This window comes from Hymenobacter aranciens (genome assembly GCF_030580865.1).
GTDB classification, from domain to species: Bacteria; Bacteroidota; Bacteroidia; order Cytophagales; family Hymenobacteraceae; genus Hymenobacter; species Hymenobacter aranciens.
Window position 1 is genome coordinate 458,276 of record NZ_JAUQSY010000003.1, and the last position, 57,671, is coordinate 515,946.

The 57,671-nt window shown below is 67.4% G+C and carries 42 protein-coding genes (2 of these 42 running past the window's edge); 29 read left to right on the forward strand and 13 right to left on the reverse strand.

Going from position 1 to position 57,671, the window contains the following annotated elements:
- From Q5H93_RS06505 to Q5H93_RS06530, 6 genes are all read right to left on the reverse strand, one after another.
- Positions 1 to 2,586: the 5' portion of a T9SS-dependent choice-of-anchor J family protein gene (locus Q5H93_RS06505; RefSeq protein ID WP_305005692.1), read on the reverse strand. It extends 1,203 nt beyond the left edge of the window; only the first 2,586 of its 3,789 coding nucleotides appear in the window; it begins with the start codon at positions 2,584 to 2,586; its stop codon lies beyond the left edge, outside the window.
- Positions 2,587 to 3,035: 449 nt separating this feature from the next.
- Positions 3,036 to 3,323 carry a hypothetical protein gene (locus Q5H93_RS06510; protein WP_305005693.1) on the reverse strand — a complete coding sequence of 96 codons (288 nt, stop codon included), beginning with the start codon at positions 3,321 to 3,323 and terminating at the stop codon, positions 3,036 to 3,038.
- A 22-nt stretch (positions 3,324 to 3,345) separates the two neighbouring features.
- A complete protein-coding gene (gene nrfD / locus Q5H93_RS06515; protein ID WP_305005694.1) occupies positions 3,346 to 4,782 on the reverse strand; it encodes an NrfD/PsrC family molybdoenzyme membrane anchor subunit in 1,437 nt (478 codons plus the stop codon).
- Between the two features lie 579 nt (positions 4,783 to 5,361).
- A complete protein-coding gene (locus Q5H93_RS06520; RefSeq protein WP_305005695.1) occupies positions 5,362 to 5,847 on the reverse strand; it encodes a cupin domain-containing protein in 486 nt (161 codons plus the stop codon).
- 37 nt (positions 5,848 to 5,884) lie between these two features.
- On the reverse strand, positions 5,885 to 6,277 hold the full coding sequence (locus Q5H93_RS06525; protein WP_305005696.1) for a RidA family protein: 393 nt from the start codon (positions 6,275 to 6,277) through the stop codon (positions 5,885 to 5,887).
- 142 nt (positions 6,278 to 6,419) lie between these two features.
- A complete protein-coding gene (locus Q5H93_RS06530) occupies positions 6,420 to 7,505 on the reverse strand; it encodes a hypothetical protein (RefSeq protein ID WP_305005697.1) in 1,086 nt (361 codons plus the stop codon).
- 387 nt (positions 7,506 to 7,892) lie between these two features.
- Between Q5H93_RS06530 and Q5H93_RS06535 the strand changes: the two genes are divergently transcribed.
- The 9 genes from Q5H93_RS06535 (at position 7,893) to Q5H93_RS06575 (ending at position 14,809) form a co-directional block, all read left to right on the forward strand.
- Positions 7,893 to 8,975: a sensor histidine kinase gene (locus Q5H93_RS06535; protein ID WP_305005698.1), complete on the forward strand. Its 1,083-nt coding sequence runs from the start codon at positions 7,893 to 7,895 to the stop codon at positions 8,973 to 8,975.
- A 6-nt stretch (positions 8,976 to 8,981) separates the two neighbouring features.
- Positions 8,982 to 10,124, forward strand: coding sequence for a sensor histidine kinase (locus tag Q5H93_RS06540; protein WP_305005699.1), 1,143 nt, complete (start codon positions 8,982 to 8,984; stop codon positions 10,122 to 10,124).
- 10 nt (positions 10,125 to 10,134) lie between these two features.
- Positions 10,135 to 10,929: a LytR/AlgR family response regulator transcription factor gene (locus Q5H93_RS06545; RefSeq protein WP_305005700.1), complete on the forward strand. Its 795-nt coding sequence runs from the start codon at positions 10,135 to 10,137 to the stop codon at positions 10,927 to 10,929.
- Positions 10,930 to 11,290: 361 nt separating this feature from the next.
- Positions 11,291 to 11,833, forward strand: a complete 543-nt coding sequence (locus tag Q5H93_RS06550; protein ID WP_305005701.1) for a cupin domain-containing protein — start codon at positions 11,291 to 11,293, stop codon at positions 11,831 to 11,833.
- A 118-nt stretch (positions 11,834 to 11,951) separates the two neighbouring features.
- The gene (locus Q5H93_RS06555) at positions 11,952 to 12,917 is read left to right on the forward strand and encodes a c-type cytochrome (RefSeq protein WP_305005702.1); all 966 of its coding nucleotides are present in this window, start codon (positions 11,952 to 11,954) and stop codon (positions 12,915 to 12,917) included.
- A 62-nt stretch (positions 12,918 to 12,979) separates the two neighbouring features.
- On the forward strand, positions 12,980 to 13,888 hold the full coding sequence (locus tag Q5H93_RS06560) for a T9SS type A sorting domain-containing protein (protein ID WP_305005703.1): 909 nt from the start codon (positions 12,980 to 12,982) through the stop codon (positions 13,886 to 13,888).
- A gap of 145 nt (positions 13,889 to 14,033) precedes the next feature.
- Complete coding sequence (locus tag Q5H93_RS06565) at positions 14,034 to 14,330, forward strand: hypothetical protein (protein WP_305005704.1); 297 nt, start codon at positions 14,034 to 14,036, stop codon at positions 14,328 to 14,330.
- 55 nt (positions 14,331 to 14,385) lie between these two features.
- Positions 14,386 to 14,553, forward strand: coding sequence for a hypothetical protein (locus Q5H93_RS06570; RefSeq protein ID WP_305005705.1), 168 nt, complete (start codon positions 14,386 to 14,388; stop codon positions 14,551 to 14,553).
- Positions 14,554 to 14,563: 10 nt separating this feature from the next.
- Positions 14,564 to 14,809, forward strand: a complete 246-nt coding sequence (locus Q5H93_RS06575; RefSeq protein WP_305005706.1) for a peptidase associated/transthyretin-like domain-containing protein — start codon at positions 14,564 to 14,566, stop codon at positions 14,807 to 14,809.
- Between the two features lie 408 nt (positions 14,810 to 15,217).
- Here Q5H93_RS06575 and Q5H93_RS06580 read toward each other — a convergent pair whose 3' ends face one another.
- Together Q5H93_RS06580 and Q5H93_RS06585 are read right to left on the reverse strand one after the other, a co-directional pair.
- Positions 15,218 to 15,550 (reverse strand): helix-turn-helix domain-containing protein, encoded by a 333-nt coding sequence (locus Q5H93_RS06580; protein WP_305005707.1) that lies wholly within the window; start codon positions 15,548 to 15,550, stop codon positions 15,218 to 15,220.
- Between the two features lie 150 nt (positions 15,551 to 15,700).
- On the reverse strand, positions 15,701 to 16,510 hold the full coding sequence (locus Q5H93_RS06585) for a universal stress protein (protein ID WP_305005739.1): 810 nt from the start codon (positions 16,508 to 16,510) through the stop codon (positions 15,701 to 15,703).
- Between the two features lie 44 nt (positions 16,511 to 16,554).
- Here Q5H93_RS06585 and Q5H93_RS06590 point away from each other — a divergent pair, with 44 nt between their 5' ends.
- Entirely contained in the window at positions 16,555 to 16,719 is a 165-nt protein-coding gene (locus Q5H93_RS06590) for a hypothetical protein (RefSeq protein ID WP_305005708.1), read from the forward strand.
- Positions 16,720 to 16,731: 12 nt separating this feature from the next.
- Complete coding sequence (locus Q5H93_RS06595; RefSeq protein WP_305005709.1) at positions 16,732 to 17,226, forward strand: hypothetical protein; 495 nt, start codon at positions 16,732 to 16,734, stop codon at positions 17,224 to 17,226.
- 9 nt (positions 17,227 to 17,235) lie between these two features.
- On the opposite strand, the gene Q5H93_RS06600 is transcribed toward Q5H93_RS06595, so the two are convergent.
- Together Q5H93_RS06600 and Q5H93_RS06605 are read right to left on the reverse strand one after the other, a co-directional pair.
- A complete protein-coding gene (locus tag Q5H93_RS06600; protein ID WP_305005710.1) occupies positions 17,236 to 18,576 on the reverse strand; it encodes a hypothetical protein in 1,341 nt (446 codons plus the stop codon).
- A 105-nt stretch (positions 18,577 to 18,681) separates the two neighbouring features.
- Positions 18,682 to 19,155 carry a hypothetical protein gene (locus Q5H93_RS06605; protein ID WP_305005711.1) on the reverse strand — a complete coding sequence of 158 codons (474 nt, stop codon included), beginning with the start codon at positions 19,153 to 19,155 and terminating at the stop codon, positions 18,682 to 18,684.
- 123 nt (positions 19,156 to 19,278) lie between these two features.
- Between Q5H93_RS06605 and Q5H93_RS06610 the strand changes: the two genes are divergently transcribed.
- Positions 19,279 to 20,076, forward strand: a complete 798-nt coding sequence (locus Q5H93_RS06610; protein WP_305005712.1) for a hypothetical protein — start codon at positions 19,279 to 19,281, stop codon at positions 20,074 to 20,076.
- A gap of 30 nt (positions 20,077 to 20,106) precedes the next feature.
- Here the strand turns inward: Q5H93_RS06610 and Q5H93_RS06615 are convergent, their stop codons facing one another.
- Complete coding sequence (locus tag Q5H93_RS06615) at positions 20,107 to 20,397, reverse strand: hypothetical protein (protein ID WP_305005713.1); 291 nt, start codon at positions 20,395 to 20,397, stop codon at positions 20,107 to 20,109.
- Between the two features lie 222 nt (positions 20,398 to 20,619).
- Here Q5H93_RS06615 and Q5H93_RS06620 point away from each other — a divergent pair, with 222 nt between their 5' ends.
- From Q5H93_RS06620 to Q5H93_RS06695, 16 genes are all read left to right on the forward strand, one after another.
- On the forward strand, positions 20,620 to 21,837 hold the full coding sequence (locus Q5H93_RS06620) for an FAD-dependent monooxygenase (protein ID WP_305005714.1): 1,218 nt from the start codon (positions 20,620 to 20,622) through the stop codon (positions 21,835 to 21,837).
- A gap of 104 nt (positions 21,838 to 21,941) precedes the next feature.
- The gene (locus tag Q5H93_RS06625) at positions 21,942 to 23,840 is read left to right on the forward strand and encodes a DUF4153 domain-containing protein (RefSeq protein ID WP_305005715.1); all 1,899 of its coding nucleotides are present in this window, start codon (positions 21,942 to 21,944) and stop codon (positions 23,838 to 23,840) included.
- 22 nt (positions 23,841 to 23,862) lie between these two features.
- Positions 23,863 to 25,338: a hypothetical protein gene (locus Q5H93_RS06630; protein ID WP_305005716.1), complete on the forward strand. Its 1,476-nt coding sequence runs from the start codon at positions 23,863 to 23,865 to the stop codon at positions 25,336 to 25,338.
- An 18-nt stretch (positions 25,339 to 25,356) separates the two neighbouring features.
- Entirely contained in the window at positions 25,357 to 25,671 is a 315-nt protein-coding gene (locus Q5H93_RS06635; RefSeq protein WP_305005717.1) for a hypothetical protein, read from the forward strand.
- Positions 25,672 to 25,691: 20 nt separating this feature from the next.
- On the forward strand, positions 25,692 to 26,321 hold the full coding sequence (locus tag Q5H93_RS06640) for a M949_RS01915 family surface polysaccharide biosynthesis protein (RefSeq protein ID WP_305005718.1): 630 nt from the start codon (positions 25,692 to 25,694) through the stop codon (positions 26,319 to 26,321).
- A 25-nt stretch (positions 26,322 to 26,346) separates the two neighbouring features.
- Positions 26,347 to 26,913 carry a hypothetical protein gene (locus Q5H93_RS06645; RefSeq protein WP_305005719.1) on the forward strand — a complete coding sequence of 189 codons (567 nt, stop codon included), beginning with the start codon at positions 26,347 to 26,349 and terminating at the stop codon, positions 26,911 to 26,913.
- A gap of 16 nt (positions 26,914 to 26,929) precedes the next feature.
- Positions 26,930 to 27,751: a hypothetical protein gene (locus Q5H93_RS06650; RefSeq protein ID WP_305005720.1), complete on the forward strand. Its 822-nt coding sequence runs from the start codon at positions 26,930 to 26,932 to the stop codon at positions 27,749 to 27,751.
- A 23-nt stretch (positions 27,752 to 27,774) separates the two neighbouring features.
- Positions 27,775 to 28,332, forward strand: coding sequence for a hypothetical protein (locus Q5H93_RS06655; protein WP_305005721.1), 558 nt, complete (start codon positions 27,775 to 27,777; stop codon positions 28,330 to 28,332).
- Positions 28,333 to 28,465: 133 nt separating this feature from the next.
- Entirely contained in the window at positions 28,466 to 29,317 is an 852-nt protein-coding gene (locus Q5H93_RS06660; protein ID WP_305005722.1) for an OB-fold nucleic acid binding domain-containing protein, read from the forward strand.
- A gap of 115 nt (positions 29,318 to 29,432) precedes the next feature.
- Positions 29,433 to 30,116, forward strand: a complete 684-nt coding sequence (locus Q5H93_RS06665; RefSeq protein ID WP_305005723.1) for a response regulator transcription factor — start codon at positions 29,433 to 29,435, stop codon at positions 30,114 to 30,116.
- Complete coding sequence (locus tag Q5H93_RS06670) at positions 30,113 to 31,441, forward strand: sensor histidine kinase (RefSeq protein ID WP_305005724.1); 1,329 nt, start codon at positions 30,113 to 30,115, stop codon at positions 31,439 to 31,441. The genes Q5H93_RS06665 and Q5H93_RS06670 overlap by 4 nt, the downstream gene beginning before the upstream one ends.
- A 582-nt stretch (positions 31,442 to 32,023) precedes the next feature.
- Positions 32,024 to 44,671 (forward strand): right-handed parallel beta-helix repeat-containing protein, encoded by a 12,648-nt coding sequence (locus Q5H93_RS06675; RefSeq protein WP_305005725.1) that lies wholly within the window; start codon positions 32,024 to 32,026, stop codon positions 44,669 to 44,671.
- Positions 44,672 to 44,982: 311 nt separating this feature from the next.
- Entirely contained in the window at positions 44,983 to 46,983 is a 2,001-nt protein-coding gene (locus Q5H93_RS06680) for a sensor histidine kinase (RefSeq protein ID WP_305005726.1), read from the forward strand.
- A 54-nt stretch (positions 46,984 to 47,037) separates the two neighbouring features.
- Positions 47,038 to 47,847: a LytR/AlgR family response regulator transcription factor gene (locus tag Q5H93_RS06685; protein WP_305005727.1), complete on the forward strand. Its 810-nt coding sequence runs from the start codon at positions 47,038 to 47,040 to the stop codon at positions 47,845 to 47,847.
- Between the two features lie 391 nt (positions 47,848 to 48,238).
- Complete coding sequence (locus Q5H93_RS06690; RefSeq protein WP_305005728.1) at positions 48,239 to 48,454, forward strand: hypothetical protein; 216 nt, start codon at positions 48,239 to 48,241, stop codon at positions 48,452 to 48,454.
- 54 nt (positions 48,455 to 48,508) lie between these two features.
- Positions 48,509 to 49,006 (forward strand): peptidase associated/transthyretin-like domain-containing protein, encoded by a 498-nt coding sequence (locus Q5H93_RS06695; protein WP_305005729.1) that lies wholly within the window; start codon positions 48,509 to 48,511, stop codon positions 49,004 to 49,006.
- Positions 49,007 to 49,111: 105 nt separating this feature from the next.
- Here Q5H93_RS06695 and Q5H93_RS06700 read toward each other — a convergent pair whose 3' ends face one another.
- Together Q5H93_RS06700 and Q5H93_RS06705 are read right to left on the reverse strand one after the other, a co-directional pair.
- The gene (locus Q5H93_RS06700) at positions 49,112 to 49,876 is read right to left on the reverse strand and encodes a LytR/AlgR family response regulator transcription factor (protein WP_305005730.1); all 765 of its coding nucleotides are present in this window, start codon (positions 49,874 to 49,876) and stop codon (positions 49,112 to 49,114) included.
- A 90-nt stretch (positions 49,877 to 49,966) separates the two neighbouring features.
- On the reverse strand, positions 49,967 to 51,709 hold the full coding sequence (locus tag Q5H93_RS06705; RefSeq protein ID WP_305005731.1) for a sensor histidine kinase: 1,743 nt from the start codon (positions 51,707 to 51,709) through the stop codon (positions 49,967 to 49,969).
- A gap of 317 nt (positions 51,710 to 52,026) precedes the next feature.
- Here Q5H93_RS06705 and Q5H93_RS06710 point away from each other — a divergent pair, with 317 nt between their 5' ends.
- Positions 52,027 to 57,671, forward strand: the 5' portion of a protein-coding gene (locus tag Q5H93_RS06710; protein WP_305005732.1) for a cadherin domain-containing protein. Its footprint extends 1,072 nt past the window's final position; only the first 5,645 of its 6,717 coding nucleotides appear in the window; it begins with the start codon at positions 52,027 to 52,029; the stop codon falls past the right edge of the window.

The window sequence follows — 57,671 nt, forward strand, 5'->3', positions numbered from 1 at the left end:
CACGGTGGGGAAGGGCGCCACCAGACCCGGCGCGGCCGACGAGTTATAGGCCGGATTGAAAGCCGGGATGAAGCCTGGCGTCGCCAGGTCGGCCAGGGTATTGCCGCTCACCGGCGAGCTGTAGTGGCGGTAGCCGGGGCCAGCGTTCAGGCTGGGGTCGAGCCAACGCTGCACGGTGGCTGTGCTGCCACGCACCATGCCCCTGCCGCTGTTCACGACCAGGGCCGTGCCGCTGGCATCGGAGAGCAGCGTCAGTGCGTGGCCGTTGAGCTGCAGGTCGTTGTCATTTACGGTCAGGGTCTGGCGGATGGCTACCGGCTGGCTCAGGGTCAGGGGCGCGATGCTAGTGAGGCTGCGCACTTGAGCGGGCAGGCCGGAGCCGGTTATCTGGGTAGCGAGGCCATCGTAGCTATAATCAGCTTCGGTAGAAAACGAGCGGGTACCCGTCACCTGTATGGCCCCGGTGCTGCCGTTGGCCGCAATGCCGGCGGCATCGCACACTACCAGCTCAGCCCCGGCCGCCAGCGTAAAGCTGCCCGGGCCGGTGAGGGGCTGGCAGGCGGTGCGCAGGGTGCCACCGTCGTGGATTATCAGGTTGCCCTCCACCACCAACGGGCCATCGAGAGTGGCAAGGCCGGGGCCGCCGGTAGCCGGGCCGGTGATGGTGACGTGGCGGTAGGTGCCATGCAGGGCCCGGGTGCTGCTGACGACCACATCGGCGGGGGCGTGAGCGCGGCCCAGGGGCAGCCAGTGCTGGGCAGAACTGTGACGGAAAGAGCCGCCATCGGTTTGCCAGAAGCCGCCAGCCACGGCCAGATACACCGAGTCGCCGACGGTGATGGGTGCGGCATAGGAAGCTAGCATCGGCAGGGGCTGGGCCGGGCCCAGCAGCCACTCGCCGCGGTCGAGGTCGTAGGCCCAGGTGCGGGCGCGCTGGGCGGCCGGGGTGTTGGGCCAGTTCTGGCCGCCCGTCACGTACACCCGGCGGTGGCCCTCCACCTCGGCCCCGGCCGCCACGGCGTAGCGCACGGGGCCGCCGGGGTAATCGGGCAGGCGCGTCCAGGTGATGCGTAGCGGGTCGGTAGGGTCGAGGTCGCCGCGCCACACGGCGGCCGTTACCTGGCCGGCATCGACTTCTTCGCCCCCCACCAGCACCAGGCTGCGGCCGACCACCCCCACGCTCAGACCGTACAGCGCCGGGCCGGGATAGGGCGTGGCCTGGGCCCAGCGGTTGCGGCGCACGTCGAACACCTGCACGCTGCGGTAGCCGACGCTGCCGCCGGCATTGCCACTCAGGCCGCCCACCACGTAGAGCAGCGAGTCGCCGAGGGTGGCCGAGCCGTAGGCGGCGGTGGCCTGGGGCAGGCTGGGGCCGGTGGTCCAGGTGTTGCGCTCGGGGTCGTAGATGTCGAGGCGGCTGGATGCGTTGCTCAGGAAAATGCCGTCGGCCCCGCCGGGCACGTACACCCGCGCACCCAGGGTATGGGCACCGTAGAAAGCCCGGGGCTGGGGCATGGGGGCGCGGGCCACCCACTGCCGGGTGCCGGGGTGGTAGCGCCACACCTGGCCGTCGGGCAGGTTAGTGCTGTCGAGGCCACCCACGCTAAGCAGGTAGGGGGTGCCATCGGCGGCGGTGTAGGCGGTGGTACCGTGGCCGTTGCGGGCGTTGGGCAAGGGTGCGTGGGGCTGCCAGGCGGGTACGAGCAGGGGGTTAAAGACACCCACATTAGCACTGACCTCGTTGTCGGTAGGCTGGGCGTCGGCGATTAGCGGGGCCTGGGCTACGAGCTGGTAGCTGCCCGTCTGAGCAGGCGTCCAGGGGTCGAAATTCACCGTTACCTGGTGGCGGTGCGCTGGCACCGTCACGGTGCGGGTGCTGAGGTAGCCAGCCGGGGTGCTGCGCAGGGTTACGGCCACGGTTTGGGGCTGGGCGCCCATGTTTTGCACCTCCACACGGGGGCTGAGCGACTGACCGGCGCGCAGGGTGGTGCTGCTGAGCTGCAGGGGGTGCAGACGCACGTCGGCGGCCGGGCGGCGGCCCAGTTCCACGTCGTCGATGACCATGCCGGCCCCATCCCGGGCCCCGTATTGAAAGGCCAGGTACACGCGCTGCCCGGCGTAGGCGGCTAGGCTCAGGCGCACCTGCTCGAACCAGCCAGTGGGGTAGGCGGGTCCGTCGGCTCGCCACAGCGTGCGGGTAAAACTGGCCCGGGCGCTGTCGGTGACGGAGATTTTGACCGTGAACGAATCGACGGCTGCCGGCACGAAATACGGCAGCCAGTAGAAGCAGAGCGAATCGGTGGTCCCCACCCGGAAGCGCGGCAGGATAAGCCAGTCGTCGTCGGTACCGCCTGCCCAGGGGGCGAGGGCGGCGCTGCCCTGACCTTCCAGGGTTAAGGCGTCTTCACGCTGCCAGTAGTTGGAGCCGCTCACGTTGTCGGCGCGCCAGCCGGGCGGCGGAAAGGAGGTGGCTTCGAAGCTTTCGCGCAGGTAGCCCTGGCGGGGGATGGGGGCCTGGGCCTGCACCATGAAGGCGAGTAGCACCAGCACCAGGCTGCTCAGGCAGCACTTATGCAATGTTTTCAAGGCAATGAAAAGGGAATAGTTAACGGGACTGACGCCCGGCGGCGTTGGGGCGTTGCCCCGGTGCCGCAAGCGGGTTTTGTCAAGCTAAGGGAGTGACCCTGACGCTGACCGTTTCCGCACCCAAAACGCCGTAAGCGGGCTTTGTCGAGTTGAGAGCCTACTCGTTGCGGAGAGGCCGCCAAACTCGGACAGCGTGACGGTGGCTATCTGCAGCCCCTCCAGCATTTGCAGGGTAGGCTCCGTGGAGCTGTCAATGGACTCCTGCCAGGCACACAATACGTAGCAGTTGGCCACTAGAAACCCCTGGTGTCTGTCAGCCTTTCCATTTGCCAGCGTCTATTGACTACTTGCATCTCGCCGCCAATGCAAAACTCAAGTCCCTCCGCTGGCAGCGAATCCCAATCAGGTGACTCCGACTGGTGTAGCTATGCCATAGTAACAAGCCAACCTCAGTGGTCAGCTTGGTGGATAGCTCCATTAGAAGACAGCACAGCTGCCAGCGACTTCAATTCCTGAGCAACCAGGATTGCTTTGGCTTCCGCCACCAGCCGTTCGCCAGGATTCAACTCTTTGCGGTGCAGCGACACTATCAGCCCAATAAAAGAGATATACGGTAACCCGCAGCCTAAAACGAACCACAGCCAGAAGGAGCGGCCATAACTATAAGCACAATATCCCGTGACCAGCGGCAGAAAAAGCAGCGTGCTTAGTATGAAAAACAATAAGTCCAGTAGCATGAGCTTTGACAAGAAGGGAGGTTTAGTTGCCCTGCACCGATGCAGGCATGGGTGCAGTTGGGGCGGGCAGCGTTGTAGCGGTGGGTTTGGGCCTGTAAGTTGGCCCGTTGTCGCCGGTGTATTTCAGGATAGTCTTTACTTCGGCCATGTTGATGACGGGGAAGAATTTGGCGAAGAGCATGAACAGCGTGAAGAACAGGCCCAGCGTCCCCACGTAGATACCGATGTCGATGAGGGAGGGCGAGAACATGGCCCAGTTCGACGGCAAGTAATCGCGGTGCAGCGAGGTGACGATGATAACGAAGCGCTCGAACCACATGCCGATGTTCACGATGATGGACAGGATGAAGGTGAGCGGAATGCTGTAGCGCACGCGGCGCAGCCACACTAGCTGCGGTGTAATCACGTTGCAGGTCATCATCGAAGCGTAAGCCCACCAGTAAGGGCCAGTGGCGCGGTTGATGAAGGCGTACTGCTCAAACTCCACCTGCGAGTACCAGGCGATGAAGAACTCTGTGATGTAAGCCACGCCCACGATGGAGCCGGTAATCATCATGATTTTGTTCATCAGCGCGATGTGCTCCAGCGTGATATAGTCTTCAAGACGGAACACGACGCGGGTAATGAGCATCAGCGTCAGTACCATAGCGAAGCCCGAGAAGATAGCGCCGGCTACGAAGTAGGGCGGGAAGATGGTAGTGTGCCAGCCGGGTACTACCGAGGTGGCAAAGTCCATCGATACGATGGTGTGGACCGAAAGTACCAGCGGGGTCGACACGCCAGCCAGAATCAGCGACACGGTTTCGTAGCGCGACCAGGCCTTGGCTGAGCCTTTCCAGCCCAGGCTCAGCAGCGAGTACGCGACTTTGGCAATGGTACCCTTAGCACGGTCGCGGATGGTGGCAAAGTCGGGAATCAGGCCAATGTACCAGAACACCAGCGACACCGAGAAGTAGGTCGAGATGGCGAACACGTCCCACAGCAGCGGCGAGTTGAAGTTGGCCCAGAGCGAGCCGTAGGTATTCTGGAAAGGAAACACCCAGAACATCAGCCAGGGCCGTCCCAGGTGGAGCACGGGATACATGGCGGCGCAGATGACGGCGAAGATGGTCATAGCCTCGGCCGCCCGGTTAATGGAGCTCCGCCATTTCTGCCGAAACAGCAGCAGTACGGCCGAGATGAGCGTGCCAGCGTGGCCAATGCCCACCCACCACACGAAGTTGGTGATGTCCCAGGCCCAGCCCACGGTTTTGTTGAGGCCCCACTCGCCGATGCCGTACCACAGCGTGCGGTACATCGAGTAGAAGAAGATACCAAGGAAAAACAGGGCCACGCTCAAGGCGACCATCCAACGCCGGTTAGGGGCAGATTCTACCTGGCGGCACACGTCCTCAGTTACATCGTGGCAGGTTTTGCTCCCCGTGATAAGCGGTTCGCGTATCGGCGACACATGTTGCATATAGTTCGGTGATTGTTTCGACAAAATTCCGACTGCTGCCGCTGGCAAACCTTGATTGAACGCAAGATTTACACTGACTGAATTCCACTCCATCTACCTCTGCAAAAGGATGAATTGGCCCGCTGGGTGAATAGGCGAATAGTCACAGTGGCCCATGCTCAAGGCAGGGCTAGGCGCGTCCACCCTACCAGGCCGGGCGGCAGGTCAGGGCTGGGCGTGTCAGCACTAGGCAACGCCCCCGGAACTACAGACGTCCTCCAGGCAACCCCGCAGGCATCAGGCCTGCTTCTTGCCCATCCTTTTCCGACTACTTGCCTTAGGCGCAGTTCTTTGTCTTGGGGACTGCGCGGCGTAAATGGCTGCTGGCTCATGGGGCCCTAACTGCTTCACCGGTTCAGCCGTGGCCCTGCCGTCATCAGTTGCTGCAGGGGCAGGTTCCGGCGCTGGTTTGTAGGCCACGGCGCAAGTGCGCACCGGTACCGAAACAGCCACCACCTGCTCAGAAGCACTAACTGCCCTGTCGGAGTGATATAAGGCGACCGTTTCGGCCTCGCGTATGGCTCAGGTTAAGGCCTGCAATTAACTTCGGACTTCCGGCCGGAGACATTGCCCGCGCGCTCTTGCATACAGGAAGGTGATGCCGTAGCGGCCGCAGATTTCGGCCACAACCGGGAAGTCGGGTGGGCCGGCGGGTAGCTGCGCCAGCTCCTGAAACATGTGCTCGGCCCCGGCCGGGAAGATGGATACCAGCACGCGGGCCGGCGTGCTGCCCACCACCCGGAAGCTGTGGGCCACCCCACGCGGCACGTAGGCCAGGTCGCCGGCCCCGAGGGTGGTTACGGCACCGTCGACTTCATATTCGACCAGCCCCTCCTGCACGTGGAAGGTTTCATCTTCCTGCGTGTGCACGTGGCGGGGAATGCCGGTGCCGGGCGAGTTGAGCTGCTCCACCAGGGTAAACAGGCCGTTGGTGTCCTGGCCGGTCAGCTTGATGCACTGCTGGTCGCCGAGGACGCTGAGCCGCAAACCATTGGCGGCAGGTACGATGTTGGGAATGAGTTTCATGGATGTTGAGAAATAAGATGAGAAAAGAGAAAAATGGCTAGCGGGCGGCCGTGACTTCGATTTCGACCAGCAGGCCGGGGAAGGCCAGGGCCTGCACCTCGACCAGCGTGCTGGCGGCCTGGCAGCCGTGCTGCGCCAGCCGGGCCACTACCGCGCCGTAGTGCGGAAAAAAATCGGCGATAGAAGTCGTCAGGTAGTTGATGCGCACCACGTCGCGCAGCGCGTAGCCGGCCTGCGTCAGCACGGTTTCCACGTTGGCGAGGGCAGCCTGGAGCTGGCCCGGCATGTCGGCTGGCAGCGGCGCGCCGTGGGCATCGACGGCAGCCTGCCCGGCGCAGTACAATGTGTGAGAAGCGTGGGAGATTTCCACGGCCTGGGCGTAGCCCAGCTGGTCTTGCCACTGCCAGGGATTGATGATGGTTTTTTGCATGGTCGAAAGGGAGAAAAGCAACCTGAGAGGGAGAACTATCTAGCGGGGCTGTTGGGCGGGAAAAAATAAGGCAGCGGGGAGCCGGGCCGGTGGAGTCAAACCCCACCGGCCGGATAGTGCCCTTGCTGGGTTGACTAATGGGTTAGTGGCTGGCGTAGTAAGCGTTGCTCCACTTTAGCCAGGGGGTGCCGGCCACATCGTGGTACACGCCGTCCCAGTCGCCGGCGGCGGGTGCCGTGGCCGCGCTATTACCGTTGGAGTCGCCGCCGCGCGTGTCGTCCTTGAAGGAGGTGAAGGTCACGCCCGCGCCGTTGGCGTTGAGCAATTGAGTGGGGCTGTCGCGGAAGATGAGGCGGCCCTCGGGCATCATTTTCACCGTCACGTTATTGCCCAGGCGCAGGGTAGTGCCAGCGCGCAGGTCGATGTTGTGGGTGTTCACGTAGGCCAGCTCGGTTTCGGCCCAGGCCAGGTTGGGCTTGGTCACGTTATTGTCCCAGTAGGTCACGATGCCCTGGTGCAGGTTTTTGTCGGCCGCGTTGGTGGGGTTTTGGAAGGAGTTGGAGTCGTCCAGGTCGAAGCTGGAGGTGATGGACAGCGGCCGGATGTTGTCGTAGAACACGTTGCTTTGCAGGACTGTGGTGGCCGTGGCATAGTGAGCGTCCACGGTGGCTTCGGTGTTCACGGCCACGTCTTCGCCATTATGGGCAAAAGTGCAGTTGGTCACGCTGGCCGCGCCGTTGGAGAGGTCGAGCACGGTGCCGCCACTGCCGCCGTACAGAAACTGGCTATAAGTCAGCATCGAGTTGGTGGTGCCGTTGAGGTTGACCAGCGTCCAGTCCTTTTTAGCCGGAGCCGAGGCACTGCCATCCTGGTTGGTGTCGCCGCCGTGGGCGTCGTCGCGGTAGGAGGTGAAGTAGATGGGCCGTGCGGCCGTGCCGCTGGCCGTCAGGCGGCCGTTGGTGTTCAGAATCAGGCCGGCCCCGCTCTTGAACTTCACCACCGTGCCGGGCTGGATGGTGAGGGCGGCCGTTACATTTACGGTACCGTTCACCACGTACACGGTGCAGGGCTCCCAGGTGGTGGCGGTATTGATGGTGTTGGTTACCTGCACTACGGTAGGGGTGCAGCCGGCAGGAGCCACGGGCGCATCATCGTCGTCGCACGAAACCAGGGTGAGAGTGGCCAGGGCGCTAAGCATAACCGGGATGCGGGGATAGGAGAGAAACATGGGATGAAAAAAGGTGAGGGGGTTAGAAAAAAAAACGGGTGATTACAAGAATTTTCAGCCTGTCACAGTCAGTTGGTTATTAATTGGCGGGCTGCTTAGGTGCTGCAAAATTGGGAACCGGTCCGGCCCTCCGAAAGCCGGGAGTGCTGGACTGGCGAGTTTGCCGACCAGACTGTGGAAATAACCGGCGGAATTGACGGATGCCCGGATTTAGTAGGCCGATGACGGGATAAGGCACCCTAACCGTCCGGCTGGCCCGGTGCTTACAATTCCGCCGGCTTATTCCCCAATTCCGCCGCTATTTTCTGCAATTCCGCCGGCTCCGGTAGCTGCTTGCGAGCGGAGCCGTGTATTTTCACTGTTCCAAAGTGGTTTCCCCGCCGGCGCATGACTTCTTCTTCCAGCTTTCTATCGCGGCTTGTCGCTTACGTCCGGGCCAAGCCCCTGGCCTGGCGGCTCTACCTGGTGGCCACGCCGTGGACACTGCCGGTGTACGGCTACATGTATTTCGGCGCGCCGTACCTGCACACGTGGTCGGTGTTTTTAGGCGGCACGGCGCTGTTTTTGGTCATGTACATGATGTGTCTCACCAGCGTCACGGCCCTGCTCTCGCGCGGCATCCGGCGCTACCCCGAGCCCCAGCAGGCGCCCAAGCGGGTGGCGTACAATGCCGCGCAGTTGGCGGTGTTCATTGTAGTGGGCACGCTGGGCGCGCAGTGGCTGATGGACGCCGTGCACCTCTACGGCTACGTGTACCATTTCTGGCCCTCACTCTGGACGCTGGTATCGGTCGCAGTGGTGCATTTCGTGGTGGCGGGGCTGGCCGAGGTGGCCTACGTGCTGTCGCAGTGGCGACACACCCAGCTCGAAGCCCAGCAGCTGGCCCAGCAGCAGGTGCAAACTGAGCTGGACGACGTGAAGCAGCAGGTCAACCCGCACTTTTTGTTTAATTGCCTCAACTCGTTGTCCGTGCTCATCGGCGAAGCCCCGGCCGAAGCCGAGCTGTTCGTGGACGAGATGGCCACCGTGTACCGTTACCTGCTGCAGGCGCACCGCACCAGCCAGGCCGCCCCGGCCGAGGTCAGCCTCGTCACCTTGGAGGCCGAGCTGGACTTTCTGCACTCCTACAGCTACCTGCTGCGCACGCGCTACGGCGCCGGCCTGGAGTTTTGCCTGCCCGCCACTGCCCCCGGCGGCAGTCTGTTGCCGCTCACCCTGCAAACGCTGGTCGACAATGCCATTCGCCACAACGTGGCCTCGGCCGACACGCCCCTGCGCATCGACGTGCGTACGCCCGCTCCCGGCTACGTGCAGGTACGCAACACCTTGCAGAAACGCTCGGTACGCGTGCCGATGGCCACGCAGGGCCTGAGCACCTTACAGGCCCGCTACCAGCTGCTGGGCAGCGCCGGGGCTGTGCGGGCCGAAGCCACCGGGCAGCACTTCAGCGTGTCGGTACAACTACTGTAAGCGTCCATGACTCTCTCGTTTCGTTTGCCCCCGGCCCTGCGCCTCAGCTACCGCAGCCGCTGGCTCTACTGGCTGCTGCTGCCCTGGATGGTGCCGCTGTTTGCCTACCTGCTGCTGGGGCCGCAGTACTGGAGCTGCTGGCAGTCGCTGCTCTACCCTACGCTGTTTTTGTGGCTGCTGGCCAGCGGTTGGATACTGGGCCTCGACCGGGCGGCCGAGGCCGTGGTGCGGCGCTTCCCGGACCTGGGCCAGACCCTGCCGCGCGTGCTGCTCACCACCGCGGCCTGCTCCCTGCTCACGGCGCTGTTTCTGGCGGTGGTGGTCGCCGTGTTCCTGTACGTGCAGCCCTTCGGCTCAACGCTCACCTTCGCGGGGGTGCGGGCCGGGCTGGGCGTGCTGCCCCAGGTACACGTGTGGCTGCGCGAGGTGGCGGGCCTGTCGCTGCCCCTGCCAGATGTGTCGCTGCTGCTCTACGCCATCGACTTTATTGGTATTCTGGTCATTGCCATCATCTATGAGGTGTTCTATTCGCTGGGCAAGTGGCACGAAAGCAAGATGAACACCGAGGGCCTGCGCAAGGCCAACATGCAGGGCCAGCTGCAAAGCCTGAAAAACCAGATAAACCCGCACTTCCTCTTCAACAGCCTCAACTCACTGTCCTCGCTCATTGCCGACGAGCCTGAGCGCGCCGAGCGGTTCGTGGACGAGATGGCCAACGTATACCGCTACCTGCTGCAAACCAGCGAGCAGCCCCTCACGCCTCTGGCCGTGGAGCTGGGTTTCATCGAGTCGTACTACCACCTGCTCAAAACCCGGCACGGCCCCGGCCTGCAGCTGCACGTGCGCGTAGCCGAGCAGTATCTGGACTACCAGCTGCCGCCGCTCACGCTGCAAATGCTGGTAGAAAACGCCGTGAAGCACAACGTCATCCTCGACGAGGAGCCGCTGCGCATAGACATCGTAACCACGCCCGCCGGGCGCCTGCAGGTGAGCAACAACCTGCAACGCAAAACCACCCAGGTCAAATCGAACAACGTGGGCCTGCCCAACATCCGGGCTCGCTACGAGCTGCTGGCCCAGGCTGCCCCCGTGGTGCAGGCCAGCGAGGGGCAATTCGTAGTGCTGCTGCCGCTGCTGGCGGCTGAATAAATTTTTGCTTATGAACGTATTAATTGTCGAAGATGAGGAGCTGGCCGTGCGCAAGCTCACCAAGCTGTTGCAGGAAGTAGAGCCCGACCTGCGCATTGTGGGCGTCACGGCCAGCATCAGCCGCACGGTGGCCTGGATGCAGCAGCAGCGCGCCAGCCAGCAACCCGACCCCGACCTGATTTTCATGGACATCGAGCTGGCCGATGGGCAGAGCTTCGAGATTTTCGAGCGCATCGACGTGTTCAGCAAAGTGGTGTTCACGACCAGCTACGACGAGTATGCCCTGCAAGCCTTCAAGGTCAACAGCATCGACTACCTGCTCAAGCCTGTGCAGCGCAAAGACCTGGTGCGCAGCCTCAAGAAATTCCACGACCTGACGGCCCAGCGCCCCGCCGGCCCCGCCGCGCTGCCCATAAGCCTGGAAAACGTGCTGCGCGCCTGGCAACACCAGCAGCAAGCCAGGCAGTACCGCAAGCGCTTTCTGGTGCGGCAGGGCCCGCGGCTGGTGTCGGTGGAAGTGGCCGACATTGCCTACTTCTTCACCGACGAGCGGTTCAGCTTTTTCCGCTGCCACTCGGGCCAGAAATACCTGGTCGACTACCCTCTCGACGAACTGGCCGAGCTGCTCGACCCCGAGCAGTTCACCCGCATCAGCCGGGGCCTCATCGTCACGCACCAGGCCGTGGAGCAAATGCAGCCCTACTTCGGCAGCCGCCTAGCCCTCACGCTCACGCCCGCCTTCGAGAAGGAGGCGCTGGTGAGCCGCGAGAAGGTCAACGACTTCAAGAAGTGGATGGGCAAGTAGCTCGGCATGAGCCAGGGGTAGCATTTGTATAGAACAGGGCTGTCGTAACGCGACAGCCCTTTTTTATGCGCGGCATATGCCGCCGATATAAACAGCCTACGAATGGATTTTTACGAATTGGCTGCGCGCAATTCAGCGGGCGAATCGTGCAATTCGGTTGGGCCGATTGACAATCCCGCCGGAAGCGGTTTCGGCGGCTTAACGCGGGTCGCAACTTTGAACCATGAAAACGGCGGGGCAGGCACGCGGGCTGATAATTCGGCCTTTAACTGGCGAGTGGCCGTGCTTGTGCCAGCGAATTTCCGCCCCGCCGTTTTCGCATTTCGCCTCGCTACGGCGGCCCATTTCCCCTTCACTTCTCATGAAACGTCTGTTCGAAAATCCCTTAATCGGTGACCGCATCTTCTTCAAAAAATTCGCGCACGAGCCCGGCGAGGCCGTTACCATTATCGACGTGGCCCTCAAGCCCGGCGGGGGCAATGGGCTGCACTTTCACGAAACGTTCGACGAGCACTTCGAGTGCCTGGAGGGCGAGCTGAGCTTGGAAGTGAACAAGCGCGTCATCGTGCTGCAGCCCGGCGAGACGGCCACGGCCCCACGCCGCGCGGTGCACCGTTTCTTCAACCAGAGCAACAGCTACAACCGCTTCCGGGTCACGATTTCGCCCGGCCACCCGGGCTTCGAGAACACCCTGAAAATTGCCTATGGCCTGGCCTCCGACGGGCTGATGAACGCGCAGGGCCGGCCCCGCAAGTTCTGGCACCTGGGCACCATCGTGGCTCTGTCCGACACGCACTTGCCGGGCGTGTTCCGGCTGCTGCAGCCGCTGCTGCGCTACTCCGCCCGCCGCGCCCACGCCGATGGCCGCTTTGCCCGCGAACTCCAACCCTACACGGCCGACTAACGCCGCTGCTGCGCCATGAAAGCCCTGCACTCCTGGGTGGCCGTGCTGCTGCCCGCCACGGCCGGCCTGCTGCTCTGCCTACTCGCCTTAGTCCTGACCTTATTTCTGTCATAAACCCATGAAAAAAATCTTAACCATCAGCATCGTAGTAATCAGCCTGCTGCTACTGGCCGTGGCTGGGTTTCTGGGCTACGTGGCCGTGGATGGCATCCCGAGCTACGCGGCTCCGCAACCCAACATCGAGCCCATTGCCAGCACGCCCGAACGCGTGGCGCTGGGGGAGAAGCTGGTACTAGCCTCCTGCGCCGACTGCCACCTCAACTCTACCACCAATACTCTCGGTGGCCAGCAACTGCGCGACGTGCCCCCGGCGTTCGGCACGCTCTACGCGGCCAACATCACCCGCAACCGGCAGCACGGCATCGGCGCCTGGACCGACCAGGAACTGGTAGGTTTGCTGCGTACCGGCATCGGGCGCGACGGCCGCTACCGGGTGGTGATGCCCAGCTTCGTGCAGATGTCGGACGAAGACCTGGCCAGCATCGTGGCCTTCCTGCGCTCCGATAGTCCGCTGGTGCGCGCCACCCCCACGCCCAGCCGCGCGCAGGAGCCGTCGCTGCTGGCCAAGGTGCTGTTTCATACCGTTATGAAACCCACGCCGCTGCCTGCTGCCCCAGTAACGGCCCCCGACTCAACGGACGCCCTGGCCTACGGCCGCTACCTCGTCATCGGCCGCTACAAGTGCTACGACTGCCACAGCAAAGACTTCAAAACCAATAACGCGCTGGAGCCTGAGAAGTCGGAAGGCTACCTCGGCGGGGGCAACGAAATGGTGAACCGCCAGGGCCGGCCCGTGCGCGCCCGCAACATCACCGGCGACGCCGATACGGGCATCGGCGACTGGACGGAAGGGCAATTCGCCCAGGCCCTGCGCTTCGGACAGTCGCCCCACGGCCCGCTGGGCTACCCCATGCCCAAGTATTCGCGGCTGAGTGCGGCCGAAGTCCACGCCCTCTATACCTACCTGCAAGCCGTGCCCAAAATCAGGAATGCCACGGCCGAGGACGGCCCGGCGGCACTCTGATACGACGACGGGCACCCCGTGCTATTACTCATCAACTCATTTTTTTCACCCAACTCTTTTGCATGAAACGTTTTCTTCTCCCTCTTTCTCTGCTGCTGGGCTTGAGTGCCAGCAGCCAAGCCCAGCAGCTTCCCAACGGCGACCTGGAAACCTGGACCACGAACAACGGGGCTGACCAGGCCCCGAACTGGCTGACCACCGACGACATCCTGCTGGATAAAACGGGCGTGTTCGTGGCCACCGGCACCACCAGCAAAACCACCGTGCGGCACGGCGGGAGCTTCGCCGCCCTGCTGGAAACCAAAAACCTGTTTCCTTTCCCCAGCTTTCCGGGCTCGCTCACCCTGGGCACCCGCTTCAACACTTCGTCGGACTATCCGGCCGGGCTGCCCTATACCGGCCGGCCGGCGGGGCTGCAATTCTACTACCAAAGCAGCGCGGGCCTCGCGGCCGACTCTGCCTTCGCCCTCATGGTACTCACGCGCCGCGTGAACGGGCAGCGCGAGATTATTGCCGAGGGCGTCACCTGGTTGCCTGCCGCGGCCACCTACACGGCGGCCACGGTGGCCTTGCAGTACGCCTCGACGCTAACGCCCGATTCGGTGCACGTCACCATCAGCTCCGGCATCGTGAATCGCGCCACACCTGGCACGCAGCTTTACGTCGATGACATCTCTTTCGTCAGCACCATCACCGCCGCGCGGGCCGAAACCGTAGGCCGGAGCCTCACGCTTTTTCCCAATCCCAGCACCGACGGCCTCTTCACGCTCGATGCCCGCCAGGAGCCCGCCCTGCTGCGCGCTCCCCTGACAGTGAGCGACCTCGCTGGCCGCGTGGTGCTGACGCAAGCTGCGCCGAGCACTAGCCCGGAAAGCCGCTGCCTGGACCTGCGCGGGCAACCAGCAGGCGTCTATACCCTGCGCCTGAACACGAACAAGGGGGCGGTCACGCGCCGACTGGCTATTCAATAAGTTACAATCCTTTCCTTGGCCTACAAAGCCGAGGCTTCGGCCAGGCAGCGCCCGGGTAGTGGCTCGGGCGCTGCCTGGCCGAAGCGTTGCTGACCGCCCGCCCGGCCCGGGGGCGGGCCTGCTCCGCGCAGCCGCCCGATATCTATTGCTCCAGCCAGCGGCGGAAGGCGGGCGTTTGGGCAGCGGTGCTGGTGAGGGTGGTGCCGCCGGCACCTGGCAAACCCAGCTGCGCCTGAACCTGCGCCCGGTGGCCGACTCGCTGGTGCAGCGCTATGGCCGCACCCACGTCGAGGCCATCGACCTGCCCGCCCCGGTGGAGGTGCGCGCCCGCACCGGGCGGCTGCAGCTGCGCTTGTTTCTGTCGTCGCTCACCCGGCAGGAGGGCGGCGCGGAGATGAACTACTCCTACACGGCCGACGGGCTGCTGGAGATAGCGCCGTAAGTGGGCCAGAACCGTACAACCCACCGTCCTTGGGGCCTTGGGGGCCGCTTCACTCATGCTGTTTAGCCGCTTCTTCGACGGGCTGGGGGCCCGCCACACCCACGACCTCGACGGCCTGGCCACCCTGGAAGTGCCCACCTCCTTTCACCTCTATGAGGGCCCCGAGCAGCAGCTGCCCGTGGCCCGCCGTTCGCACCGCGCCACGCCATCTGCCGGACCGTAAAGTGCTGGCAATGGAAGCCCCGGCCGAACCCGCCGTCAGCGACTACTGCTGGGGCCAGATGCTGGGCCCCGACCACCGGTTCCTGCCGGGCGCCTGCGTGTTTGTGGCTGGCCAGCCAGGCATCATCGCTGCCACCAACTCCGAAGGCAAATTCCGGCTGCGGTTGCCCACTTCGGCTTCTCAAACGCTGACCGTAGCCTACGCCGGCCTGCGCGACCAACAGCTACCCGTACTACTACGCCAGTCAAGCGGTTGATTGTCGTATCGTTGCAGCGGTAAACACTGCCGTTCAACAAAACGCCAGTGCCTGGCCCCACTACCTGACTCGCACATCGTACTTGTTTCCCGAGGACCCTTGAGGGGACCCATCAATCCATCTGGACAGCTCCGAATAGTCTCTGGTAGTGTTCGAGCCCTTCTCCTGATATTAGGAAGCTATTTCTTCACCCCCTCTAGAGTGCTCTAGACACCTCTAGTGCCCAATTTCTAGCCCCCTACGGACTACTAAAAAAGCCCTCTACGCACTGTAGAGGGCTTTTTTGCGTATTTGGGGTGCAACGTAGGGTACGAACGGGTTTTTTACCTTGTCCTTGGAGAATCAGTTTAGTTGGCCCGATTATATTGTGTTGTTGCAACTGGTCCAGACCGGCCGGCTGTACTGGTCTTACGTTGTGTGACGAAAAGCTAGGGTGGTAGTGCCCGTATGCTTCTTGAAGAAACGGTGGAAATAGGTGGGGTACTCAAAGCCTAAGCTGTCCGCAATTTCGCTCACATTCCAATTCTGGTGCTGCAATAGCACTTTGGCCTCGCTGACCAGGCGCTCGGCAATGTGGGTCGTGGTGGGTTTGCCCGTTACTTCTTTCACCGCCCGGTTTAGGCTGTTGACGTGCACGGCCAGACGATTGGCGTAGGCCTGTGCATTTTTCAGAATGGGCTCGTGGTATCGCTTGGTTACCGGGAATTGAATTTCCAGTAGGGTCAAAAACAGATTGGTCACGCGCTCGGCGGCGTTGGTGGCTACGGCCGGATATGAACTGGCAGGTTGTAGCCGCGCTGCCTCATGGATGTGGGCGCGGTGTGCAGGGCGCGGGCTACGTCTTCGACGGGCGCAACGTGATAATCCATAGACGTGAGTTAGGAGCGTCGGCTACGCTTGAGCCGGCAGCACCAGCACGGGCACGGCGCAGTGCAGCAGCAGCTTCGCCGTGACGCTGTGGTGAAACCGCTTGCCCAGGAAGCTGCGCGGCCGGGCAATGACCAGCACCAAATCAAATTCTCCCGGCTGGGCGGCCTGCAGAATGCCAGCGGCCGGGCTGGAGGCCACGATGTGGCGCGCGAGCGAGAGCCGCGTCAGGTCGATGGTCAGGCCTATCCGGAGCACGGAGGCCAGCGCCGTTTGCAGCGGAGTCGCAGCCGGCGTAGGGGAGACGTGCAGGATGGTTACCTCCGCCTTCAGAACCCGAAAGAGGTGGCGCACCATGCTGGCGTAGCGGCCCAGGCTGAAGGATTCGCCATCGACGGCCAGCAGCAGGCGGCGCGGGGCGCGCCCGGCGGGGGCGGTGGGCGGCACCACCAGCATCGGGTAGGGGGCGGCGCGTAGCAGGTCGAGGGCGGTGGTGCTCACCAGCTCATCGGGCGTGCTGCTGTCGGTGGGGCGGCCCAGCACCAGCAGCTCCGGGTGGTCGCGGCGGAGGGCTGCGGCCACGGTCGCCAGGACGGAGCCGTGGATGGTTTCGGTTACGGCCGGCACCGGCAGGCCCCGGGTGAGGCTGGCGAAAGCCGGCTGCCGGGCCTGGGCGCTGAGTGAACTGTCGCTGACCGTCAGCAGCTCCGGGTCGAGCAGGGCGTTGCGGTGGGCGTGCACTACCAGCAGCCGCGCGCCGAGCGGCTGGGCCAGGGTGGCGGCGTAGGCCAATGCCACGCTGGCGGGCTGGTGGAAGTCGGTGAGGACGAGCAGGCACGGGCTCGTCGCGCAGCCGCCTGGCGCAGCTGGGCGAGGAAATGAAGCTGCAAACCGTCATCGTGCAGGGCGGCTGGCAGGCGTCTGTCAAAGAAAAGAAGCTGGCGGCGTACCAGCAGGGCATCGGCCAGCTTTTCAGGACGCAGTACGGGCTGAACCTGGGGCAGCTCAAGCTGAGCAGCCAGGGGTTCGTGGCCAGCAAGTAGGGGCGAAGGACTATGCACAAGCTACTTCCCACGCTGCTGGCCGCCGGGGCGGTGCTGAGTGCCGGCAGCGCCCCGCCGGCCTACCGCACCTACGCCAATGCGCGCTTCGGCTTTCGCATCGACTTCCCGGCGAGCTTCCGGGTGCAACCTGAGCCGGCGAATGGCGACGGCCGCCGCTTCGTATCGGCCGATGGACGGACGGTGCTGAGTGCCTATGCGGGCTACAATGTGCTCGATGAGGGCATGGCCGACGACCGCCGCCTGGCCCGGCAGGGCTGGCAGGAAAAGAAGGCCACTTTCAGCCTCGACCAGCTGACGGGCAAGGGCACGGGCTACGTGCTGTCGGGGCGGGTGCAGGGGGATATCTTCTACCAGAAGACCGTGCTGCGGAGCGGCGTGCTCTCGACGTTCGTCTGGCAGTACCCGGCGGCGCGCAAGGCGGCGATGGACGCAGTCATTCAGCACACCATTCAAACCTGGCAGCCCGGCACCGAAAGCAACTACTGACGCGGCCGCTTACCTGATGGTGACGGCCGGGCCCAGCTCGCCAGTCGGGCTGAGGGTGGCGGTGCTGCGGTCGCGGGCCAGCACGAAGCCCCCGGTGGTACGCAGGGCCTGGTTGGGGATGAACGCGCCGGCGGGTAGCGGCGTGGTGAACCGGATGGCGGCCGTGCGGGCATCGAGGGCTTGCAGCAGCACGGGGCTGTCGGGGGCGGCGGTGGCGTGGCAGGTCAGCAGCACGTAGTCGGCGTCGAAGCACAGCAGCTGGGGGTAGAAGTAGCGGCGGCCGGGCGTGAAGTCGCGGAAGGCCAGCACCCGGCCCTTGGCCAGCTCCTGCGGCGTGATGAGGCGCTTGACGTGCGGGTCGGCATCGGTGAAGATGCCCGAGCCGCCGTAGTCGTCGTCCCACGAAAAGCGGGGCGCGTCCTTGGGCCCCCCGCCGTTGTCGCGGTAGGTGTAGTAGATAAGCTGGATGGGGTCTTCGGGGTAGCTCATGCTGGGTTCGCTGAAGGCGAAGGCCGGGCGGGTGGGGGCGCCGGGGCGCAGGGTGGCCAGGCCGTGGGCGGCGTCCCAGCGCTCGTCGTCGGTGTAGGTGCGGCGGATGAGGGGGTAGAGCGCCAGCGTGTGGCCGTCGTTGGTGAAGATGCGCAGGGCATCGTCGTCGTTGGTGCCGGGGCTGATGGTGGCCGCGCCGCTGGCCAGGGCGGGCTGGCCGCTCAGCAGGCGCCTGGTGATGTCGCGCAGGCCGGGCGGGGCCAGGTCGAGTTGGTACACGGCGTTGTTCTGGAACACGTAGAGGGTGCCGTTGGAGAGGCGCTGGAGCTTGAGGTCGCCGGAGCCGCCGGGCAGCTCCAGCAGCTGCTGGGCGGCGCCGGTGCGGGCATCGTAGAGGCCCACCGTTGGGGTGTAGGTGCCGTCGCGGAAGCTGCCGCGGCTGCCGGCCACCACCAGCACCGGCTGCCCGCCCGGGCCGGGCACCAGCTGCTCCTCGCTACTGCGCCAGCTGGGCTGCTCGGGGTCGATGCGGCCGGTCATGATTGGGTCGACCTGCAGCTCCGCGAGGTCGGTGCGGCGCTGCTGCCGCTGGAGGAGGCTCCAGACGACGCTGCCTACCAGAGCCAGCCCGCCCAACACGATGGCCCAGCGCACGCGGCGCCTAAGCTCGGCTGGCGGGATGGCGAACGGCCCCGGCGCGGGGGGCGGGCCCGGCAGGTGCCGGATGTTCACGTTGAGGTCGTCGCTATCGAGGAAATACTCGGTGCCGCAGCTGTCGCAGCGGAAGGTGTCGGGCCGGAGCTCGGTTTTCTGGGTGCTGCCGCACTTGGGGCACTGAATTACTTTGAGGGCTTTGGCCATAAGAGGAAGGCTGTCGGCGACAGTAGCGGGGGGCCACGGGGCCGCCCAGGCATACGCGGCGGCTACGCGGAGGTTAGCGGCCGGCGCGGCGCGAGGGTGGGGCCGCTAGCCGGCAGGCCGGGCGGCCACCCAGGCACGGAAGGCGGTGATTTCCTCGGGGGCCAGCCGGTGCTTGTCGAGCAGGAGTATCAGGCGCGGGAGGTCGCGCACGGTCAGGAAGAAGTAGCGGCCCGACTCGTCGGCCCGGCGCAGCCAGCGCCAGTCGTGCGCCTGGGCGGGCGCGCCGTCGGCGGGGCGCACCTCGATGCCCTCGGCCCGGAACGTGACCTCGGCCGCGAAGGAGGCCGGGCCCATCCGGTAGCTGCTGAGCAGCACCACGGCCAGCCCCAGCAGCACCAGGCCGGCGCTCAGCCCCAGCCAGGTGAGGGCGAAGGACCCGAGCAGGCCCGGCCGGGCGGCGCTCAGCAGCAGCGCCGCCAGCAGGTAGCGCCACAAGCTGCGCCGGCGAAAGTTATACAGCTTGGCCACGCGCTGGTCGTGCGGCGTGGGACGAAACGAGCGGGTGAGCTGGGTAATCATGCGGGCCGGTAGGGGAGGGCGGTACGTGCCAACAATACGCAACGCGGCCGCCCGCGGCCGGCCGCCGGCGCGCAACCGGCCGCCGTGGCCTGCGTTAAGCGGGGCTCACCCATTGCTACCCCCATGTCGCTCCTATCCGGCCGGCTGCGCTGGCTTTTACTCGTCGTGGGCCTGCTGGTCCGCTCCCTGACCACCCCGGCCCAGACGGTGCCGCCCGGCACCGACTACCGCGCCGCCCTCAAAACCCAAAACCTGAGCCGCCTCTGGCACGCCGACCGCCTGACGTTCTACGGCGCTACGGGCACCGTGGCGTTTCCCGAGCCGCTGGGCTTCATCGGCAAGGACTACCAGCGCTTCTACCTGCACTACACCAGCGTGCAGCAGGACCCCGCCAACCCGCTGGTGTACCGCGTGGCGGGCAAGACGCGCGTCAAGAGCAACGTGTGCGCCTTTACCGGCACCCTCACCATCGTGAAAGCGCTGCGCTATAACGCGCCCAATGCCAATGAGCCCCAGTTCCGCGAAGGCGAGCTAACGTGCCGCGTGGAGCTGGCCGAAAACCGCGCCCAGCCCGGCAGCGGCACCATCCGGGGCACACTCACCACGTATTTCTACCTCGACAAGCAGGGGCAGGCGCGCTACAACACGCTGGAAGCCCAGGCCGACGGCTGGGGCAACAACCAGTGCGTGGCCACCTGGACCAGCTACGCCACCGGCCAGGCCAAGCCCTGCCACTGGGGCGACTACCGCATTGCCGAATCGGGCACGCTGGACATCGGTGCGGGGGAGTTTTCCATCAACGACAAGTATGTGCAGAATGGCTGGCAGACCTACCAGCAGGCCCTGCTGACCAGCGACTCGCCGCATGACCCCGCCGGCCAGCGGGCCAAGGCCGAAGAGCGGCGGCAGTGGTGGAAGTAGCGGACGCTAGGGGCGTAGCGCCAGCAGGCGCTACCGCAGCAGCGGGAAGCCCCGCGTCAGCCAGAAGTCGGCATCGACTTGGCCGCTGCTCATGCCGCCGTGGGCGTAGCGGGCCACGAAAGCCGGCCGGCCCGGAGCGGGGGCTTCGCCTACCAGATTGATGTACAACGCCTGGAGTAAGGCATCGGCGGCGGCCGGGTCGGCCGGGGGCTGTAGCTGCGCAAACACCTGCTCCAGTTCCTGCCAGAGGTAGGGGTCGCCGCGCAGGCCCCACTGGCCGGGGGTGGGCTGGAAAATTTGTCGGAGAGAGTGGGCGTCCATTGGGCTGGTGGGTGAGGGGTGAAGTGAGCAAGGCAAAAATAGCCTGGCGGCCGCTTCCCTTCGCTCAGGTGCCCCACGCTGCTTCGCAACGGGAGGCAGGTAGTCTGGCGGGGCAGCGAGGCAACCGAAAAGCCGGGCCGGACGCCAGCTGGGTTCGGCCGCCGCCCAACGGCGTAGCGGCTCTTCCGTAACTACCACCTCACCTCACTTTCCTCACCAATAATGCCTGCCTCACGAACCCACCCCATTCTCATTGCCGGCGCCAGCATTGCGGGGCCGACGCTGGCCTACTGGCTGACCACCTACGGCTTCCGGGTAGTGGTGGTGGAGCGGGCCCCGGCCCTGCGCCTGGGCGGGCAAAACATCGACATCAACGGGCCGGGCCGCAAGGTGGTGCGCCTCATGGGCGTGGAAGACCGCATCCGGGCGGCCAATACCGGCGAACTGGGCTTGCAGTTCATTGGGCCGCAGGGCGAGGTGGCCGCCGCTTTCCCCAAGGATGGGGAAGTGAGCGGCACCCGGGAGCTGGAAATTCTGCGCGGCGACCTGGTTGACATCCTTTATAACCACACCAGGCAGGACGTGGAGTACCGCTTCGGCGACTCGATAGCGGGCCTGGCGCAGCAGGCCGACGGAGTAGCCGTGACGTTTGCCAGCGGCCGCACCGAAGCCTTTCAACTGGTGGTGGCGGCCGACGGGGTGCGGTCGGGCACCCGCCGGCTGGCTTTCGGCAACGAGCCGCAGTTTAAGTACCTGGGCCTCTACACGGCTTACCTCACCATTGCCCGGCAGCCGACGGACACTGCCTGGTGGCGCTGGTACACCGCCCCCGCTAGCCGGGTGCTCATGCTGCGCCCCGACAACCACGGCACCACCCGGGCCTCAGTCGCATTTCTGGAATCCCAGGCGGCCTACGAAAATTGCTCGCCCGCCGAGCAGAAAGCCGTGCTGCAAGCCAAGCTGGCGGGCGCGGGCTGGGAGGCCGACCGCATCCGGCGGGCCATCGACGAGGGGGCGGACGTGTACTTCGACCAGGTGGGCCAGATTATCGCGCCCCGGTGGTCGGCCGGCCGGGTGGCGCTGGTGGGTGATGCTGCTTACTGCCCCAGCCCGCTCACCGGCAAGGGCACTACCCTGGCGCTGGTGGGGGCCTACGTGCTGGCCGGCGAGCTGGCCCGGCACGCGCGGCCCGAAGACGCCTTCGCCGCCTACGAGCAAAAGCTGCGCCCCTACGTGACCAAGGTGCAGCAGCTGCCGCCGGGCGTGCCGGGGTTGGCCTACCCCAGCTCGAAGCTGGGCGTGACGGTGCTCAACACCCTGGCCGGGGCGTTTGCCAGCGGGCCCGTGCAGAAAATCGTCGGCCTGTTCAGCTCCCGCGCGGCCGACGCCGAGGAGGACGACTTTACCCTTCCCGACTATTCCTTGCCTGCCGAGGCGTGACAACTGGTGGGCGGCCCCGGCGGCCGGACCGCAACTCGCCGCAACCTGCCAACCACCTCCCCAGTAGGCTACCCCGACGCAAACACCGGCCGTCACCCTGTCCCATGCACCTTCCCTCCCTTACTCATGCCCTGGCCCAGGCCGGGCAGGTGGCCCGCCGCTTCCCGCTCACGCTGCTCTGCGCCGTGACGTTGTGCGTGGCCGGCTGCGCGGCCATCCACTTCACCAACGAAGAGGCCGCGCAGGCCGGCTGGGTGTTTCCGCTGGGCTCGGCGGCGGCCCTGGGGCTGCCGCTCACGCTGGCCCTGGCGCTGGCGGCCGAGCGCTACGGCTGGCGGCGGGCTACCACCTGGGCGGCGCAAGGGGCGGCGGTAGCGGCGCTGGCTGGCTGGGCGGCGCTGGCGCCGGCGCTGCCGGGGCTGGTGTGGGGCCTGCGGCTGGTGGTGCTGCTGCTGGGCCTGCACCTGGCCGTGGCCGCCGCGCCCTATGTGGGCGAGCTGCGCCGCGAGGCCGACACGCCCGGCTTCTGGCGCTACAACGAAACGCTGCTGCTGCGCCTGCTGCTGGCCGGGCTCTACTCGGGGGTGCTGTACGCGGGCTGCGCGCTGGCGCTGGTGGCCGTGCGCGAGCTGTTTGGGTGGTATACCGACGGCGACTGGTTCGGCTACCTGTTCGTGGGGCTGGCCTCGCTGTTCAACACCTGGTTTTTCCTGGCCGGCGTGCCCCGCGACTGGGCCGCGCTGGAGCAGGAGGCGCCGTACCCGCGGGGCCTGAAGGTGTTTACGCAGTTTGTGCTGCTGCCGCTGGTGGTGCTCTACGTGGTGATTCTCTACGCGTATATGCTGCGCATTGTGGTGCAGTGGGAGCTGCCCGAGGGCTGGGTGTCGGTGCTGATACTGGCGCTGGCGGTGGCGGGCATCTTTGCGCTGCTGCTCATCCACCCACTGCGGCACGACCCCGCCAACGCCTGGATTCGCACCTTTGCCCGCTGGTTCTACCGGGCGCTGTTTCCGCTGCTGGGGCTGCTGGCGCTGGCCATCGGCACGCGCATTAGGGCCTACGGCATCACCGAGGAGCGCTACTTCGTGGTGCTGCTGGCGGCGTGGCTGCTGGGCATCGCGGCCTACTTCCTGTGGCGGCAGGGGCGGGGCATCGTCTGGATTCCGGTGACGCTGGCGGGGCTGGCGTTTGCCGCGGCGGCCGGGCCCTGGGGGGCCTTCGCCACGGCCGAGCGCAGCCAGCTGCGGCAGTTGCGCGAGCTGGTCGAACAATACCAGCTCGGGCCGGGCGGCCGCCTGGACGGGGCCGCCGCCCAGGTGCCCACACTGCCACTGGCCGTGCGCGGGCGGCTGTCGTCGCTATTCGATTTCTTCAGCAAGCGCGACGCCCTGGCCGCCTTGCAACCGCAGTTTGCGGGCTCGCTGGCCCTGCCCGCCGGCCTGCGCGACCGCAGCCCCTGGGAGCAGGACCAGTGGCGGCAGGACCGGCCCTTCGAGCTCAGCGGCTTCGAGCACTTCGAGCCTTACCAGTTGCAAGCCAACGGCGCCGGGGGGGCGGCCAGCACCTGGGTGGGCTTCTACGTGCAGGACCCGCCCCGCTACTACTCCCTGGGCGGAGGCCGCTACTGGCTGAAAGACGTGGGCAGCGGCGCCGTCGCCCCCGACCCCGCCGGCGATGTGGTGCTGGCCCTGTCCACGGCCGATGGCAGTTTCCGCCTGCTCAGCACCTTTGCCGGCGACACGCTGCTGCTGCAACGCTTCCAGCCCGATGCTGCGTGGCGCACGGCCCTGCGCCTGTCGCTGCGCGTCCCCGCCGATTCGCTGGTGGCCCGCTACGGCCGCAACCACGTCAATACCGTCAAGCTGGCAACGCCCGTGGTGGTGAGTGCCGGGGCCGGACCGCTGCGGCTGCGCCTGTTTATCACCTCGCTCAACCGCGAAGAGCTGGACCACAAGGCCCGGTACACGTACACGGCCGATGGGCTGCTGGAGCTAAACCCCTAGCCCCGGTTGCCGACCGTCGCGCATGAAACTACTGGCCGCTACCGCCCTGCTGGGCACCCTGCTTATGCTGTTTAGCCGCTTCTTCGATGGGCTGGGGGCCCGCCACCGCCTCGACCTCGATGGCCTGGCCACCCTGGAAGTACCCACCTCCTTTCACCTCGACGAGGGCCCTGAGCAGCAGCTGCCCGTGGCCCGCCGGCTGCTGCGCCGTCCCTACGTCGATTTCAAGGCCGCGCCCGACCGGCTGACGTACTACCTGCCCGCCCACGAGCAGCAAACCTTTGGCGGCGAGGTGGTGCCGGTGGTGCTGCGCATTACCCTGTATGCCGACGACGCCCCGTTGCCCGATGCACCCGATAAGTCGTACTTCGACCACCTCGTGGCCGAGGACTTCTACCACGACGGCCAGCACCGCCCGGTGTATGACCGGCTGGCGAAGGTGGCCGAGCATCTGTACTACACCGCCGAGCCGGAAACTATAGTGGGCTGGTTTTCGAAGAAGGAGCGCCCCATGCACCACTTCGTGCTCACTGATGCCGCCAACCACGCCCGGCTCTACCTGAGTGCCCGCGAAGACGAGCTGACCCGCGACCAGGCCGAAAAAGTGCTGCGCGACGTCCAGCGCAGCCTGCGCCGCGACCCCGCCGCCCTGACCCGCTACTTCGCCCACGCCGGCCGCGTAGTGCAGCAGCGGGAGGCCGTGGAGCAGGCCAATGTGGAAGTCAACCTGCGGCAGTTCAACCAGCAGCTGGCGGCCGCCGGCCTGCCGCCGCTGCAGCCCGTGGCGCGCTACGCCCCCGGCCGCTACGTGGACGTGGGGCCGTACTTCTACGGCATCAACAGCCTGCAGGAAATCTTCTTTGCCGCCTACCTCGGCAGCGCGCCGCTGCCGCTGCCCAAGCTGCCGCCCTATTTCAGCAACAACAACGGGCAGGGGCACTACCTGCCCTCGTTTCAGCAGCGCGCCATCTGGCAGCGGGGCGTGCCGGCGGGGCACGAGCTGCTGGTGCGCAGCAGCGTGTCGGAGCCCCTGTGGTACCCGCCCGAGGAAGTGGGCCGCTTTCAGCTGCCCGACCTGCTGCGCGAAACCGCCGCCACGGTAACCCAGGTGCAGCGCACGCCCGGCTTCGTGCCCGCCACCACCCACGTCCCGGTGCGCTGGGAGCTGAGCCCGGCCAACGAGGAAGAGCCCACCGAGCTGGGCACGGCGGCCGACTACCGCGACTTCCGCCGGATGTTCGGCCCGGTCACCGGCCCGCGCTTCCAGCTCAGCTACCTGGGCCTACGCACCCCCGAGGGCCAGCCCGCCGAGGCCGTCTTTACCCTGGAAATCTTCCCCGACGGCAGCCCGCGCTACCGCCGCCTGACGGCCGACGCGCAGTATCTGGCCGTGGACGCCGCCCGGGGCGGCACCCTAGCCCTTGCCGTGCTGGGCCGCCGCTACCGGGCGCGCATCGAGCCCCCGGCGCAGGGCCACCTCACCGTCGAGCCGGAATAAACCGTAGTACCGTTCAGCATGAGTGTCGTCGAATCCACCTCTGTCCCTGCGCTGCTGCGCCGCCACTGGCTGGTGCTCACGTTGGTGTTGCTCTACCTGCTGCGCTGGGTGCAGTACGTGGTAGAGGCTGCTGCCTACCGCGCCGGCCCGCCGCCCGGCGGGGCCGGCGACGCGCTGGGCTGGCTGCTGCTGGGCCAGTTTTATCTGGCCATAGCCCTGGTAGTAGTGTTGCTGGCCTGCGCCGGGTGGCGCCGGGCTCACTGGCGCTTCTACCTGATGCTGGCCGGGGTGGTGGCGCTGCCATTCGGGCTGCTGGCCGTGCTGGAAAACTAACTTCTTTACCCCACCTGACGATGATGCAATTGCAAACAAACTCCCTGCTGGCCGCCCTGCTACTGTCGACCCCACTAGCCCAGGCCCAGCTCCGCGTGACGCCGCTGGCCCCCACCGCCGTACCCACCGCACTGAAGCGTAGTGGCAAAGTAGTGCAGGCCCTGCGCTACACCGACCGCACCGGCACCTACACCGTGCTGGCCACCCAAAGCGGCCCCGCGCCCGACCCCAAGGCCCAGGCCACCGACGGCCAGCGCGCCGACCTCTACGCCTACCAGTACCCCGCCACCGGGCCCGCCAGCTGGCAGGTACACGACTTCGAAGCCGACTGCCCCCTCGACCTGGCCGCCGCCTTCCGTCCCAAGGGCCTCAGCGTAACCGACCTCGACCAGGACGGCACGGCCGAGGTGTGGCTGGTGTACCGCACCGTATGCCGGGGCGACGTGAGCCCCAGCAACCAGAAGATTATCATGTACGAAGGCCCCAGCAAGTACGCCGTGCGCGGCACCGCCCGACTGGTGCTCGGCAACGGCCAGTTCGACGGCGGCACCTCCACCTTCGACGCCGCCTGGGCCGCCGCCCCGGCCGCCTTCCGCCAGCACGCCACCAGGCTCTGGCAGCAGCACCGCGACGAGAAGCCGGGCGAGTAGGGGCGCTCCTTATAGTATAGTACCCATGCCCGCTCTCCCGTACCCTCGCTGCACTGCCCTGCTGGGTAGCCTCGCCCTGGCCCTGGCCGCCTGCGACGGCCCGCCGCCCTCCACCACCACCCGCCCGGCCCCCCCGGCGGCGGCGACGCCCCCGCCACCCGCCCCCAACTACCGCCCCGCCACCAAGCAACGCCTCGGCGACACCGACTTCTACCTTACGCTGCCGCGTGGGTTCGCTCTCAAATCAACCAACGCCGCCGACTTCCTGGTGTATTACTTCGCCCCGGCCGACACCACCGTGCGCGCCGACTTCACGGGCGGCATCTACCTGGGTTCGCAGCCCCAGGGCGACGTGGCCGACACCACCAACGGCTGCCGTACCCGCCGCGCCACCGTGAGCCTGCTGGGCCGGCCCACGCCGGTCACCATTCACCGCTGCGCCACGGGCTACACCGTCAGCAGCGTGTTTGCCAGCCGCAGCGGCCGGGGCTGGGATGCCCAGGTCGATGCCTTCGGCGAAGCCAAATCGGCCGCCGGCCTGCGCCAGCTGCTGGCCGTGCTGGCCATGTTGCGCCGCCAGCCCAAGTCCTAAGCTTATTCTTACGCTGATGAAGCCCTATCTGCTCCTCGCCCCGCTCGTGCTGCTGGCCGCCTGCCGCCCCGACGACCAGCCCGCCACCACTGCCACCCCACCGCCCGCCACCTCTGCCCCGACGGCCGGGGCCCCGGCGGCTACTCCCGACACGCTGCACGTCGCCGATTCGCTGGGCCGCCGCGTGGCCGTGCTGCCGCTGCGCCCGAGCACGGCCGCCGCGTTTCAACAGCTGCCCGCCGGCCCGCTGCCCGTCCGCCCCACCGACAATCCTAACCCTGCGGCTACTGCCGATGCCCCGCTGCCCGCCGGCGGCCGGGTGCAGCGCCAGGGCCAGCAGCTGCGGCTGCGCCCCGCCCAGGGGCCGGCCGTCGTGCTCACGCCCCAGCCCTCGCCGGAGGATGGGCCCGAAGGCCGCGACATTGCCTACTATTATTGGGGCAGCCTGCCCGCCGCCCACCAGTGGGTGGTGGATGTGGTGATGGACGACGGCTCGTCGGTGCTGCTGGTCGACCAGCGCACCGGCCGCCGCACCAGTCTGCTGGGCGCGCCCAGCCTCTCGCCCGACGGCCGCCACCTGCTCAGTATGTGCGAGGACGTCAGCAGCGGCGGCACGCCCACTAACCTCAGCCTCTACCGCTGCGACGGTCCCGCGCCGCAGCTCGTCTGGTCGCGCAACCTCACCGCCTGGGGGCCCCGCGCCGCCCGCTGGCGCGATGCCCGCCACGCCATCCTGCTCCGCGCCCACGCCGCCACCGACCCCAGCGCCGACGTAGCCGAAGCCGCGCAGCACGTCCGCCTCAGCTACGCCGAGCTGGAGCTGCCCGCCCGGCCCTAATCTCATTTTCCATCGCCTTCGCTATGAACTTTCGCCCCTTTTCCCTGCGCCTGTTGCCCCTGGCGCTGCTGGCCGCCTGCACCGAGCCCACCGCCAGGCAACCTGAAGCTGCCGAGACTCCTGCTTCCGCTCCTGCCGCTCCCGGCCTGCGCACCGCCGCCTACGCCGGCGAGTACAATTGGGGCGACACCACCCGCACCGAGGCCGGCGGCACCCTCACCGTGTACCCCGAGTCGGACTCAACGGTGCTGCTCTACCTCGACATCAGCAACGGGCCGCCGGCCTTCCACCTCGGGCAGCTCTACCAGCGCGCCACCGTGCGCCAGGGCGTGGGCCGTTGCGCGTTCAAAGGGGAGTATGACTCGCTGGGCTGCGAGCTTCAGCTTGCCTTTAGCTCGCAGGCCGTTGTTATCAGAACTGAGGTGGGGCGCGGCGAATGTGGCTTCGGCCAGGGCGTGTATGCCGATGAAACCTATCGCCGCACCAGCGCCGCCGTGCCGCAGCAGTTCGACGATGGGGGAGGGCGTAAAGTAGTATTCAAGACCACCTCGCCGGAGCAGTACAGCGCGGCCGGCCAGTAGCCCCGGCTGCCTGATTGAGCAGGCTTTGGCCGGCTGAAGAAAAATTAATGTGGGCTTCAGGTGGTCCTCAGCAGGGGAGGCCAATTTTGAATCAGGAAAGCGGAACGAACCGCTGCCCTTTACCGCCTCACTTATGTTTTACTCCCCCCTGAAAACCGCCATTGTCACGCTGGCCGCGCTGCTGCTGGCCGACTCCCTCAGTGCCCAGCAGGCGCCGCCGCCCGCCGCGAACACGCCGACGGCCAAAACCAAAACCAAGCGCCCCAAGACCAGCGCGAGCCCGGCCGCTCCCGCTACCGCGGCGCTGCCGGCTCCCGGTATGCCGCTGCTGCCGCCGGCCGGCGGGCCGGGCATGGCCCCGCCGCCCGCCCCCGGCCACGGGCCGCTGCCCGGCCCCGGCCGGGGCCCGAAGCCGGGCGGAGTGCAGGTGCTGAGCGAGTTTAGCGGCACCATCACCAGCTACGTGGCGGCCAACGACGACCAGGTGTACGACAGTTTCGGCTTCAAAACCAGCACCGGCACCGATACCATGCGCTTCCCGCGCCACCTGGGGCAGGCGCTGATGGCCGCCGCCAAGCCGGGCAGCACCGTGACGATAACCGGCTTTCGCGACACCGACCCGCGGGGCCGCACGGCCCTGCACCTGGTGAGCCTGACGGCCAACGGCCAGACCCTGCGCGACACCCCGCCCACGCCGCCCGCCACCCCGCCCACCGAAGAAACCGTGACCGTGCGCGGCAGCGTGCAGCGCCTGACCCAGGGCCCCGCCGGCCGCGCCACGGCCGCCATCCTCACCGACGGCACGGTGCTGCGCCTGCCTCCCGCCGCCGCCGAGCAGCTGGCCGAAAAGCTGAAAGCCGGGGCCAGCGTGGCCGCCACCGGCACCGTGCGCGCCGCTCGGCCCGGCGAGGTGGCTGCCCGGCCGGTGCGCGTGGTACACGCCCGCACGCTCACCCTCGACGGCGTCCAGTTTCTGCTGCGCTAGCCGCTGGTTTGACCGTTCCTGATTATTGCGGCACCAGTTCTTGCGGGCTGGTGCCGCACTTTGGGGGAGCTGCTTACGTACAGCAGGCCGCCCACCTTATTCCCCGCCGAACTGCATGCGCATTCTGGTCATTGAAGATGAAATCCGGCTGGCCGAGTTTGTGTGCCAGGGCCTGACGCAGGCCGGCCACGTGGCCGACCGGGCCGACAACGGCGCGACCGGCCTGGAGCTGGCCGCCACCACCGAGTACGACGCCATTCTGCTGGACTTAATGCTACCGGGCCAGAACGGCCTGGAGGTGCTGCGCAACCTGCGCGAGTTTGGCGTGCCCACGCCGGTTATCATCGTGAGCGCGCTCAGCGGTACCGGGCACGTTATCAAGGGGCTCGATGCGGGGGCGGTGGATTACCTGCGCAAGCCCTTCGAGTTTGACGAGCTGCTGGCCCGGCTGCGGGCCTTGCAGCGCAAAACCGCCACCGTGCCGACGCTGCGCCTGCACGACCTGACCCTGGACCCCGTGCTGCGCCACGTAACCCGCGCCGGGCAGCCGCTGAGCCTCACCAACCGCGAGTTTGCGCTGCTGGAGCTGCTGCTGCGCTCGCCGGGCCGCGTCGTCACCAAAACCCGCATGGCCGAGAAGGTGTGGGACGTGGATTTTGACATGGGCTCTAACGTTATCGAAGTCCACGTATCGCAGCTGCGCCGCAAGCTCGACCGGGCTTTCCCCGACCTGCCGCCGCTGCTCGAAACCGTGGTGGGGCACGGCTACCGGCTGCGCGCCGCAGCCCCCACCGCATGAGGGCGCTGCGGGGGCTGCGCAGCCAGCTGGCGCTGGCGTTTGCGCTGGTGTTTGGGCTGGCGTTGGGGCTGGCGGGGCTCTACCAGTACCGGCAGGTGGGGCAGGTGCTGCACCAGGCCGACGATGCCCGCCTGCGCGCCCGCGCCTACCAGCTGCTGGAGCAGGTGGACGTGAGCGGCCCCGTGCCCGCGCTGGCGCTGCCCGGCCGGCACGAGCGGGCCCGGGTGGTGGCCGAGGGGCCCAGCTACGCCCGGCGCGAGCTGTTTCATTCGCCGGGGTTTGGCGGCGGGCTGGCCGGGTTGGGGCGGCCCTGGCGGGGCGTGCGGGTGCAGCGCACCGCGTATGATGCCAGCGGCTGGCCGGTGCGCATTAGCCTAGAGCTGGCGCACCCGGCCGCCCCGCTCACGGCCGACCTGCGCCGGGTACGGCTGGGGCTGTGGGCGGCGCTGGCGGGCAGCCTGGCGCTGGCGGCCGGGCTGGCGGCCGGGCTGGGCTGGTGGGTGCTGCGCCCCTTGCGGCGCATCAGCCGGCAGGCGGGGCGCATCGGGGCGGCACCGGGGGCCGAGCGCCTGCCCGAGCCCGCCACCGGCGACGAGGTGCAGGAGCTGGCCCAAACCCTCAACCGCATGCTCGACCGCCTGCAGGCCGGGGCCGAATTGCAGGATAATTTTCTGGCCGCCGCGGCCCACGAGCTGCGCACACCCCTGGCCGTAGTGCAGGCTGGCCTGGCCGTGACGCGCCAGGACCCCGCCCTGCCCGCGCACCTGCAGGCGCCCCTAGCGGTGCAGGCCGAGGAGGTGCAGCGCCTGAGCCGGCTGGTCGACGATTTCCTGCTGGTGAGCCGCCTGCGGGCCGGGGCGCTGCCCCTGCACCGCCAGCCCCTGGCCCTCGACGAGCTGGTGCTGGCCGTGGCCGACCGCCTGCTGCCGCGCTTCCGGGCGGCGGGCCGCCCGCTGCACCTCGCCATCGATGAGCAGGTGGCCGACTACACCGTGGCGGGCGATGCCGACAAGCTGACCACCGTGCTGCTGAACCTGCTGGAAAATGCCCTGCGCCACGCGCCGCCGGGCCGCGAGGTGCGGGTGCAGCTAAGCCGCGAGGAAGCCACCGGCTGGTACCGCGTGGCGGTGGCCAACCCAATACAGCACTCGCTGGGCGACCTCTCGCGCCTGACCACGGCCTACTACCAGGCCGAGGTGCTGAGCGAGGGCGCGGGCCTGGGGCTGTGGCTCAGCAACCGCCTCGCCGAGCTACACGGCGCGCCGCTGGCCCTGAGCGAGGCGGAGGGGGAGTTCGTGGCGAGCCTGCGGCTGCCGCCGGGGTAGGAGCGGGCGGCGTCCGGTGGGAAAAAACAGCGTGCGGAGCGGAAAACAGCGTGCGGTGGGGGAAATTTCCGTGCGGTGGAAAAAAACGGCGTCCGGTGGCGGGTTGCGGGCGTCCGGAGCGGAAAAACACCGTCCGGAAGTTGCAAAACAGCGTCCGGTGGGAAAAAACGGCGTCCGGAAGTTGCAAAACAGCGTCCGGTGGGAAAAAACAGCAGATTGATGCGTTTTGCGAGCGTCCGGCCGGGGGCGCGGGCGAGTTGGCTCAGAAAGTAGGCGGGATGATGCGGTGGGCGAGGCGGGGCGCTGGGCTGGTGGGGGTGGAGGTTGCCGAGGCAAAGGGGGAATGAACTTCGTTGGCGGCGGGCCGGGGCCGGGCCGAACGGGCCGGAAACCGGCCGGCGGCGGGGCGTTTGCAGTTTGCGCCAATAATCGAACCGTTCGGGCCGGGAATCGTGCCGTTCGGGTCGGGGGGCTAGGCTGGGGGTAGGGGAGTGGATAATTTTGTGCTTGTTTATGAAGGGTAATAGTTTGTTAACGTGAATTTTGGTCTCGTTGATAACTGTGCTGCCCACTACTCGCGCTATGGAAAAAAAAGTACGATTGAACGTCGGCAACGGGAGCGTTGGCCGGCGAAAACACATGAGCCTGCGGCGGCCGGAACCTCAGACTGCGGGATGGCTACGGGCCGCGCTACGGCAGCTGGCGGCGCCAAGCTGGGGTTGCCTCGTGCTGCTGCTGGTGCTGCTGGGCAGCGGCCGGGCGGCGCTGGCGGGCAATACTATCACGCCGAGCATCGGGGCTAATAATACCTCGCCGCTGCCGGGCAGCACGCTCACGCTCACGCTGGGCTACGTGAACACCTATACCAACGGCACCAACCGCACGGCCACGATAGTGCGGAACGGCACCATCACCGGGCTGCCGACGGGGCTGACGGGCGTGACCTTTGCCGGGCTGGGCGCGGCCGGGGCTACCTATAATACCGGCAGCGGCACCATCACCTTCAACACCGGCGCCAACGGCTACGACAATACGCTGGCGGCGAATGATAACACGCCCGACCTCGATTTCACCATTTCCTTCACCGTGCCGGTGGGCATGGCGGCCTTCACGGCCACCTCGGCCCCGACCACCAACACGCAATCGACGACCGTGAACCCGCAGTCGGTGAGCGTGACGGTGGCCCCGCAGCTGCCCGCCGACGTGAGCGTGACCGTGAGCGCGCCGGCCACGGCCCCGGCCGGGGCGCAGGCCACCATCACCGTAACGGCCACGAACACCAGTACCACTAACACGGCTACCGACGTGGTGGTGACGGCGCAGCTGGCCACGGGCCTGCCGGCTGGGGCCGTCAACGTATCGAACGACGGCACCTACGATGCCGGCACCGGGCGGGTAACGTTCCCGGCGCAGGCGCTGGGCCCCAATGGCACCTTCACGCCCACCATCCGGCTGCTGATGCCGGCCAGCGGCACCCGCACCGTGAAGGTGTCGGGCACCTCGGCGGTGGACGTGAACGCCGCCAATAACAACGGCAACGCTGCCAATGCCAACGCCACCATCACGGTGACGCAGGTGGCCGACGTGGCCATTTCGGTGAGCGGGCCGACGGCGGCCACGCCGGGTTCGGCCATTGTGTACTCGGTGCTGCTGACCAACCAGGGCCCCAGCACGGCCACCGGCCTGACGGCCCAGCTGGCGCTGGGCGGCGCGCCCACCAACGTGGTAGTCACCGGCGGCGGCACGCTGGCGGGCAGCACGGTGAGCTTCACGGTGCCGGGCGGCTCGCTGGCTTCGGGCAACTCGCTCATCTACACGGTGCGCCTGACGGTGCCTGCCACCGGGCCCGTGACCGGCACGGCCTCGGCCACCAGCACCACCGCCAACGGCGACCCCGTGGCGGCCAACAACAACGGCACGGCCCCGGCCTCGCAGGTGAGCACGGCCGTGGTGGCCAGCACGCCCAGCGAAGTGTGCGCCACGCCCGGCGCCAGCGGCAGCCTCACCTACAGCGGCACGCAGGGCATCAATACCTACTACCCCGGCCTGACCGGCACGGGCACCCAGAACCAGGCCGGCCAGAAAGTGCTGGCCATCGGGGCGGCCACTACGTCGGGCACCACGCCGGTGAGCGGCGCGCTGGCCGTGGGCGACCTCGTGCTGGTGATGCAGATGCAGGGCGCGCCTATTAATACGACTAACACCAGCAGCTACGGCGACGGCTACGCCGGCGACCCCGGCAGCGGCAGCCTTGGCGGCACCACCTTCACGGCCGGGCAGTATGAGTACGGCACGGTGGCCGCGCTGGCGGCCGGCACCGTCACGCTGACCAACAACCTCGTCAACACCTACCAGAACGCCAACGCCACGGCCACCACCGGCCAGCGGCGCTTCCAGATAATCCGGGTGCCGCAGTACCAGGACTTTACCCTGACGGCCAACCTCACCACCGTGCCCGCCTGGAACGGCAGCACTGGCGGCGTGCTGGCCCTCGACGTGGCCGGCACCCTCAACCTGGGCACCAACCGGGTGATTAACTTGGTGGGCAAAGGCTTCCGCGGCGGCGGGGGCCGGCAGCTGGGCGGGGCCGGCGGCCTCGGCTACGCCAACACCGACTACCGCACGCCCGCCACGGCCAACGTTAATGCCTCGAAAGGGGAGGGCCTGGCCGGCACGCCGCGCTACCTCAACAACGGCGGCACGACGGTAACCGACCTCGGCACCACCTTCGGCTACCCCGACGGCAGCACCGTGGGCGGCGGCGACAACGGCCGCGGCGCGCCCGGCAACGCCGGCGGCGGCGGTACCGATACCGCCCCCAATAGCAACGAAGAAAACACCGGCGGCGGCGGTGGCTCGAACGGCGGCACTGGCGGCCAAGGCGGCAACGGCTGGCGCTCGAACCTGCCCTCCGGCGGCTTCGGCGGGGCGCCCTTCCTGGCGGCGGCCCCGAGCCGGCTGGTGCTGGGCGGCGGCGGCGGCGCCGGCACCACCAACAACGGCACCGTGGCCGATGACGATACCTACCCCGGCAACGCCGGCCTGACCAACGACGGCTTTGCCAGCTCGGGCGCGGCCGGCGGCGGAATGCTGCTGGCCCGCGTGGGCAGCGTGAGCGGCACCGGCACCATCAACGTGAGCGGGGCCGACGTGGCCTTCGTGCCCGAAAACGACGGCTCGGGCGGTGGCGGCGGCGGCGGCTCGGTGCTGCTGCTCTCGAACAACACGGCCGCCACCGCCCTGACCGGCGTGACGGTGCTGGCCACGGGCGGCCAGGGCGGCTCGAACACCGGCGGCGGCTCAGCCCACGGCCCGGGCGGCGGCGGCTCGGGCGGGGTGGTGTTTGCCTCCTCGCCGTTGAACGCGGCCAGCTCCTACGGCGCCGGCACCAACGGCACTACTTTCAACGGCCTCGTGTACGAAGCCGGTCCCGGCACCAGCTCGCCGGCCTTCGTGCGCAACAGCGTGGGCTTCGACGAGACGCCGCTGCTGCAATCGGGCGCCAACTGCGTGGCCGACCTGACCACTACGCTCAGCGGGCCGACGGCCCTGGCTACCGGCGGCAACGCCGGGCCCTATACCGTCACTTTCACCAACAACGGCCCGGGCAGCGGCAGCTTCGCCACCCGCACCGTGACCCTGCCGACGGGCGCTTCGCTCAGCAGCCAGCAGCTGCTCGACATCCAGGCGCAGGCGCCGGGCGCGACCTACACCAGCGGCACGCGCGTCATCTCGTTTGGCGCGGCCAGTGGGGTAGCCAGCGGCGCCACCAGCAGCTTCATTTTCAGCTTCACGGCCCCGGCCACCACCGGCACCGGACTCACGTTGAGCAGCGCCGTGACCGCCGCCAGCGGCACCAACCAGGGGGCCAACCAAGCCGCCGACAACGCCTCGCTCACCCTGAGCGTGAGCAATGCCCTCACCGGCACCATCTTCGAAGACGTGAACTACGGCGGCGGCGCGGGCCGCAACTACGTCACGGCCAATGCTGGCTCGGGCCTGGCCAGCGGGGCCATCCGCCGGCCCGGCGTGCGCGTGGAATTGTATAATACCAGCACCGGCGCGTTCGTGGCCGCCGCTATCACCGACGCCAACGGGCAGTACGCCCTGCCGGTGCAGGCCAGCACCGGCTACACCCTGCGCGTGGTGAACAACACTGTAACCTCGGCCCGCCCCGGCGCCACCTTCAGCGGCGCGGCCTCGACGGGCTACCTGAGCAACCAGGTGGCGGTGCAAACCTTCAATGGCCTCACCGACCGCGTGGGCGGCGAGTACCCCGGCCGCGCCGATGCCGACGCCAACACCACCGGCGCCAACCTGAGCACCCTCACCGCCGGCAGCGTGGCGGCCCAGAGTCTGCGCACCCTTACCAGCGCGGCCAGCGGCCTCACCACCGGCCCCGATTTCGGCTTCAACTTCGACGTGGTGACCAACACCAACGACGCGGGGCAGGGCTCGCTGCGCCAGTTTATTCTGAACGCCAACGCTCTGGGCGGCGAAACCACGCTGGCCCAGAGCGGTAGCAGCGCCGCCGGCGCGCTGGCCGCCCAGCGCGAAACCAGCATCTTCATGATTCCCAACGGCGCCACCACCGCCGCCAACAACGTGCCGGCCGGCCTGCGCAGCTACAGCGCCAGCACCAACGCCGGTCTGGCCTCGCAGCTGAGCGGCGGCGTGGCGGTGATTACGCCCGCCACGACTCTACCGGCCATCAGCGGCCCCAATACCTTCATCGACGGCTCGACGCAGACCTTTAACATCGGCAATACCAACAACGTGACGCTGGGCGCGGGCGGCACCGTGGGCACGGCCGCCACCGCCCTGGGCACCGTGAACGGCCCCGAAGTGCAGCTCAGCGGCACGGCGGTCGTGGCGACGGGCCTCGACGTGGCCGCCACCGGCACCGGCGCGGGCGTGCTGGGCCTGGCCATCTACGGCTTCGGCACCAACGGCGACAACGACAACAGCGCCGGCATCCGGGCCGCCACGGGCGGGCTGACTATCAGCCGCAACGTGCTCGGCAGCCCAGCTACCGGCTTTACGGACCCCGGGAACAGCACCCGCGGCCTCGGCGACGGCATCCGCCTGACGGGCGGCACCACGGCCAGCAGCATCAGCAACAACCTCATCGGCTATAACGGCGGCAAGGGCATTGCCATCAGCGCCGGCGTGACTACCGTGAGCGTGACTAACAACGAGGTGCGCTCGAACGCTCAGAACGGTCCGGCCTGGGACGGCATCGACGTACAGGGCAGCGCCGCCACCGTGACCGGCAACCTGTTTGTGAACAACGCCGGGGTGGGCATCGACAGCTACAACTCGGCCGGCGCGAACACCATCACGGGCAACACCGTGAGCGGCAACGGCCGCGGCACCGCCACGCTGGCCCCCGACGAAACGCCCGGCATCCGCCTGTTTGGCGCGCTGAACGTGGTGAGCCAGAACGTGAGCACCGGCAACTACGGCGCTGGGGTGATGGTGGTAAACAGCTCGCCCACGACGACCATCAGCCAGAACTCCATTTACAACAACGGCACCGTGGCGGCCCTGAACGGCGCGGCCGCTACCGGCCAGCTTGGCATCGACCTGACCAACGGCAACACCGCCACCGGCGACGCGCCCTTTCTGACCCTCAACGACAACGGCGACACTGACGGCGGGGCCAACGGCCTGCTAAACTTCCCGGTCATCACCTCGGCCACGGTGGTGGGCGCGAACCTGGTGGTGCAGGGCTTTACCCGCCCCGGCGCCCGCATCGAATTCTTCAACCCCGGTCCCGTGGCCGACCCCAGCGGCTTCGGCGAGGGCCAGACCTACCTGGGCACCGTGACCGAGGGCGGCGCGGCCGGCGGCGGCAACCTAGTGGCCGACACCAACGCCGACACCGGCAGCTACGGCCCCGGCCTCATCAACGGCCTGAGCCAGGGCACCGACAACACCAACCGCTTCACCTTCAACATCCCGCTGACCGGCAGCTTTGCCGGCTACGCGGCGGGCTCGCTGCTCACGGCCACGGCCACGCTGGACGGCGCTACCTCCGAGTTTGCGGGCAACGTGGCGGTGAACACCGCCCCGGTAGCCAACACGCTGACCAATACCGCCGGCATCCCGAACACCAGCGCCCCCGTGGCCCTGGCTCCTGGCCTGAGCGGCACGGCCAACGGCAGCGGCAACAGCATTGCCGCCTACACCATCGTGAGTTTGCCCGCCAGCGGCACGCTGAGCTACGTGAGCGGCAGCACCACTACGACCGTGGCGGCCGGCACCACCATCACGGCGGCCCAGTTGGCCTCGCTGCGCTACACGCCGGCCAGCGGCACCACCGGCAACGTGAGCTTCACCTACACCGTGACCGACGCCAACGGCATCGCCAGCCTCTCGAACAATAGCGGCGGCACCATCACGGCCGGCCCGGCTACCTACACCATCCCCGTGACGGCCGTGGCCGACGTAGCGACGACCATCACGCCCTCGGCCACCCCGGTAAATGCCGGCGCGGCCCTGAGCTTCAACGTAACCTACACCAACGCCGGCCCGAACCTGGCCGCCAGCTACGCCCAGACGCTGACGCTATCTAGCGGCCTGGGCGCGGGCAACGTGACCTTTGCCAACCTGCCCACGGGCGTGACGGCCAGCTACAACACCGCCAACGGCCAGGTGACCTTCACCGGCACGCCCACGACGCTGGCCAGCGGCGCCAACCAGAACCTGACGGTGAGCATCGCCGTCGTGCCGGCTGCCTTGAGCAGCATTACGGCTGCCACCACCATCACCACCAGCACCGGGCAGGGGGCCGATACCGGCGCCAACTCGGCCAGCGTAACCGTGCCGGTGACGCCGGTGGCCGACGTGACGACGACCCTGAGCGGGCCGACGCAAATCATCCCGGGCAGCACCAATACCTACGCGGTTAATTTCCTCAACAACGGCCCCAGCCCGGCCGCCGGCGTCACGCGCACGGTGAGCATCCCGGCTGGGTCCAGCAACGTGACGGCCGCGGGCGGCACTATTGGAGGCAACACGGCCAGCGGCTTCACCATCACCTACACGCCCAGCCCGACGACCCTCGCCAGCGGCAGCCCGACGCCTTACAGCTTCAGCTTCACCGCGCCCACGGCCACCGGCACCACCTACGCGCTGACCAGCACCGTGGGCACCAGCACCAGCCAGGGCGCCGACGCGGCCCCCAACTCGGCCACCCTGAGCCTGACCACGGCCGGGGCCGGCCTGGCCTGCAACTCGGTGTTTTACCGGGTGCGCGAGGTGAGCGGCAACTCGCTGCTGGAGCGCCTCGACCGCAGCAGCGCGGGCGGCACCATCACCTACGCCGGTACCACGCTCTACAGCACCGGCGTGAGCCTGAATGCCCTGGCTTTCAACTACGCCGACGGCTACCTCTACGCCTTCCGCACCAACTCGAACGTGCTTTACCGCCTCAGCAGCACCGGGGCGCAGGAAGTGGGCGCCATCGCGGGCATCCCGGCGACGGGGGCCAACGCGGCTACCTCGGATTTGAACGGGCTGATGTACATCGCCGACAACAGCACCACTACGCTCTACCGCCTCAACCTGAGCACGCTGACCCTGACCTCGACCGTGACCCTGAGCGCGGCGGTGAACTTCGGCGACATGGCCTACAACCCCGTGGACAATAATATCTACGCCAACCGCTACTACGCTGCCTCGGGCACCAACGGCGTGGCCCGCATCAACCCGACCTCGGGGGCGGTGACGGTGCTGGGCACGCCCGCCACGAGCGGCGACGACGTGGGCTCGCTGTTCTTCGACGCGGCCGGCGGCCTCTACGCGGCCACCAACCAGGGCAGCTTCGTGGGCTTTAACACCAGCACCGGGGCCTCGACCTTGATTGGGGCGGCGGGCTCGGCCGCGCAGTCCGACGGCGCCTCCTGCGTGTTCCCGACCGAGGAGCTTGATGTGGTGCTGAGCGCCGGCACGCCGGTGCGGGTGAGTTCCACGGCTTTCGACGTGACCTACACCGTGCGGGTGAAAAACACCGGCGCCGTGAGCGATGCCAACGTGCAGGTAAACAATTTCCTCAACGACGGCACGAACCCAACCGGCGCGGCCTTCCCCGGCGCCAGCAGCGTGACCGTGACGACGGCTCCGTCCATCGCCAGCGGCCCCGCCCTAGCCCTGAACGGCGGTTTCAACGGCACCAGCAGCACCGGCCTGCTGGCCGGCACCACGGCCCTGGCCAGCAACGCCACCAGCGTCATCACCTACACCGTGCGGGTGACTTACCCGAGCGTGGCCGCCATCCCGACTACCGCCCAGAACAATTCGGTGTACGCCAGCACCACGGGCACCTCGCCCAACGCCGGCTACGTGCTGGTGAACGGCACGGCCCTGGCCCCGACCGGCGTACTGGCCGGCGACCAGTCGACCACCGGCAGCACCCTGCCCGCCACGCCCGGCGCCGACACCCCCAGCCCGACCCCGGTCACCTTTGCCAACCCGCTGGTGCAAAACATCACCAACGTGACGCTCAACAACACGGCCCCCGCCACCGTGCTCAACCCCAACCTGAGCGCCACGCCGGGCCTCAACGGCACGGGCGCGGCCATCAGCTCGTTCACCATCAGCGCCCTCACCGGCAGCGGCACGCTACGCTACAACGGCACGCCCGTAACCGGTTCGCTCACGGTGCTGGTGGCCAATGTGGGCCTGCTGACCTACCAGCCCGTGCCCGGCAACGTGAGCAGCCCCTCGTTCACGTTCTTCGCCACCGACGCCAACGGCGGCGTGAGCAACACCGCCACCTACACCATCCCGGTGCAGAGCCTGGCCGACGTAACGACGACCCTCAACGGCCCGGCCCAGCTGAGCACCGGCACCGCCGCCGGCCCCTACACCGTGACCTATGCCAACGTGGGCCTGGCCGCCGCCGGCATCGTAACCCGCACCCTGACGCTGCCCGCCGGCGCCACCAACATCGTAGCTCCCAACGGCACGATTACGGGCACCAGCATCGACTTTGGTAACGTGACCAGCCTCGCGGCAGGCGGCAGCGCCAGCTTCACGTTCAGCTTCACGGCTCCGGCTACGGCCGGCGCGGTGGCCATCGTGAGCACTACGACTACGACCTCGAACGAGGGCACCAACCCGGCCCCGAACAGCAGCACCATCAGCGCCACGGTAACGGCCGTGACCGACGTGGCCGCTACCATCGCGCCCCTCGCGGGCACGGTGGCCGCCGGCTCGCCGGGCGCGGGCTTCACGGTGAGCTTCGCTAACAACGGCGCCCTGACGGCCGCCGGCGTGACCCGCATGGTGCAATTGCCGGCCGGCCTCGGCGCGGTGAGCGCCACCAACGGCGGTAGCTACGACAACACCACCGGCCTGGTCACCTACGCGCCCTCGCCGACGACCATCGCCAACGGCGCGCCGCTGACCTCGGTTATCACCTTCGCGGCTCCCGCCAGCGGACCGGTGGCGGCCACGGCCAGCGTGAGCACCACCAGCTTCGAAGCCGGCCAGACGGCCAACAACACGCAGTCGGCCACGCTGAGCATCACGCCGGGCTTCAACCTGATAACCACCATCGACGGCCCCACCACCACCGTGCAGGGCAACCCTCTGACGCTGTACGTGACCACGGCCAACAACGGCCCCAGCGCCGCCCCCAACGCCCAGCAGGCGGTGCAGCTGACTGGCGGCCTCGCCAACGTGTTCGTGAGCAACGGCGGCAGCTACAACGCCGCCAGCGGCCTGGTAACCTTCCCGGCCCTGCCCTCGCTGCCCAGCGGCCAGGCCGTAGCCAACACCATCAGCTTCACGGCCCCCGCGGTGGGCACCACCCTGGCCCCGGCAGCCACCGTGACGCCCAACACGACCCCGGCCGGCGAAACCGCCCCGGCCAATAACCTGGCCTACCTGAACGGCGCGGCCACCAGCACGAGCATCACTATCACGGCCCCCACCACGCCGCAGGCCAATGCCTACGCCACCATCAGCGGCGCGCCCGCCACGGTAGCCGCCGGCGGCACCATGAGCCTGACCGTGACTGCCGGCAACGCCGGGCCGGCCCCGGCCAACAGCCTGATTGCCCGCGTGCAGCTGCCCCCTGGCCTGGCCAGCGCCACCTTCACCCTCGACGGCGCCACCGGCACCTTCGACGGCGGCACGAACACCATCACCTTCGCCGGCGGCGCTACCTATAGCCTCACCACCGGCTTGCTGACGCTGCCCACCGTCGCCACGCAGGTGGCCGGTACCGCGCAGTCGTATGCCCTAGCCTTCCCGGCCCCGGCCGACCCCGGCAACGACGGCCAGCTGCTGCTAACGGCCGCCGTGAGTACCGCTACCTCCGAAACCGTGCTGAGCGACAACCTCGCCGCCAGCACCGTGCGCGTACTACCGACTACTGATTTGGCAACCACCATCAGCGGCCCGGCCAGCGCCGGGGCCGGCCAGCCGGTGAGCTACACCGCTACCTTTGCCAACAACGGCCCCGGCCTGGCGCTGGGCGTGGCCCGCACTGTGCAGCTGCCCGCCGGCCTGTCGGCGGTAGCCGTCACGGATGTGGCTACTGGCCTGGCCGCCGGCACCTACGACAGCACTACCGGCCTGCTGACGCTGCCCGCGCTGACCAGCCTGTCGGTCGGTAGCAGCGCGGCCTACACCATCGGCTTTGCGGCCCCGGCCACCAACTTTGCCCCCCGTAGCGCCGTGAGCGCCACCACCACGGATGGCGTAACGGTGAACAACCGCGCCGCCACCAGCACCACCGTAGCCGCCCTGGCCGACGTGGCCGTGGCCCTGAGCGGCCCCGCTACCGCCGTAGTCGGCAACCCGGTAACCTACTACGTGACGACCACAAATAACGGCCCCAGCGCCGCCACCGGCGTGGCCACCACCCTGCAATTGCCCGCCAACCTGAACGGCGTGACGGTGAGCAACGGCGGCAGCTACGTGAGCAGCAGCGGCTTGGTAACGTTCACCGCCATCGGTGCTCTGGCCAGCGGCACGAGCGTGGCCGACTACGTGACCTTCACGATGCCCAGCGCCGCCGGCGGCCAACTCAACGGCGTGGCGACGGCCACCGCCACCAGCACCGACCCGGTAGCTGCCAACAACACCGTGAGCACCGCCACCAGCGTGGCCCCGGTCACGGGCACGCTGGCCGACGTCGCCACCACGGTGAGTTTGCCCGCCAGCGCCACCGCCGGCAGCAGCACCACCGCCACGGTTACCTTCACCAACAACGGCCCGGCCGCCGCCCTCAACGTGGCCCCGACCCTGCAGCTACCCGCTGGCCTGACCGGCCTGACGGTGAGCAACAGCGGTAGCTACAACCCGGCTACTGGCGTGGTTACCTGGCCCCTCATTGCCAGCCAGGCCAGCGGCAACACCGCGACCTACACCGTGGCCTTCGCGGCCCCGGCCAGCGGCCCGCTGCGGGCCAGCAGCGCCGTAAGCTCGCAAACCAGCGACGGCAACCTTAATAACAACTCGTTCACGACCACCGCCACTGTGACGGCCAGCTACGACGTGACTATCAGCCTCGGTGGCCCGGCCGGCACCCTGCCCGGCGCCACGAACACCTACACCGTGACGACGACCAACAACGGCCCCAGCGTGGCCAGCTCGGTAACGCCGACGGTGACCCTGCCGGCCGGCCTCACGGCCAGCAACATCAGCGGCGGCGGCAGCCAGACGGGTGCCGTCATCACCTGGCCGGCTATTACTAATCTGGCTGCCGGCCCGGCCAGCGCCGTGGCCTACACCTTCGACGTGCCCATGCCCGCCACTGGCAGCCTGCTGCTGAACGCCGCCGTGACCGGCACCGGCGAGCCGGCCGCCAACACCGGCAACAACACGGCCAGCACTACCACCGCCCGCAGCAACCGCCCGCCGGTGGCCGCCAACGTGGTGAATGCCCGGCAGTCGCCCCAGGGCAACACCGCCACCACGGCCCTGCCGCTCACCTCGCTGGCCGCCACCGATGCCGACGGCACCATCGCCAGCTACCAGCTCACCGGCAGCCTGCCGCCCGCCAGCCAGGGCATACTGTATTACAACAATAACGCTGACGGTGTGAGCGGTAGCTACGTAGTCCTGCCCATCGGCCAGGCCTTGAGCCAAGCCCAGGCCGGCACCCTGCGCTTCGACCCGACGGACGGCTACGCCGGCAACGTGTTCTTCACCTACACGGCCACCGACAACCTCACTGCCGGCAGCAACGCGGCCCTCTACACCCTGGCCGTGGGCCAGGACAACGCTTCGCGCTACTCCGCTACGCCCAGCAAGGGCGGCCCCGACAAGTACGTGACCAACGACGTGCTGGCCTTTGTTATCGACCCCAACGGCGCCCGCTACAACAGCGCCGGCCTCATCTTCGACCAGACCACCGGCGCCATGCAAACCGGCGTAACCAACGGCCTGGCCGCCACCGGCACCAACGCCCAGCTGACGCCCGTGGGCACCGCCCCCGGCCAGACCCCGGCCCCCGCCGGCAACCCCACCAACACGCTGCCCCCCGGCACCGCCCTGAACCCCAGCACCGGCCAGATTTACGTGAGCACCGCCAGTCTGCTGCCGCGCGTCACCACGGCCACCACCTACACCGTAAACATCACGACCACCGACGTGTACGGCGGCGTGACGACGCAGCCGGTGAGCTTCACGCTGGGCGCCTTCCCGCTGCCGGTCGAGCTGACCGTGTTCACGGCCCAGGCCGTGCGCAACGTGGACGGCCTGCTGAAATGGACCACCGCCTCGGAGAAAAACAACGACCACTTCGACGTGGAGCGCAGCCTCGACGGCCGCAGCTTCGAGAAGATAGGGGAGGTGCGCGGCCAGGGCAGCAAAGCCAGCCCCACCGCCTACGCCCTAACCGACGCCCACGCCGCCCGCCTCGGCCGCCAGCTCTACTACCGCCTCCGGCAGGTGGACGCCGATGGCAGCAGCAGCTACTCGCCGGTACGCACCATCAGCTTTACCCAATTTGCCGAACCCAACATCAGCCTCTGGCCCAACCCAATGGTTGGTACCACCAACCTGGACCTGAGCCAGCTGCCCGCCGGTAGCTACGAAGTGCGGGTGCTCGATGCCACGGGCCGGGTGATTCTCGGTGCTCAACTAACTGCCGGACAGTCGCATCTGCTCAATATTGCCGCCGTTGCCAATGGCACCTACACGGTGCTGGTGCGCGGCACCGAACCAGGTAATTCTCACGTTGGCCTGACCAAGCGCCTGATTAAAAATTAGGTACTGGTACTCCTGGCAGGCTCTCGAAAAGCCCTCAACCGTTGGTTGGGGGTTTTTTCCGTTTCAGCTTCCTTCACTCTGGCCGATTTTCCGTCCGCCCAGGCCCGGCGCAATTTCAGCCGGTTTTTGACCTTGTTCACCTAGTTTCTGCCATTGTTCGACTTCCAGACGGCACATTCTGCCCGCCCGACCCACCGCCGGACTTCGCTTGCCCGGCCAACAGTGGTATTTTTGCCTTGCTGTTTAGCACTCGTTTATCCACGAATTTCCTCGGTATGCTGCGTTCAAGGTGTTGGTTTTTTGGAGTTGTATTGAGGCGGCTGTGCCTGGTAGTCGGGGGCCTGCTGGCCACCAGCCCGGCACTGGCGCAGCAACTGCCGGCGTCGAAGTACCGCAGCCGGGCCACCGACTCGCTCCGGCTGGAGGTCCGGAACCCAGCCCTGCCCGATTCGCAGCGGGTGCTCACCCTGATGTCGCTGGGGCAGCATTATTTTATGAATGATAACGCGGCTTCCATCCGCGTGACGCAGGCCGGACTGCAGCTCGCCCGCGAGAAGAAGTTTGTGCGGGGCGAGCTCATTGCCCTGAGCAACCTAGCCCGCACCTACGCCGGCGCGCAGGAGCTGCCCGAGGCCGAGCGCTGGGCTCAGGAGTTGCGCCGTCGCGCCTGGGTAGCCCCGGCCAATCTGCAGCGGTTTCGCATCGTAGCCCTGCAAACCCTGGCCTCGGTGGCCATCAATCAGGGCAATATGCAGCTGGCAACGAAATATTTCCGGCAAACCTTGCCGATGATGTACTTGGTTGCAAACCGGCCTTCTTCCGATTTTCCGCTTATCAGCTACGGCGGGCTGAGCGAGCTCTACACCTATGAGGTAGTCGAGAACCCACACCCGGCCGATTCGCTGGTGCGCGCGGCGCGCTTCTACACCAATCGCCTGGCCCGGATGGCCGCGGCCTACGTGGCCCGCTTCGGCGCCGACCCCACCAATGCCGACCGCCGCGACATGCTGGCCAACGCCTACGTGTCGCTAGGACGATTGAGCGACATTGCCGGCTACGACTCGGCTGCGTACTATTTCAGCCGGGCCCTGCCGCTCTACCAGGCGCTGGGCTACGGCGCTATCGAAAGCCAAACGCGCAGCTTTTGGGCCAGCAGCGAGCTCCGCCACCACCGCTACCCGGCGGCCCAGGCCCACGCCCGGGAAGCACTACGCGTGGCCCACGCCACCCAGAACCCCACCGACGAGTACCAGGCCCGTGATGTGCTGGCCGAGGCCCTGGCCGCCACCGGCCAGCACGTCGAGGCCTACCAGCAGTCGCGGCGCGCCCGCCAGCTCCACGACTCGCTCGAAACCGTCGCCAACCACACCGAGCTCCAGAACCTGCAGGTGCGCTTCGATACTGAGCGCAAGGAGGACCAGATACAGGAGCTGACCCAGCAGCAGCAGGAACAACAGCTCCGCGCGCAGCAGCAGCGCCAGCGCCTCTGGCTGTTGGGCGGCTTGTTGATAATTACCCTGTTGGGCGCCAGCGCCGTGGGCGTGCTGGCCTTGCGTCTGCGCCGCAGCCGGGCCCAACTGGCGGCCCAGCACCAGCAGCTGGCCCTGCAAAATGAGGAGCTCGTGCAAACCCGCGCCGCCCAGGACCGCCTCTACGCCCTGGTAGCCCATGACTTACGCTCGCCCGTGGTGGCTTTCGCCGGGCTGGCCGACCTGCTCAACCGCTACGTGCAGCGCCAGGATACCCAGCGCCTGGCCGGCCTCGGCGGGCGCATCCGCCAGGCGGCCCAGAACCTAAGCGAGTTGCTCGACAACCTGCTCAACTGGGCCGTGAGCCAGCGCGGCGAGCTCACGCCCCAGCCCCGCCCCCTGCGCGCTACCGAATTGCTGGCCGAAATAGCCGACCTTTACCAGAATGCCGCCGATGCCGCCGAAGTATCCCTGACCGTGGAGGCCCCCGCCGACCTGCTGCTGCAGGCCGACCCCGACATGACCCGCACCATCCTGCGCAACCTCACCGGCAACGCCCTCAAAGCCACGCCCACCGGCGGCCACGTCCACCTGCGGGCCGAGCGGCAGGCCGACGGCATCCACCTGCTGATAACCGACACCGGCCAGGGCCTCGACGCGCAGGTGCTGGCCCAGCTGTCGGCCGGCCCGCGGCTGCACGTGGCCAGCAAGGGCCGGGGCGCCGGCCTGGGCCTGCTGCTGAGCCGCAATTTTGCCGAGGCGCAGGGCGGCCAGCTGGTGCTGGCCAACCTGCCCGACGGCACCGGCACCGTGGCCACGCTCACGCTGCCGCAGGCGGCGTAGTTCAGTCCAGTAAATACCTGTATGTCAAACTTATTCTTCCTTGAAAACAACCTTATGTCTTTCGCCAATTCCAGCCTCCGCGTCCTGATAGTTGAAGATGAGCCGCTGTTTGCCGACCTGCTGGAGGAAGCCTTGCTCGACCTTTCGTACCACGTCATCGGCCCCGCCTACGATGCGGCGGGTGCCATGGCCCTGCTGCGCTCCACCAGCCCCCCGCCCGACGTGGCGCTACTCGACATCCACCTCGGCGAGCGCGGCCCCGACGGCATCGAGCTGGCCGCCCGCCTGCTGGCCGAGCGCCCCCTGCCGCTGATTTTCCTGACTTCCCAGACCGACACCGAGTCCTTCGAGCGGGCCCGGCAGGTGGGCCCGGCCGCCTACCTCGTGAAGCCCGCCGACGCGGGTGCCCTGCAACGGGCCATCGAGCTGGCCGTGTCCAACTTTGTGGCGGCCCATCCCAGCGGCAGTACCCCCACCGCCGACGACGACGACCACGGCACCGAAGGCCCTATTTTCACCTCCGCCACCACGGGTGCGCTGCTGCCCAACGCCTTGTTCGTGAAAGAAGAAGGCCTGCTGGTGAAGGTAAACCTGGAAGAAATCTCGTGGATTGTAACGGAGGGTAAAACCTGCCGCCTGGCCCTGAGCAAGGGCCGCATCGTGTCGGTGCGCCAGCCCTTGCGCGACATCAGCCAGCACCTGCCGGCGGAGAAGTTCGTGCAGATTCAGCGCAGCTACCTCATCAATGCCGACTGCATCGAGCGCATCGACCCGGTGCGCAATATCGTGCAGGTGTCGGGGCAGCTGCTGCCCATCGGGCGCGCCTACCGCGACGCGCTGCTGGAGCGCCTGCACCTGGTATAAGCCTGGTACTGAAGACTGCCGTAGCCGGTAAGTGTCGCAACGCAAGCGGGGTTTAGAAGAGACTGGCTGGTATCCGTTGCCAAACGGGTGCCGGCCAGTCCTGCGTTTGGGCCACCCGCCTTGGCACTGCCGGCTGGGAGGAATAAGGGAGGGGCGGCCCAATCCGGCTTGCGCCGCAAATCGCCGCACTCACGCCGCAAATCGACCCGTTGGGGCCAGGAATTTGCCAGTGCTTTAGGGATGGGGTAAATTCGTAATACCATTCAACAACAGCTAATTATTGGCCGGTTGAAGGAGCGCGAAGCCTGTGGCAGGCCGGCGCGAAGGCAACCCGCCAGCGGCCTGGTTGCCTCCGCGCCCCTTGTCGCCTCACTCTGCCCCGGTAAATCCAATGACGTCTTCGCCGATGAAAGCGCCGCTGAAATTCCTCATCCTGCTGCTCGGCACCAGTAGCGTGGCCGCCGCGCAGCCCGCCCCCGCGGCGGAAGCGCAATGGTCCGCCAGCCCTATGCAGTATTGCTACATCCTGCTCGGGTTCGTGCTGCTGGTCATCGTTGGCTACAGCGTCCGCCGCTCCGGGCAAGGCCGCCGCTCCTTCCGGCGGTAGACTGAGGCCACTGGGCCCACCGTCTCTTGCTTACTCCCCATCAATTATCGTTTTATGAAAACCACTTTTCAATGCACTGCCGGTTTTTCGCTGGCCCGACCGGTAGTATTGCTGCTGAGCTCTTTATTGCTGACGCTGGCAGCCGAGGCAGCCACTATCCACACCCGGCCGGCCACCGCGTCCCTGTCCTTGGGTACCGAGAGACCCGCCGCCAAACCGCGCAGTGCTAAGCCCGCCGTTCGCACTGCGTCGCGCCGCCTGCCGGCCCGCAAAGTGATGGTGGTGGAAGCCCAGGCCGAAACCGCCGTCAGCAACTACTGCTGGGGCCAGGTGCTGGGCCCCGACCACCGGCCCTTGCCGGGCGCCTGCGTATTCGTGGCCGGGCAGCCGGGCATTATTGCTGCCACCAACTCCGAAGGCAAATTCCGGCTTCGGCTGTCCGCTTCGGCTGCTCAAACGCTGACCGTAGCCTACGCCGGCCTGCGCGACCAACAGGTGCCCGTGGCTAACACGCTGGCTAAAAATCTGGTCATCGTGTCGCTGCAGCGCTAAGTAACCAATGAAATGATAAGAAAACTGCTTATCATGTTGCCGCAGCTCTGAACAATTTTGATTACTCCGCAAACCGGAAGCTTTGCCGGGCGCTAGGGCATCTCATCAGCGCCCCAGCTCCCCCAGCTGCCGCTGGGCCGTGTGCCCGTTCTCGAACCGTTCCGGGCCGCAGTACACGAAGGCCTCGTCGTGCCCCGTGATATACTCCGGGTTCAGGTACACGCCCCGGCTGATGCGCAGGAACTGCCCGCGCAGGCCCTCGGGCACCAGCTGCTCCAGCACGTAGGCCAGCGAGCCCCGGATGGCGTAGCTGCGGCGGGGCTCGGTGCCGGTGCGCAGGGTCACGTAGTTCTTGCCCGCCTCCAGGCTGGCAATCTCGCGCCACAGTAGCCGCTGCACGTGGCCGCCGGTCTTCACGTAGAAGAAATCGGGGGTGGCTGGGGCGGGGGCATCCCGCTCGGGCGGGGGGGCAGGCACCTGCCGCCGGTGGCTTTCGATAGCCGACTGCAAGGCCCCGAACAGCGCCGCCCCATTCACGGGCTTGATGAGGTAGCCGCTGGGCTGCAGCCGCGTGGCCTGCCGGATGGTGTCGAGGTCGTCGTAAGCCGTGAGGAAAATGAAGGGCGGCCCCTCGGGCTGCTCACGCAGCAGCTGGGCCAGGGCCAGGCCGTTGTGAGCGGGGTTGTCGCTGCCCAGGTTGATGTCGAGCAGCACCACGTCGGGTTGCAGCGTGGCCAGCGCCTCGCGGGCCTTGGCGTAGCTGAAGCAGGTGGCCAGCACCTCGTAGCCCAGGTCTTCCAGGGTCAGGCGCAGGTTGCGGGCAATCAGGGCTTCGTCTTCGACGACGACAATGGTAATCTTGGGGTCCATGGGATGTAGCGCGAACTTTGTAGTTCGCGTTCTATAACGATTCAAACAGAACGACCAACCGGCGCGGGGACGCGAACTACAAAGTTCGCGCTACTTGCGGGGCAGGCAGAACTCGTAATGGTAAGGATGGTCGGGCAGGGTGGTGAGCGTGGCCCCCAGCTGCTCGGTCAGCAGGCCGATAATCTCGGTGCCGAGGCCGCTGGAGGGGCCGGCCGGGTAGGGCAGGGGCTGGCCGGGCGGCAGGGGGCGGCCGTTGTCGGCGTAGTCGATGCACACCTCGGCGGGGTGCGCGCGCACGCTCACGGTGATTTCCAGCGGCCCTTCGCCCGTGTGGGCGTACTTGATGGAGTTGGTCACCCACTCGTTGAGGATGAGGGAGAGGGCGAAGTAGCTGTTGGCCGGCAGGTCGAGCACGTCGGTGCTGAGGTGGGTGACCACCCGGCGGTCGTTGGCCAAGCAGGCCACCACGGCCGTGATGAGCGTGCGCAGGTAGGCCCCCAGGTCGAGGCCGTGGGGGTTGCGCAGCAGTTGGTTGTGCAGGGCCGCGATGCTCTCCACCCGCAGGCGGGCCGTCTGGAGCTGCTCGATTACCTCCTCGTTGGTGGTGCCCCGCTCCTGCATGTGCAGCAGGCTGAATATCATGTGCAGGTTATTCTTGACGCGGTGCTGGATTTCCTTGTTCAGCAGCTCCACCTTCCCCACCTGGGCATCGAGCTGCCGGTTGAGGCGGGCCAGTTCCTCGTTGGCCGTGCCCAGGTGCCGGCTTTGCTGGCGGGCCCGCCGCCCCTGCCGCGCCAGGTAGAAGCTAAGCAGCGTGATAACCACCAGGGCCCCGCCCAGCCCCCAGAGGGCGCTGGTGCGGCTGCGCTGGGCCGTAAGGGCCTCGGCCTGGGCGCGCTGCTCGCTGGCCACCAGGGTCTGGCGCATCCGCTCCAGGTCGCCGCCATCCACGAGGCTGTCGCCGAGGCGCACGGCCGTGCCCTGAAACTCGTAGGCGGCGCGGTAGCGGCCGGCGTCGGCCAGCAGGCGGGCCAGCTGCTGGCTCAGGTACAGCCGGTCGAGCAGGGTGCGCGAGGCCCGGAAGGACTGCTGCAGGGAGTCGAGAAAGGGCGACTGCGAGCGGCGACGCAGGTACACGTCGAGCCGGCTTTGCACGAGGTAGTAGTGCGTGAGGTAGTCGTAGGAAGTCGGGTCGTTGTGCAGGCCGGGGCGGTACACCAGCTGGCGCAGCAGGGTGTCGGCCAGGGCGTAGTTGTGCACCTCGGTGCTGCTCAGAGCCATCTCGACGGTGTAGGTGAGCTGCCGGCGGATGGAGTCGGGCAGGGGGCGCAGCTCGCGGGCCAGCTGGCGCAGGGTCTGCACGGCAAGCAGGCTGTCGGGCACCTTCTCGTAGGCGTGGGCCACGAGGTAGCGGGCGTAGTGGGCGCGGGCCCGCTGGCCGGGCACGCGAGCCAGCAGCTGGGCCGCGCGCTGGAAGTACTCGATGGTCTGGAGGGGCTGCTTGTTCCAGGCGTCGTAGACGCGGGCGCGGGCAAACACGGCTTCGGCCAGCAGCAGGGTGTCCTGGCTGCGGTCGGCCAGGGCCTGGGCTTGGTCGTAGTAGCGCAGGGCCTCGGCAAAGGAGTCGTAGCCGGCCTTGCGGGCGTAGGCCGAGTCGCCGCGCTGCAGCAGATGGAAGAACTCCGCCTGCCGGGCGGTAGCGCGGGGCAGGTGGTCGGGGGCCGGCTGGGCGGCGGCCCCGCCCCCCAGGGCCAATAGCAGCGCCAGCAGCAGCCCGCAGGCGCTACCCCAGCGCCCGCAGCGGCCAGGCAAAGCGGCGAGATAAAACAACATGGTAGTAGGGTGGGGGCGGAAAGAACCGCAAAAGTACGAGCTGAGTCAGCGCCCTTTACCATGCCCGATGCCGGGGCCAACCTCAAAAAATGAGGCTGGTGCTGGCCGAGCCTCAAAAAGTGAGGCTGAGCCTCAAACAGTGGGGCTAGCTCCTGCTGGGGGCGATAATTTTGTGCCACCCACTTCCACACGCTGCCCGGCCACTCGCCGGGCAGTTTGCATTTAGGCTGGTTGGATGGCCTCCGCCCGGGGGCGGGCGAGTGAATAGTTGTTGTACTGCATTTCTTTTTTATCGATTGACTGACTTCTTCTTACTGATGCAACACTTCTCGCTTTCGCTTCCTGGGTGGGTGGCCCGCCCGCCCCGCCGCTGGCTGGCACCTCTCGTGCTGGCGCTCCTTGTGCTGGGGCTGCCGCTGGCCGGCCGGGCCCAACTCACCGTGAATAGCCGCACGCCGGCGCGCAACGCCCGCGCGGCCGCCCGCGGCGCCAACCTGACGGCTACCTTCAGCCAGCCCCTGGACCCGGCCACGGCGGGCGCCGGGCGCGTGTTTAGCCAGCAGCGCGGCGGGCAGCTGGTGCGCGGCGGCAACGCCACGGCCAGCGGCAGCACCCTAAGCGTGGACCCGGCCGCCGACCTACAGGCCGGCGAAACCGTGTTCGTGACCCTGCCCGCCAGCCTGAGCAGCAGCACCGGCACGGCGGCCCCCCGCGAGGTGTACCAGGTGACGGCGGCGGCACCGCTCGGTGGCAACCTGCTCACCGACAGCTACACCCTGGCGGCAAGCGGCCAGCGGCTGAACGACGCGGCCGTGGGCGACCTCAACGGCGACGGTCGCCTCGACCTGCTGGTGCAGCAGGAAACCAGCCTGCGCCCCTACTTCAACACGGGCACGGGCGCGGCCTACACGGCCGGCACCGCCTTCGGCAGCATCAGCTCGAACGCGCCCCTGCGGGCGATTCTGGCCGACGTGGACGGCGACGGCGACCTGGACGCGGTGCAGAGCCGCCTGCCGGTGCGCGTGTACAAGAACGACGGCAGCGGCGGGTTCGGGCCGGCCAGCCCCTATGGCAGCAGCACTGGCTTCGGCCGGGCCGTGGGCGTGGCCGACGTGGACGCTGACGGCGACCTCGACATCCTGACCATTGTTCAAACCAGCAACTTTGCGCTCACCGTGCTGCTTAACGATGGCACGGGCACCTACACGCAGGCGGGCAGCTATTCGACCGGCAGTTCGGACGACGTGCCAGCCCTGGCCGTGGGCGACTACAACAACGACGGCAAGCTCGACGTGGCCTACTGCGCCTACTCGGGGGGCGGCGTGACGGTGCTGCTGGGCAACGGCAGCGGCGGCTTCGCGGCGGCCAGCGGCTCGCCCTTCGCCACGGGGGGCAGCGCCAACGCCATTGCGGCGACTGACTTCAACAACGACGGCACCCTCGACCTGGTGGTGGGCACCAACACCACGCCCGGCCGGCTGTACCTGCTGCTGGGCACGGGCGCGGGCGCGTTCAGCCCGGCTTCGGGCTCGCCCTTCACGGCGGGCAACCGCATCCAGAGCCTGGCCGTGGCCGACGTGAACGCCGACGGCAACCCGGACGTGCTGCTGGCCAACTACGGCACGGCCGCGCTGGGAGCGGTGTCGACGCACCTGGGCACGGGCGCGGGCAGCTTCGGCACGGCCACCAACTTCACGGCCACGGCCAACGGCGGCCGCATCGCGGCGGGCGACTTCAACGGCGACGGGGCCGTGGACGTGGTGACCATCGACGAGCCCGGTGACGCGCTCAAGGTGCTGCTCAACCAGGCCAGCCTGCCCGCCCCCACGCTCACGAGCCTCGCGCCCACGAGCGGGCCGGAAGGCACGAGCGTGACGCTGACGGGCACCAACTTCACCAGCGCCAGCACGGTGAGCTTCAACGGCACGGCCGCCAGCGTGACCTTTACTTCGGCCACCAGCCTGACGGCCGTGGTGCCCGCCGGGGCCACCACCGGCAACGTGACCGTGACCACCACCGCCGGCACCAGTGGCGGGGTCGTCTTTACCGTGACGCTTCCCGCCCCCACGCTCACGGGCCTCTCGCCCGCGAGCGGTTCGGTGGGCACGAGCGTGACCCTGACGGGGACGGGTTTCACCAGCGGCAGCACGGTGAGCTTCAACGGCACGGCCGCCAGCAGTGTGAACTTCACCTCGGCCACTAGCCTGACGGCCGTGGTGCCCACCGGGGCCACCTCCGGCAACGTCACCGTGACCACCACCGCCGGCACCTCGGCCCCGGGCAGCGCCAACTATTTCAGCGTAACGCTGCCCAACAACGCGCCCACGGCCCTGAGTTTGTCGCCGCAGAGCGTAGCTGAGAATGCGGGGGCCAACGCGCTGGTGGGCACCTTCGCCACCACCGACCCCGACGCGGGCGACACCTTTACCTATACGCTGGTGAGCGGTGCGGGCAGCGCCGACAACGGTAGCTTCATTATCAGCGGCAGCACGCTGCGCCTGCGGAACTCGGCCGACTACGAAACCAGGAACTCCTACACCGTGCGGGTACGCACCACCGACCAGGGCGGGCTGAGCGTCGAGCAGGACTTTACCATCAGCATCACCGACGTAAACGACGCGCCCGTCATTGCCAACCAGACCCGCAGCGTGGCCGAGAACACGGCTAACGGCACTACCGTGGGCGGGCCGATTGCGGCCAACGACGCCGACGCAGGCACGACGCTGAGCTACAGCCTCACGGGCGGCAACGGCACGGGCGCGTTCGCGCTGAACAGCAGCACCGGCCAGCTCACCGTGGCCGATGTGGCCCAGCTGGACTACGAAACGACGCCCACCTTCATCCTGACCGTGCAGGTGAGCGACGGCAGCCTGACGAGCAGCGCCACCGTGACCGTGAACCTGACCAACGTGAACGAAGCGCCGAGCATTGCGGCCCAAACCCGCAGCGTGGCCGAGAATAGCGCCAACGGTACCAACGTGGGCGCGGCGCTGACGGCCAGCGACCCCGACGCGAACCCGACGCTGAGCTACAGCATCACGGCGGGCAACAGCGCGGGCAAGTTTGCTATCAACAGCAGCACCGGGCAGCTGACCGTGGCCGGCACGCTGGACTACGAAACGACGCCCAGCTACAGCCTAACCGTGCGCGTGAGCGACGGCAGCCTGACGAGCAGCGCCACCGTGACGGTGAACATCCTCGATGTGAACGAAGCGCCGAGCATTGGCAACCAAGTCCGCAAGGTGGCCGAGAACTCGCCTAACGGCACCAACGTGGATACGCCGATTGTGGCCAGCGACGCCGACGCGAACCCGACGCTGAGCTACAGCATTACGGCGGGCAACAGCGCGGGCAAGTTTGCCATCAACAGCAGCACTGGGCAGCTGACCGTGGCCGGGGCGCTGGACTACGAAACCACTAACTCGTACAGCCTGACCGTGCAGGTGAGCGACGGCAGCCTGAGCAGCACGGCCACCGTGACGGTGAGCATCCTCAACGTGAACGACGCGCCCGTCATCGCGGCCCAAACCCGCAGCGTGGCCGAGAACACGGCTAACGGTACCACCGTGGGCGGACCGATTGTGGCCAGCGACGCCGACGCGGGCACGACGCTGAGCTACAGCCTCACGGGCGGCAACGGCACGGGCACGGGCGCGTTTGCGCTGAACAGCAGCACCGGCCAGCTCACCGTGGCCGACGTGGCCCAGCTGGACTACGAAACCACGCCCACCTTCGCCCTGACCGTGCAAGTGAGCGACGGCAGCCTGAGCAGCACGGCCACCGTGACCGTGAACCTGACCAACGTGAACGAAGCGCCCACGGCCCTGAGCCTCTCGCCGCAGAGTGTGGCCGAGAATGCCGGGCCCAACGCGCTGGTGGGCACCTTCACCACCACCGACCCCGACGCGGCTAACACCTTCACCTACACGCTGACGGGCGGGGCGGGCAGCGCCGACAACTTCAGCTTCGCCATCAGCGGTAGCACGCTGCTCCTGCGGAGCTCGGCCGACTACGAAACCAAGAACTCCTACGCCGTGCGGGTGCGCACCACCGACCAGGGCGGGCTGAGCGTCGAGCAGTCGTTTACCATCAGCATCACCGACGTGAACGAAGCGCCGAGCCTCCGGCAGACCAATTATCTTGTCGAAGAAGATAATTTTACCAACCGTGCCCAAGCGCCCTTCCAATATCAGCTAATCGGCAGCGACCCCGATGCCAATACCACGCTCACGTACCGCATCACGGCGGGCAACCAGGATGGCCGGTTTGCCCTCAGCAGCACCGGCCAGCTGACCCTGGCCGCGCCGCTGGACTACGAGACCACCCGCTCCTACAGCCTGACCGTGGAGGTGAGCGACGGCAGTCTGACGGGCAGCAACACCATCAACATCATCGTTCGCGACGAGAACGAAGCGCCCACGGCCCTGCGCCTCTCGCCGCAGAGCGTGGCCGAGAATGCGGGGGCCAACGCCACCGTGGGCACCTTTACCTCCACCGACCCCGATGCGAACAACACCTTCACCTACGCGCTGGCGAGCGGGGCGGGCAGCGCCGACAACGCCGCATTCACCATCAGCGGCAGCACGCTGCGCCTGACGGCCTCGGCCGACTACGAAGCCAGGACCTCCTACGCCGTGCGGGTGCGCACCACCGACCAAGGTGGGCTATTTTTTGAGCAAACATTCACCATCGGCATCACCAACGTGAACGAAGCGCCCACGGCCTTGAGTTTGTCGCCGCAGAGCGTGGCTGAGAATGCGGGCACCAACGCGCTGGTGGGCACTTTCACCACTACCGACCCCGACGCGGGCAACACCTTCACCTACGCACTGGTGAGCGGGGCGGGCAGCACCGACAACTTAGACTTCGCCATCAGCGGCAGCACGCTGCTCCTGCGGAGTTCGGCCGACTACGAAACCAGGAACTCCTACACCGTGCGGGTGCGCACCACCGACCAGGGCGGGTTGAGCGTCGAGCAGTCGTTTACCATCAGCATCACCAACGTGAACGAAGCGCCGAGCCTCCAGCCGGTCAATGATATTGTCTTCGAAGATGCTTTCCGCAACCCTAACCGTCCATTCGGGATTCGGCTGAGGGCCACCGACCCCGATGCCAATACTACCACGCTCACGTACCGCATCACGGCGGGCAACCAGGATGGCCGGTTTGCCCTCAGCAGCGCTGGCATACTGACCCTGGTCGCGCCCCTGGACTATGAAACCACCACCTCCTACACCCTGACCGTGGAGGTGAGCGACGGCAGCCTGACGGGCAGCAACACCGTCACTATCCAGGTAATCGACGTACCCGCGCCCACCCTGACGAGCCTGAGCCCGACGAGTGGGCCGTCTGGCACGAGCGTGACGCTGACCGGAACGAATTTGGGCGGGGCTACGGTCGTAACCTTTAACGGTATTGCCGCCGCTTTTTCAGTGTCGAGGTCAGGCACGAGCATTTCGACGAACGTGCCCACTGGCGCCAGTACGGGCAACGTCGTCGTCACGACGCCGGAGGGCACCAGCAATGGCCTGGCCTTCACGGTAACGAGCTCGCTCACCACGCGCTGGACGGGGGCCGTGTCGACCGACTGGTTTACGGCCGGCAACTGGAACGACGGCGTACCGGGCAATGTGTCCGATATCACCCTGACGGCCGGGGCCCCGCGCTACCCGCTGCTCACCGCCGGCACGGCCGAGGCTAAATCCCTAAGCATTGGCAGTAATGCTAGCCTGAGCCAGTCGGGCGGGACGCTGAGCGTGAGCGGCACCTTCGGCAACGACGGCAGCCTGAACCAGTCGGGCGGGACGCTGAGCCTGCGTGGCAGCTTCTTCAACAACGGCAGCGCCACCCTGGCGGGCCTGGTGCAGCTGGTGGGCAGCGGCAGCCAGACGCTGGGCGGCAGCAGCGCCCTCACCTTCGAGCGCCTCACGGTGAATAAGCCCGGCGGCAGCGTGAGCCTGAA

Coding starts and splice junctions, on each gene's coding strand:
- Q5H93_RS06535 (WP_305005698.1), top strand. CDS start 7,893: ATGACTTCTTCTTCCAGCTTTCTATCGCGGCTTGTCGCTTACGTCCGG.
- Q5H93_RS06610 (WP_305005712.1), top strand. CDS start 19,279: ATGTCGCTCCTATCCGGCCGGCTGCGCTGGCTTTTACTCGTCGTGGGC.
- Q5H93_RS06675 (WP_305005725.1), top strand. CDS start 32,024: ATGGAAAAAAAAGTACGATTGAACGTCGGCAACGGGAGCGTTGGCCGG.
- Q5H93_RS06530 (WP_305005697.1), bottom strand. CDS start 7,505: ATGTTTCTCTCCTATCCCCGCATCCCGGTTATGCTTAGCGCCCTGGCC.
- Q5H93_RS06615 (WP_305005713.1), bottom strand. CDS start 20,397: ATGGACGCCCACTCTCTCCGACAAATTTTCCAGCCCACCCCCGGCCAG.
- Q5H93_RS06600 (WP_305005710.1), bottom strand. CDS start 18,576: ATGGCCAAAGCCCTCAAAGTAATTCAGTGCCCCAAGTGCGGCAGCACC.
- Q5H93_RS06630 (WP_305005716.1), top strand. CDS start 23,863: ATGAAACTACTGGCCGCTACCGCCCTGCTGGGCACCCTGCTTATGCTG.
- Q5H93_RS06555 (WP_305005702.1), top strand. CDS start 11,952: ATGAAAAAAATCTTAACCATCAGCATCGTAGTAATCAGCCTGCTGCTA.
- Q5H93_RS06545 (WP_305005700.1), top strand. CDS start 10,135: ATGAACGTATTAATTGTCGAAGATGAGGAGCTGGCCGTGCGCAAGCTC.
- Q5H93_RS06700 (WP_305005730.1), bottom strand. CDS start 49,876: ATGGACCCCAAGATTACCATTGTCGTCGTCGAAGACGAAGCCCTGATT.
- Q5H93_RS06645 (WP_305005719.1), top strand. CDS start 26,347: ATGCCCGCTCTCCCGTACCCTCGCTGCACTGCCCTGCTGGGTAGCCTC.
- Q5H93_RS06595 (WP_305005709.1), top strand. CDS start 16,732: ATGCACAAGCTACTTCCCACGCTGCTGGCCGCCGGGGCGGTGCTGAGT.
- Q5H93_RS06520 (WP_305005695.1), bottom strand. CDS start 5,847: ATGAAACTCATTCCCAACATCGTACCTGCCGCCAATGGTTTGCGGCTC.
- Q5H93_RS06575 (WP_305005706.1), top strand. CDS start 14,564: ATGGAAGCCCCGGCCGAACCCGCCGTCAGCGACTACTGCTGGGGCCAG.
- Q5H93_RS06690 (WP_305005728.1), top strand. CDS start 48,239: ATGACGTCTTCGCCGATGAAAGCGCCGCTGAAATTCCTCATCCTGCTG.
- Q5H93_RS06525 (WP_305005696.1), bottom strand. CDS start 6,277: ATGCAAAAAACCATCATCAATCCCTGGCAGTGGCAAGACCAGCTGGGC.
- Q5H93_RS06550 (WP_305005701.1), top strand. CDS start 11,291: ATGAAACGTCTGTTCGAAAATCCCTTAATCGGTGACCGCATCTTCTTC.
- Q5H93_RS06570 (WP_305005705.1), top strand. CDS start 14,386: ATGCTGTTTAGCCGCTTCTTCGACGGGCTGGGGGCCCGCCACACCCAC.
- Q5H93_RS06670 (WP_305005724.1), top strand. CDS start 30,113: ATGAGGGCGCTGCGGGGGCTGCGCAGCCAGCTGGCGCTGGCGTTTGCG.
- Q5H93_RS06695 (WP_305005729.1), top strand. CDS start 48,509: ATGAAAACCACTTTTCAATGCACTGCCGGTTTTTCGCTGGCCCGACCG.
- Q5H93_RS06660 (WP_305005722.1), top strand. CDS start 28,466: ATGTTTTACTCCCCCCTGAAAACCGCCATTGTCACGCTGGCCGCGCTG.
- Q5H93_RS06640 (WP_305005718.1), top strand. CDS start 25,692: ATGATGCAATTGCAAACAAACTCCCTGCTGGCCGCCCTGCTACTGTCG.
- Q5H93_RS06655 (WP_305005721.1), top strand. CDS start 27,775: ATGAACTTTCGCCCCTTTTCCCTGCGCCTGTTGCCCCTGGCGCTGCTG.
- nrfD (WP_305005694.1), bottom strand. CDS start 4,782: ATGCAACATGTGTCGCCGATACGCGAACCGCTTATCACGGGGAGCAAA.
- Q5H93_RS06510 (WP_305005693.1), bottom strand. CDS start 3,323: ATGCTACTGGACTTATTGTTTTTCATACTAAGCACGCTGCTTTTTCTG.
- Q5H93_RS06605 (WP_305005711.1), bottom strand. CDS start 19,155: ATGATTACCCAGCTCACCCGCTCGTTTCGTCCCACGCCGCACGACCAG.
- Q5H93_RS06620 (WP_305005714.1), top strand. CDS start 20,620: ATGCCTGCCTCACGAACCCACCCCATTCTCATTGCCGGCGCCAGCATT.
- Q5H93_RS06560 (WP_305005703.1), top strand. CDS start 12,980: ATGAAACGTTTTCTTCTCCCTCTTTCTCTGCTGCTGGGCTTGAGTGCC.
- Q5H93_RS06650 (WP_305005720.1), top strand. CDS start 26,930: ATGAAGCCCTATCTGCTCCTCGCCCCGCTCGTGCTGCTGGCCGCCTGC.
- Q5H93_RS06705 (WP_305005731.1), bottom strand. CDS start 51,709: ATGTTGTTTTATCTCGCCGCTTTGCCTGGCCGCTGCGGGCGCTGGGGT.
- Q5H93_RS06665 (WP_305005723.1), top strand. CDS start 29,433: ATGCGCATTCTGGTCATTGAAGATGAAATCCGGCTGGCCGAGTTTGTG.
- Q5H93_RS06590 (WP_305005708.1), top strand. CDS start 16,555: ATGAAGCTGCAAACCGTCATCGTGCAGGGCGGCTGGCAGGCGTCTGTC.
- Q5H93_RS06685 (WP_305005727.1), top strand. CDS start 47,038: ATGTCTTTCGCCAATTCCAGCCTCCGCGTCCTGATAGTTGAAGATGAG.
- Q5H93_RS06540 (WP_305005699.1), top strand. CDS start 8,982: ATGACTCTCTCGTTTCGTTTGCCCCCGGCCCTGCGCCTCAGCTACCGC.
- Q5H93_RS06625 (WP_305005715.1), top strand. CDS start 21,942: ATGCACCTTCCCTCCCTTACTCATGCCCTGGCCCAGGCCGGGCAGGTG.
- Q5H93_RS06635 (WP_305005717.1), top strand. CDS start 25,357: ATGAGTGTCGTCGAATCCACCTCTGTCCCTGCGCTGCTGCGCCGCCAC.